Here is a 57,671-nt window from a genome sequence, read left to right as displayed (position 1 = left end):
CAAGTAACTGTTAATGGATTTGTAGCTAACCCTATTGAGCAAGGTACAAATGTAACAGCAAATGTTACCTATACAGCAAATGCAGCTACCAGCTATTTTTACGCAGGAATTTTTAAAAGAAATTCAGCTGGCAATTGGTTGCAAACTGTAGTAGAAAGTTCTGGAAATCAATTTTTAGTACCCGAAACAGGAACCAATAAAACTAGTTCAATAACACTTGCAATACCACTTGCTACAACGCCTAGTGCCGAATTAACAAATGGCGAGTATTATGATTTTTATGTAGAACTATGGACAGAAAATTGGGGTGCTAAATTAGGATCCGATTTGTCATCAGTACTTACGGTTGCAAAGTCAGGAACATTAAGTGCGGAAAGAAAAAATTTTAAAAAAAAAGTAGAAATATATCCAAACCCCGTTAATAATATTTTAAAGCTTCATAATATTGATACTATTCAAATTCAATCAATACAAATCACAAATATTTTAGGTGAAATTTTGCTCTCTAATGTTAAATTAGAAAATCAAAGTTCAATAAATGTTTCTACATTAAGTTCAGGTGTTTATATATTATCTATTCATTCAGATGAAGGCAATCAACAAGTAAAATTCTGTAAAAAGTAAAAGAAAATATTTTAAAATTAGCGAGTATTAAGTATAATTTAGTTACTTTAAAAATTCAAAAAAATAAATAATCTTATAGATTTTAAATGATGAAATTTAGCCGTATTCTAATTGTATTTTTAATATTCACGCAAGCATTTTTTTCCCAAGTAAGAGAAGTTAAAGATTTAGATGCCAATTGGAAATTCCATAAAGGCGCTATTGAAAATGCGTTTCAAGTTAATTTTAACGATTCAAAATGGGAAACTGTAACTGTGCCGCACGATTGGGCAATAAAAGGACCTTTTGATAAAGACATAGACAAACAAGTTGTTGCCATTACACAAAACGGCGAAAAAGTAGCTTCAGAAAAAACAGGAAGAACAGGTTCGCTACCTCATATAGGTACTGCTTGGTATCGAAACAAATTCACGTTACCTAAAAATTCAAAAAATAAAAAAATAATATTGCTTTTTGAAGGCGCTATGAGCGAGCCTCAAGTATATTTAAATGGCAAAAAAATAGGCGAGTGGGCGTATGGCTACAGTTACTTTTATTTTGATGTTTCAGAAGTTATACAAGAAGGCGAAAATACATTGGCAGTACAATTAACTAATGAAGCATTCGCTTCGCGTTGGTATCCTGGAGCTGGATTGTACAGAAAAGTTAGTTTAATAGTTAAAAATAAAGAAAGCATTAACCAATGGGGAACTTTTATAACAACACCTTTTGTTACTAGTAATGAAGCAAAAGTGAATGTAAAAACCAAAGTTTCAGTTCCTAATTCACGATTAATTACTACTATTTTTGATGCAGAAGGAAATAAAGTAACTACACTAGAATCATCATTATCTTTTGGAAATGAATTCGATCAAAATATAAAAGTTGACAAACCAAAGTTATGGAGTCCAGAAACCCCATATTTATACACCGCAGTATCACAATTATTTGTTGATAGTCAATTAAGAGACGAAGTTTCAACTCGTTTTGGTATTCGAGATATAAAGTATGAAGCCAATAAAGGCTTTAGTTTAAATGGAAATGTCACCAAGTTTAAAGGCGTTTGCTTACATCACGATTTAGGACCTTTGGGTGCAGCCGTAAATAAAGCGGCTTTACGCAGGCAGTTAACTATTTTAAAAGATATGGGCTGTAATGCTATTCGTAGTTCGCACAATATGCCTTCTTTTGAACAGTTGGAATTATGCGATGAAATGGGATTTTTGTTTTTAGCCGAAAGTTTTGATGAGTGGAAAAAACCTAAAGTAGAAAATGGTTATCATCGTTTTTTTGATGAATATGCTGAAAAAGACATCGTTAATTTGGTACATGCTACTAGAAATCATCCATCAATTGTTATGTGGAGTTCGGGTAATGAAGTTCCAGACCAATGGGGAGAAGCTGGTGTAAAGCGCGCTAAATGGTTGCAAGATATTTTCCATAGAGAAGATCCAACACGTCCTGTAACCGTTGGTATGGATCAAGTAAAAGCGGTAATGGAATCGGGTTTTGGAGCGTTGTTGGATATTCCTGGGTTAAATTATCGTGTTCATTTATACGATGAAGCTTTTAATAAATTTCCGCAAGGCTTTATTTTAGGTTCTGAAACAGCTTCAACGGTTAGTTCTCGTGGTATTTATAAGTTTCCTGTTGTTCAAGAAAAGAACAAACAATATGATGATTTTCAAAGTTCATCGTATGATTTAGAAGCCTGTAGTTGGTCTAACGTACCTGATGAAGATTTTGTTTTACAAGATGATAAACCTTGGGTAATTGGTGAGTTTGTTTGGACAGGATTTGATTATTTAGGCGAACCAACACCTTATGATGAAAAGTGGCCATCGCGTAGTTCTTATTTTGGAATTTCAGATTTGGCAGGACTTCCAAAAGATCGCTTTTATTTATACAGAAGTAGATGGAATACAAAAGATGAAACACTTCACATTTTACCAAACTGGAATTGGGAAGGACGCGAAGGTGAAACCACGCCCGTTTTCGTTTATACAAATTACGATAGTGCAGAACTTTTTATTAACGGAAAAAGCATGGGTATTCAAAAAAAGAACAATGCAACACCACAAAACCGTTACCGTTTAATGTGGATGGATGTAAAATACCAACCTGGTACTGTAAAAGTTGTAGCTTTTGATAATGAAGGGAAGCCAGTTGCTGAAGAAGAAATTAAAACAGCAGGCAAGCCACATCGTATAGTTTTAGAGGCAGATAGAAGTACTATTAAAGCAGATGGAAAAGATTTGTCATACATAACTGTTTCGGTTGTTGATAAAGACGGAATTCCATGTCCAACTGCAACAAATCAATTAAAATTTAGTGTAAAAGGTGAAGGTGTTTATAAAGCGGCTTGTAACGGTGACGCCACCTCTTTAGAATTATTTCATTTACCAACCATGAAATTGTTTAGCGGCAAATTGGTAGTATTAGTACAATCTAAAACCAAAGCAGGAACTATGGAATTAACAGTTTCTGGCAAGGGTTTAAAAACCGAAAAGCTAGTTGTTTCCACAAGTAACTAAAAAATTTAAGCTAAGAATTGTTAAATCTAATTTAGGTTTTATAGGTATTCATTGCACTTTCAGCAATGGCTATTAACAACCTTATTTCATTTTTCGTAAAACTTTTTTATCACTTTATTTAAAGCATTTTAATTGTTAATTTTGTTAGCTTATAAATACTATTTTACACTTCACGCAACATGAATTTAGAATTAATTAACCGAATAAAATCACATTTTACTAGTACTTACACAGCAGAACCTTTAATGATTTTTTCACCAGGAAGAATTAATATTATAGGTGAACATACCGATTATAATGATGGTTTTGTGTTTCCAGCAGCCGTAAATAAAGGTATTGTAGCAGCTATTGGTAAAAGTAATTCAAACGAATCAAAAGCCTATGCTGTTGATAAAGATGAGGAAGTAAGTTTTTCATTAAATACTTTAAAGCCATCGCATGAAGGAAGTTGGGAAAATTATGTATTTGGTGTAGTTTCAGAACTTCAAAATAGAAGTAAAGTTATTGGAAATTTTAATATTGCTTTTGGTGGCGATATCCCAGGTGGTGCAGGCATGTCTTCTTCTGCGGCACTAGAAAATAGTGTGGTTTTTGGGTTGAATGAATTGTTCAATTTAGGGCTTTCAAAAGAAGAAATGATTTTAATTTCACAAAAAGCAGAGCATAATTATGTGGGTGTGAAATGTGGTATTATGGACCAGTATGCCAGCATGTTTGGTATAGAAAATAATGCATTGTTACTAGATTGCAGAACCGTGAAATCGAAACCATTTGAAATTGATTTTAAAGATTACGAACTTATTTTAATAAACACAAACGTAAAGCATAGTTTATCTGATAGTGCTTATAATGATAGGCGTTCCGTTTGCGAATCTATAGCCGATATGTTGAAAGTGAAAGCATTACGCGATGCTACAGAATATGATTTAGAAGGTATTAAAGATAAAGTAACACCAGAAAACTATCAAAAGGCGTTGTATGTAATTCAAGAAAATAAGCGTGTAGTTGAAGCTTCAAAAGCAATGGAATTAGGTGACTTAAAAACGTTAGGTAATTTAATTTATGCATCGCATGATGGTTTACAAAATCAATATAAAGTAAGTTGTGAAGAGCTAGACTTTTTAGTAGAATTAGCAAAAAAATCTTCACACGTGTTAGGAGCAAGAATGATGGGTGGAGGCTTTGGCGGTTGCACAATAAATTTAGTTCCAAAATTGTATTCAAAAACGTTTACAACCGAGGCTTCAAAAGCATACAAAAACAGATTTAATAAAGATTGTTCGGTATATGCAGTAGCACTATCAAATGGTACGCATATAATTTCATAAGAAAACTTCAAAGCAAAAAAATGACTACCGATATACAGGATTATTCACATAAACGCTATAATATACTAACAGGCGAATGGGTTTTGGTGTCGCCACATCGCGCAAAACGCCCATGGCAAGGACAAAATGAAACAGTATCAAATGAGGTAAGACCATCATATGATGTAAACTGCTATTTATGTGCCGGAAATACCAGAATAAATGGCGAAGTAAACCCAGATTATAAAAATGCCTTTGTGTTTACAAACGATTTTGCAGCACTTCAAAAAGATTCAAAATCGTTTCAAGTAAATGATGGTTTGTTACAAGCGCAAAGCGAAACGGGTATTTGTAAAGTAATTTGTTTTAGTCCAGACCATTCTAAAAGTTTGGCAGACATGAACGTTGCTAGTATACAAAAAGTAGTTGAAACATGGCAAAGTGAATACAAAACTATTGGTAAAAACAGTGCTATAAACTATGTTCAAATATTTGAAAACAAAGGTGCTGTAATGGGCTGTAGTAATCCACATCCACATGGTCAAATATGGAGTCAATCTACGTTGCCAAATGAAGTTGAAAAGAAAGATATACATCAAATAAACTTTTTCAATAAAAATAAAACAAGTTTATTAGGCGATTATTTAAAACAAGAATTAGAAAAGCAAGAACGCATTATTTTTGAGAATGATAGTTTTGTAGTATTAATACCTTTTTGGGCAATATGGCCATTTGAGGCGATGATAGCACCAAAAAAACATCAAAAAGATATTCTTGGAATGAACGAACAAGAAACAATAGGTTTTGCCGAAGCTATTTCAGTATTAACCAAGGCTTACGATAAATTGTTTAACACCTCATTTCCATATTCAAGTGGTATTCATCAAGCACCAACAAACGATGAAGCTAATACCCATTGGCATTGGCACATGAGTTTTTATCCACCATTATTACGTAGTGCAACGGTTAAAAAGTTTATGGTGGGTTATGAAATGTTTGGGTCTCCACAGCGTGATATTACAGCAGAAATTGCAGCACAGCAATTAAAGGAGTTAATATAATTTTCTTATTAAGAAAATATTTAAAATAAAAACCCCAAGATAAAAATCTTGGGGTTTTTATTTGTAGCGAGAGGGGGGCACGATCCCCCGACCTCCGGGTTATGAATCCGACGCTCTAACCAACTGAGCTACCTCGCCTAATTTAAGGCTGCAAATATAAAAACATTATTGTTGTTTGCAAACATAACTTGTGTAAATTATTTATAAAATTTATTGCTCTACTTATCAATTAATGTATATATTGGGTACTTAAAATTTTTACAGTACTTATGGACGAAAAAATCAAATTTGAAATAGAATTCACTATACAAGCATCACCGCAATTAATATATCAATATATCTCAACACCATCAGGTTTATCGGAGTGGTTTTCAGATAATGTTAATTCCAGAGGTGAATTTTTTACTTTTATTTGGGATGACAGTGAAGAAAAAGCAAAATTGATAAGCAAAAAAACAGGAGAACGTATTAAATTTAGATGGGTAAATGATGATGAAGATCAAACATCTTATTTTGAAATTAAAATTCAAGTTGATGAAATAACGAAAGATGTTTCATTAATAATCACTGATTTTGCTGAAGAAGATGAAGTTGAAGAATCTAAAATGCTCTGGGAAAATCAAATTTCTAGTTTAAAGCAAGTATTGGGTTCAGCTTAATTCTAAAATAATATATTTAAATTATATTTGTCCCGTTTTCAAAATTAAAGTGAACGGGATTTTTTATGACTAATTTTAACGGAACTATTACAGATAAAAATCAATTAATATCCATTCAAAATAGAGGTTATGCTTATGGCGATGCGCTTTTTGAAACCATAAAAGCATCACATGGAAAATTATTGTTTTGGGAAGATCATTATTTTAGGTTAATGGCTTCTATGCGAATTTTGCGTATGGAAATCCCTATGAATTTTACTATGGAATTTCTAGAAGAAGAAATTCAAAAAACATTGAAAGCAAATTCAATGACGAATGTTTCTTCAAGAGTGAAATTAGTAGTTCATAGAAATGAAGGTGGTTTGTATTTACCAACCACCAATGATGTTAGTTTTGTAATTTCAGTAAAACAAATTGAAGATGATTTTTATGTGTTTCAAGATGGTTTTTATGAAGTTGATTTGTTTAAAGATCATTATGTGTCACCAAGTTTAATATCAACCTTAAAAACAAATAATAAGATACTTAATGTTGTTGGAAGTATTTATGCAAAGGAAAATAATTTGAATAATTGTTTTATTTTAAATACAGATAAACAAGTTGTTGAAGCCTTGAACGGTAACATTTTTGTTGTTAAGGGTAATACTATAAAAACACCTCCAATAAGTGATGGTTGTTTAAAAGGTGTGATGCGTAAACAAATTATTGAAGTTTTAAAACCACTTACAGAATATGAATTAATTGAAGAATCTGTATCGCCTTTCGAACTACAAAAAGCCGATGAAATTTTTATAACAAATGTTATTATAGGTATTCAACCAATAACAAAATACCGAAAAAAAGAGTTTAAAAGTGAAGTTTCTAAAACAATTCTGCAAAAACTAAATGTGAAGTTACGTTTAAGTGTACAACATTAAACAAACCCCAAGACATTTAAATGACAAAGTAAAATGTCGTAAAAATGTCACTGGAAAACCGTTATCAAACTTTTGCTGATTATATAAATTTGAGAAAAATTATTTGTATGAAAAATTCAATTGGTAATAAAATTCTCGAAATCCGAAAATCAAAAGGACTTACTCAAGAGGAGTTAGCTGAACTATCAAAAGTTAACTTAAGAACAATTCAAAGAATTGAAAACAATAAAAATGAACCCAGAGGAAATACCTTAAATTTGATTTGTGATGTACTTGAAATTGATAGTAATTATTTGATAAATAAAATTGAACAAAACAAAGGTGAATTTATTGGTTCTTTGATTGTTAACGGGATTTTTCTTGTACTACTAAACTTATTTTTGATGTTAATTATCGGATTTTTAACTTTAGACTCAAATGCAAATATAAATAGCCGAATTGGAGCTTTATTGTTAAGCTTTTTCATTCCTTTTTTTATAGTGCTGTTAACTCAAAAAATGAATGCATTTGAAAGAATGCTAAAATTTGGAACAGGCTTTTTAGTATATATTATTTTGTTACTGGTAGTTCAAGGCTTTCGAGAAGGGTTTGGTATAGGGTTTAGAACAGGTTTGTTCCTATGCTTAATAATTTCGGTGGGAGTTTTATACTATGGAAAAGTTATTTTGAAATTGACAAAATAAAACATTATACAACTCAGTTTATAAAAAATTGCTGTTTTAGTTCTAATCTTATGGCAATAGCTTGTCTGTTTACATCTGATTTTCCTTCCTAAAATCGTTTCACTCGAGGATGTAGCTCTTTTTATGCATAAATTTCAGTTATAGTTAGGGTTTTCTGGTGCGTTACTCCAAATACTATAATCATCACCAAACTCTAACATTTTTTCTTTCCAAAATGTTTCGTAATTTTTTCCAATAATGCTGTTTTTGTAAATATTTTCAGTAACTACCCAAGAATTTGACTTTAATTCATTTTCCAATTGGTTAGCATCCCAACCAGAATAGCCTAAAAAGAATTTAATATCGTTTTCACTTATAGTACCTTTGGCTATAAGTTCGGCAACATTATTAAAATCGCCACCCCAGTAAATGCCTAAAGAAATTTCGATACTATTAGGTATTAATTCAGGTATTTTATGAATAAAATACAAATTATCTTGTTCTACAGGACCACCATTATAAACCTTAAAAGTAGCCTCAACCTCTGGCACTAAATCATTTATAGTGTATTCTAAAGGTTTATTAAGAATGAAACCTATAGAGCCTTCAGATGAATGATCTGCTAATAAAATAATGGATCGGTTAAAAGAAATATCGCCAATTATGGTAGGTTCAGCGATTAACAAATTGCCTTTTTTTGGTGTAATTGTAACCATATTATATAGGAATTAGTAACTAAATCTAATATTTATTTATTAAAAAAACAACTGTTTTAATAAATTATAAAAAAAAGCCTTCAAAATTTGAAGGCTTTTATATTATTAAAGAGGTAAAAATTAATTTATTGCGTTTGATAAATCTGCTCCAGCTTTAAACTTTACAACTTTTTTAGCTTTAATTTTTATAGTAGCTCCTGTTTGTGGGTTTCTGCCTTCTCTTGCAGCTCTTTTAGAAACTGACCAAGATCCAAAACCTACTAAAGAAACTCGGTTGCCTTTTTGTAAAGCACCTTCAATTTCAATAAGTGCACATTCTAATGCCTTTTTAGCAGCTGCTTTAGTAATTCCAGCATGTTCTGCCATTGCATCGATTAAATCTGTTTTGTTCATAATAAAAAAATTTAATTATTAATAAATTGGTTAAACATTTTGTTAAATCCTATTACAAATTTATACGGATTATGCATTCATGCAAGTAATGGCAATGGAAATGCGTAGTATTGTTAATAACTTAGTTCTTTTGTTGATAAAGAATGTGTGTTTTATCGAGTTTTTTATTAACTTCAATATTTACAAGGGTTTACATCATTTTTGCATTGGCTTCAAATGTGTAACCATTTAAAAGCGATTTTACATCCATTGTACGTTTTCCTGGAAGCTTGATTTCTTTAATAATTATGTAACCGTTTGATACGGCTACTTTTAATTCTTTTTTTGTTGAAACAATATCACCATTATTAAGGGTATGGCTTGTTTTTTCTTTTTCTGCTGAATATACTTTAATATCTAAATTATCCTTTCCATTTTCTAGCATACACCAAGCAGCAGGATAGGGGCTTAACCCTCGAATTAAATTATAAATGTTATCTATTGAATCGTTCCAATTAATTTTACAATTATCCCTATCAAGTTTGTAAGCGGTTTTTATTTCAGAAGTTTCTTTTTGGGGCGTTGTTTTAACTGTTTTATTTTGAATAGATTCTACTGTTTTTAGAACCAATTTGCTACCAATTGTCATTAATGCATCGTGTAAACTGCCTGCATTTTCTTCAGGATTTATATTAATACTTTCCTGAAGAATCATATCACCTGTGTCAATTTTTTCATCAATAAAGAAGGTGGAAACACCTGTTTTTGTTTCACCATTAATAATTGCCCAATTAATTGGTGCAGCACCACGGTAGTTTGGTAACAACGAAGCGTGTAAATTAAACGTACCATATTCAGGCATTTGCCATACTACTTTTGGTAACATTCTAAATGCAACTACAATTTGAAGGTTGGAGTTAAGCAACTTTAAGTCGTTTAAAAAGGTTTCGTTTTTTAAATTTGTTGGTTGTAAAACGTTTAGGTTTTGAGAAACAGCATATTGTTTTACAGCACTTTCATTAAGTTTTTGTCCGCGTCCTGCAGGCTTGTCGGGTGCGGTAATTACACCTACAATATTATAATTGGCTTCAACCAATGTTTTTAATGTAGCTACTGCAAAATCGGGCGTGCCCATAAAAACGATTCTTAAATTTCTCATAAATGACTTAATTTATAGGTGTTTGTTGGTGTTATTGAAATAATATGATGTTCTAAAAGTAGTTTTAAAACGGTTTTTAATTCGGCTTCGCTGCAATTTAACGCAGCAATCATGTTTCTTGATGATTGGTCGCCGTTTTCCAATAGTTCTATAACACGGTTTTTTATTGTATTAGTATCTTGTGGTTTAAAGTTTTTTTTAGTGCTTGCACAAACTGAGCAGATACCGCAGGGTTTCGAGTCTTTTTCGCCAAAATAGGCGAGTAGTTGCATGCTTTTACAAGTGGTTTCGTTTTCAACATAACTAAGCATAGACTTAACTTGCTGTTGTTTTAATTCGTTTTGTTGTTCTATAATCGATGCAATACGGTTTATGGTTTTATCATCTTCTCGTGGTTCAATAAAAGTAACTTGCGCATCGGTTTTAGCTAAATGTAAATTAATGACTTCGTCGCTAGCTAATTTTTGAAGTACTTGTGTAACGTTATTTTCGTTGGTTGAAGCTTTTTCGGCAATTTTATGTAAATCAATTTTGCAATCATGGTCAAAAATTCCACCATACATACGAAGCATCGATTTTACTATTAAGTTGAAATTAGCATGGTTTTCCAAATAGCTAAAAAGTGTAGAGCTTGCTACTATAAATTGTACAGAAACCTTATTTTTAAATTGCTTTGATAAGGTGATAATGCTATTTCTATCTAATAAAAGTAACGCATTGTAAGCTAAAACAGCACTGAAATTATAGGTTTTACAGAAGGAATTAAAATCGAAATCAAATGTTTCATAGGCACCTTCACCATATGAAATTTGAAAATAACTACACAGTTTTCTGTACACCTGCTTTACAAAATCTACATTTGGTAATACGTTTAAAAACTGATTTTTTACTAAAACTTCATCGCTATTATTTTTCAAAATAACAGCAAACGCTTTTTCGCCATTTCTACCAACACGTCCAGCTTCTTGAAAATAACTTTCAATACTTTCGGGTAAGTTTAAATGGATAACTGTTTTAACATCGGGTTTATCTATTCCCATACCAAAAGCATTGGTAGCAACCATAACTTGTTTGTTGTTTTGCAACCACAAAGACATATTATTTTCTTTTTCGGTATTGGTTAACCCACCATGATAGTAAGTTGCCGATATTTTTTTTGAATTTAAAAATGCTGAAACTTCTAGAGTTAACTTTCTATTTCGAACGTAAATAATAGACGGTTCTTTGTACTTTTTTAAAATAGCTTCTAAGCGATAGTATTTATCGTTTTCATGATACACCATATAACCCAAATTAGGGCGGAAAAACGATTGTTTAAATAGTTTTGGCTGAATAAAATCGAGTTCTTTTATGATATCATCAACCACCTCTGGTTTTGCTGAAGCTGTTAGGGCTACAACATTTACCGTTGGTTGCAATTGGCGTAAAAGCGTAATGTTTTTATATGCTGGTCTAAAATCGCTTCCCCATTGCGAAATGCAATGCGCTTCATCAACCGCAATTAAATTTACATTCATTTGCTTAATACGTTCTTGAACTAGCTCTTGTTGCAAACGCTCTGGTGAAAGGTATAAAAACTTGTAATTGCCGTAAATACAATTATCTAAAAGTGTATCTAATTGGCTGTAAGTTATACCGCTTGTAAGTGCCATGGCTTTTATGCCTTTATCGTTTAATTGCTGTACTTGGTCTTTCATTAAAGCAATTAAAGGTGAAATTACAATGCATATACCATCTTTTACTAACGCTGGAATTTGAAAACATATTGATTTACCACCACCTGTAGGTAATAATACAAAGGTATCTTCGCCCTCAAGAACCGCGTTTATAATAGCTTCTTGTTCAGGGCGAAACTTGGTATAATTCCAATAGCGTTCAAGTATGTTTATGGGTTGTTCCATTTATGGCTTTAAAGCGTTTAAAATGAAATTTGTTCTATATTCTACGGTACCAAAAGGTACGTCAATTAAATTATAATTAAATGCTTTGTAGGTGTTTAGTAAATGGTCGTGTATTGCTTGTGCTTGATTAAAATTTTCATAACGTTCGTTATCGCTTATGTAAATTTCTTCCCAAGGTTTTAAAATAAAAACGGTATCATAAACGGCATTTTCACAGGCTTCAACAAAGTGTTTTGGGTATGTATTACCAATGTAATTCATATAAGCGAGCACATCGTGAACGCCTCTATCAAAAAAAGTAATTTCAGATTGTAAATAATTGGCTTGTTCAAATTGTTGTATTCTGCCTTTTAGAAGAAGTTTGCTAAACAATAGCGGTTCGGTTAAAAATAGTTGTTCAGTGCCTTTTTTTTGTGCGTCTAGTATTATTTGTCGTGAAATTTCTTCAAGACAGGTATAACCGTTTTTTATTAATTGGTTTATTAATGTGGATTTTCCTGTTCCTGGACCACCTGTGATTACAACTTTTTTTGAGTTCAAATGTGAAAATTTAGCTGTAAAATTAAGAATTAACAATTGATAATTGATAATTAACAATGGAGAATTGACGATTTTGCTGTGCAATTCACAAATAACGCGTTAGGGATTGAAACGGTATCCTTTTGTTTTTCTTCAAGTTACTCTCTTCTTTTAGGCATGACAATTACTTAAATATGGATTCTTGTCTTTGCGGGAATGATAAAAAACAAAAGATATAATGTAAAGCCCGACCCTTGTGGTAACGCCCAAATTTTAATTATAGTAAAAAATAGAAATTAACTGTATATTTGCTACATATTAAAATGCTATGAGTACACCTCCAAGTTCGGATGAATTTTACCAAAAATTAAGAACACAATTATATGAAACGGCTAGTTGGCCATCGGAATATTTATATAAATTTATTATTAAAACCAATGCTGATAAAATTGTAGAAATTGAAGCTGTTTTTGATAATATGGGTGCTGTTATTAATACAACCGAGAGTAAAAACGGAAAATACACCAGCGTTTCTATTAACTTAATTATGCAAAACCCTGAGGCAGTTATAGAAAAATACAAAGAAGTTACAGAAAAGGTGGAAGGCGTTATTAGTCTTTAATTTTTTTTTGTACTTTGCACTGGCATAACAACTACATGCCCTAATATTAACTCTACACCATTATTTTGACAATAGACGATTTAGAATACAACACAGAGCGTGAACATTTAATTATACCTGAATATGGGCGTCATATGCAGAAAATGATTAATCATGCTAAAACCTTAGAAACAAAAGAAGAACGTAATAAAGTTGCTAAAGGCATTATTGCCGTAATGGGCAATATGCAACCACATTTGCGCGATGTTCCAGATTTTCAACATAAACTTTGGGATCAACTTTTTATTATGGCAAATTTTGAATTGGATGTAGATTCGCCTTATGAAAAACCTACAAAAGAACTTTTGGAAGAACATCCAGAACCGTTAGGTTACCCACAAAATTTTCCGAAATATCGTTTTTATGGCAATAATATTAAAACCATGATTGACGTTGCAAATACATGGGAAGATGGCGACCTTAAGGAAGCCTTAACTTATACCATTGCAAACCACATGAAAAAGTGTTTTTTAAATTGGAATAAAGACACGGTAGAAGATGATGTTATTTATGGGCATTTATACGAACTTTCTGGAGGAAAAATTAATTTAAAAAATACAGATGAAGATTTATCGGACGCAAGTAGTTTATTGCGTACAAAAACTAAATTTTCTAATAATAACAACAGTAAAAAAGGCGGGCATCATAAAAAGAACCCGTCTAATCATAAAAGAAAACGCTTCTAAAACTATATGGGAACATTTAAAATTGAAGGTGGTCACCAATTAAAAGGTAGTATTAAACCACAAGGTGCAAAAAATGAAGCGCTACAAATTTTATGCGCAGTTTTGTTAACACCAGAACTGGTTACAATTAATAATATTCCAGACATAGTTGATGTTAATAAACTAATTAGCTTACTTAAAAAGTTAGGTGTTAAAGTAGAAAAACTGTCTCAAGGTACCTATACCTTTCAAGCAGATGATGTTAACTTGAAGTATTTAGAATCGGACGAATTTAAAGTTGATGGTCGCGGGTTACGTGGTTCAATAATGATTGTCGGTCCTATGTTAGCACGTTTTGGTAAAGGTTATATACCTAAACCAGGTGGCGATAAAATTGGTAGACGCAGATTAGATACACACTTTGAGGGCTTAATTAATTTAGGCGCAAAATTTAGATATAGTAAAGAAGAACAGTTTTATGGTGTTGAAGCCGATAAACTAAAAGGTGCTTACATGCTTTTAGAAGAAGCATCTGTTACCGGAACTGCCAATATTGTTATGGCTGCGGTTTTAGCTGAAGGGCGTACTACTATTTATAATGCCGCTTGCGAACCTTATTTACAGCAATTATGTAAAATGCTGAACAGAATGGGCGCGAAAATAAGTGGTGTTGGTTCTAATATGTTAATTATTGATGGTGTTGATAGTTTAGGCGGAACAGAACATACCATGCTGCCAGATATGATTGAAATTGGTAGCTGGATTGGGTTGGCAGCTATGACTAAAAGTGAACTAACCATTACCAATGTTTCTTGGGATGATTTAGGTGTTATACCTGCTACCTTTAGAAAATTAGGTATTACAGTTGAAAAGCGCGGAGACGATATTCACATACCAGCACATACCGATGGTTATGAAATACAGAGTTTTATTGACGGCTCCATTTTAACAATTGCTGATGCGCCTTGGCCAGGGTTTACTCCTGATTTATTAAGTATTATTTTGGTGGTAGCTACACAAGCCAGAGGTAGTGTTTTAATTCACCAAAAAATGTTTGAAAGTCGTTTGTTTTTCGTGGATAAATTGATTGATATGGGTGCTAAAATTATTCTTTGCGACCCACATAGAGCGACTGTAATTGGTCACGATTATAAATCTACTTTAAAAGCAACAACAATGACATCGCCAGATATTCGTGCTGGAGTTTCGTTGTTAATTGCTGCATTATCAGCTAAAGGCACTTCAACCATTCAAAATATAGAACAAATAGATAGAGGTTACGAACGTATTGACGAACGTTTACGTGCTATTGGTGCTCATATTGAACGAATTGAGTAGATATTCAATATTAAACAAAGATAGATTATCACATAAAAAAGCATTTCTACAAAAATAGAAATGCTTTTTTATTACAAGATAGTATAAAGTTTACTCGTGTTTCTTTCTCCAAAAATTAGCTAATAAAGACCCTGAAATATTCATCCAAGGACTAAAAACTGCTGCGGCTAAACCAACAGTTGCCAATTTCCCCATAGAACCTGCTAAGCCAGATGCCATACCGCCATTTTGCAAACCAACTTCTAATGCTACCGTTCTGCTAGAATCTTTATCTAAACCTAAGGCTCTGCTTATCCAATACCCAAATGTGTAGCCTAAAGCATTGTGAATGATAGATGCTAGTAATATAAAAATGCCAATGGTAAGAATGTTATCCCGACTTGCTGCGGTAGTAACCGTTGTAAAATACACAATACCAAACATGGATAAAATGGGCATAAAGTTGTGAATTTTAGGTTTAAATGTAATTACATGGTAATATAGTTTCCCAACAATAACAGCTCCAAACAGAAAATTAAAAAGTTCTGCAATAAGCATTGTATTTGCTGAAGATTGGGATTGTAAAAACGTCCAAAATCCAAAAATCATTGCTAATAACCAAGCGCAAGCTACGATGAAAACATAATTCACACGCTTTCGTAAAATACGCGAACCATTAGCATAAGCATCATAAAGTAGGGCAGAACCAATAGGAACGATAACAATTTTTATAATTTCAACACACATATTAAGAAAATTAATCTCTACATAAGTGCCAGCTAAAAGCTTCATCATAAGTGGCGTCATAATAGGTGCTAACAAGGTTGCAACAGCTGTTAAAGTTACCGATAGTGTTAAATTTGCCTTTGCAATAAACACCATTACATTAGATGCTAAGCCACTTGAACAAGACCCAATAAGTATGATTCCTGCAGCTATTTCTGGTTCAAAAGTAAAAACACGCGTTAGTAGATAACCAACAATGGGCATGATGGAAAACTGACAAAGAATACCAACAAATACACCTTTTCCCATGGTTTTTATACCTAAAAAATCTTTGATACTCATCTGTGTTCCCATGCCAAACATAACCACTTGAACTACGATAAGAATGAGCCATTTATTTCTTAAATCGAAGTTTCCCCATTTTAAAAATGCAGATGGATAGAACATGCCACAAACAATAGCAACTAAAATCCACGCGGTATATTGGTAGCTTTTCAAAGATTTTACTGACCGTATGCCGATTGATAATGCTATTGCTGAAACCACAGCTAATGGTGCAATTAAACTATTCAAATCAATAACAACTACTAGTAAAAGAACAAATGTTGCTACTAAACCTAACCAAAGTGTATACTTTTCTACCTGCTTCATAGGCTTATAATATTTCAGATAAATATGCCATAGCTATCTCCGGACTTGCTAAAATAGGTACTTTTTTATCGGCTTCAGAAAGTTGTCCAACTACGCGCGCCATAGATGCTTGTGCCAATAAAATAACATCAACCTTTTCAGCTAATTCTTTTAATGCTGAAGCTACCATAGTATCGTGCACTTCAGGTTTTCCGCCCATTAAAGCTTCAAAAGCACCTTCGCACAGTTTTGATGTTATTTCTACATCTTTACCTAAAATTACAGCACGCCTTTTAACTAAATCGCTTGTAGGCTCAAGAGTTGTTGGTAATGTTGCAATAACGCCTATTTTTTTTCCAGATAAAACTGCTTTGTCTGCCATTGGTTGATCAACACGTAATACAGGAACTTTTGTTAATGGAACTGCACTTTCTACGGCAGCACCTATTGATGAACAGGTTACCATGATATAATCGGCACCAGCTTCTTCGGCAGAACCAATATAATTCACTACTCTACGCGATGTATCTGGTGTTACTTTACCGCGTTCAATGGTATTTTTTATCAAACTATCATCAACAATATTGAATATTTTAATGTCTTTTCCTTTTAAATGTTTATCAATTAAATCTTGAAATAAAGGCACTAAAGTTGCCGATGTATGAATAAGTGCTAATGTTTTTGCCATAATATTTTATGTTTTTTACTAAATTTTTCCTTTTTGTAAAGCTAAAAAATAGGTTTCATCACCTACTTGACCGCCTTTTAAATTTACTTCCATATTGTTTACTGGTGAATTAGGTGCAAAAGCACAACACATTGGTGCACCTGTAAATACGGGTGCAATCATTTCAACAGCTACAATACCCAATTCTCTAGCTACGTAACTAGAGGTATCACCACCAGCAATTACCAAGCGTTTTACAGGAACTTGTTCTAAAGCACCTCTTGCTGATTGTCCTAAAATTTTTCCGAAACGTTTTGCTGTTTGTGAACGAATTTGTTGTTCGTCCCAACCTTTTTTATTGAAAAATGCTTTGGTTTCTTGTACTCGTGGGTCGTCTGGTCCTTTTGATGTGTGTAAAATAACGCTTTTACCTGATTTTAAGAATGATGCTATTTTTTCTTGGTATTCTGAAATGAATTTTATTTCTGAAGTTTCATTTTCTAAGGCTTGTATTGAAACTGAAATATCTTCAAAACCATTAGCAATTGCCCAATTAATTTGAGATGCGGTAACAGGTGATACACTACCAGAAAGTACCAATATTGGTTTACATTCTGATAAAGTTTTCCAATTATTACGTTGGTTTAAAATTCCTTTTGTTGCCCAAAAATCGCCCAATGCTTTTTCAATTCCTGAAGAACCTACTGAAAAAAGCGGTGTTTTTTCATCCACTTCATTATCAATTATGTTACCAATAGTTTGCATTTGATTTTCATACATCGCATCAAAAAAAACAATTTTATTACCAGAATTGATTTCTGCGGAAAGTTTTTCTTTTATTTCAGAAATATCTTTGTTTAAATCAACCAAATCAATCAAACTCATAGGCAAATTGGTTTGTTTAGATAAATGAACTCTTAAATCACTTTCGTGTGAAGGCGTAATGGGATGCTTACTCATTGATGGATGTTTGTCTAAACGATAAATAGCACCTTTACTGCCAATACCCATACGCGCATACAAATTTCCGAAAGACGAATAGCGTCCTAAATTTGGTGCTGCAACTAAAATGGGAGTGAATTTATTATTAAATGTTTCAATACCACTTTGAATGGCGGTTCCTATATTTCCTATTTCTGGCGACGAATCAAATGTCGAGCATACTTTATAATGAACATGCCTCGGGTTTAATTTTTTTAATGATCGAAAGGCTTCATCAAGTTCTTGTTTCATGGCTTCGGGTACCATAGAACGGGTCATGCCTGCAACACCAATAGCATCTAAATTGGTGAATTTATCTAATAATTCTTTTGTTGGATTTTGAAGAAAAAGAACTGTTTTAGCACCTGCACGACTTAAAAACTCTAGTGCATCGGTAGAACCCGTAAAATCATCACCATAAAAAGCTAATAAAATATCTTTTTTGCTTTGCATTATTTACTTATCTCCAAATTTTATAACCGATTCCCCGAACTCTTTATATTGTTTTGCAGTTTCTTCTAAACTCATGCCTTTTACAGCCGAATCCCAAGCTTGGTGTAAAGCACGAACACCACCTGTAGGACCTGATGGATGTGCCATAATACCACCACCTGCCATATAAAGCAAATTGGTAGTTTGTGTTCTTTTATAGGTTTCAAAAGCTTGTCCGCCCCATTGTCCTGAAGAAACAACAGGAATAACAGATTCATTATTTAAAAACGGTGTATGGCATGATTTTATAGAACGAACAACAGCATCATCCGATTCCCAAAATTTATTTTTTATGCCGTTTACATGCATTTGATCGACACCAGCTAAACGCCAAATTTTGTTGTAAGCTGGAAAATTTATTCCTAAAAGTGGATGGCGGTTAAGCATACCCCAACCATTTCTATGGCCATGTATAGAAAGTTCTCCCCAATCGCAAATTTGCTTAACACCTGCCCAACCTACACTATTTATACTAAGCATAGCACACGTTCCGCCGGCATTCACAACTGTTTCGTAATTGGCTTTCATGGTATCCAAATCGCCCGTAATATTAAAAGCATACATTATTTTTTTACCAGTTTTATCAGCAAATACATTAATAACCTTCATAATTTGTTCCACACGAGCAGCAAAAGGTGAATTTGCAGATGAGCCTAAAAGTTCGTCATCTTTAACAAAGTCAATGCCTGCTTCGGCTAAGGTTTTTACTAAATTGGCTGTATAATCTGGTGTTAAGCCAATACTAGGTTTTATAATTGTGCCAATCATAGGGCGTTCTTCACCAACACTTGCTAATTGCTTAGTGCCTTTCATTCCGAATTTTGGACCTTGAAAATGATTTTTATACGATTCTGGTAATTCAAAATCGTCTAATTTTAAGCCTGTAAATTGACGTAATTCATATAAGTTTCCTTGAAGTGTTGATATTAAGGTTGGAATATTATATCCAAAATTTTCAACAGACCATGATACTGTTACTTTAGCGCGTTTGTAAATTTTGTTTGCAATTATTTCACCAGGTATGCTTGGTTCGTTTACTTCATTAAGTATTTCAATGTTTTCAACTCTGGCTGCAAAACGCGTTTTTAGTTCGTCGGTTTCACCAGGAACTGATACAAAAGTTCCGCTAGATTGTTCGCCTGCAAGTACTGCTGCGGCTTGTTCAACGTTATAAGGTGTTTCAATAAGATACGTTGCTTGTATTCTTTCCATGTATTTAAATAACTGAAAATTAGATGATTTAAAACATAAAATGGGTGCTTTTAATTATGATGAACCACATTTTAATGTGCTAAATATATAAGTTTAAAATTAATATTTATTTAATAATTAAACTTCGACCTTTATTATAAATTATCAAAATTTAGATTTTAGGCTATTAAAGTCTATTGGTTTATATTCGCAAATAAAAAATAGAAGATGCTTAAAGCTGTAATTTTTGACATGGATGGTGTTATAATTGAAAGTGAACCATTGCACCATTACGCGTATCATAAAATGTTTGAAGATGTTAATGTTGAAGTAACGGATGTACTTTATGAATCGTTTACAGGAAAATCAACCATAAACGTTTGTAAACAAGTATGCGATGTTTTTAATTTGAAAGAAACACCAGAATATTTAGTGTCTTTAAAACGCAAGCATTTTGAATATATATTTAATAACGATCCAAATTTTGATCTTATAGAAGGTGTTTTAGATTTGATAAAAGATTTGCATCGCAACGAAATAACTTTAGTTGTTGCTTCATCTGCAACTATGCCAAGTATTGAACGTATTTTTAATAAGTTTGATTTGAATCGGTACTTTGTTGCAAAACTAAGTGGTGCCGATTTAAAAGAGTCAAAACCACACCCTGAAATTTTTATAAATGCTGTTAAAGAATCTGGATTTAGTGCAGATGAATGTATTGTGATTGAAGATTCAACCAACGGTATTGAAGCCGCAAAAGGCGCAGGTGTATTTTGTTTAGGATTTGATAGTTTTCACTCTAAAAATCAAGATTATAGTAAAGCCGATTTTGTGATTAAAAATTTTAATGAATTGTCTTATTCTAAACTAAGTAGTTTACTTTAAAACTGCATACCCAAAATTTACCGAGAAAGGTACACACCAAACAATAACATGATTATATTTAGTAAAATCTACGTTTGCGGGTAATGTGTATTCATAAGTGCCATCAACCCCTTTTAAAGCACCTAATGAAATATAATCTGAACCAGAAGTATTGGTAGCTAAATATATTTCTAATGATGGTCCGCTATCTGTTTTAAAATTGGTTAATGATAAAATAGTTTTTTCAGTATTAACACTAGCTTTTCCTGAAGTTGGGTGTGCACTCGAAACAAAATTACCTTGAAATAGGGGTGAAGGTGTCATGTCTTGCATATCCATTTTGTCATCTTCCATCATTGGAGAATCTGAACTTGAACACGATTGAAATGTAATAAAAACTAAAAAAATAAGATAAAAAATGCGCATGATGATTCAATTTTAAATTCCGTTTTTCGTCGAAGTAAAAAATTGAACCTTACAAAATAATTTATTTATAGGTTTTCTTTTGCTTGATTCGCTTTTGCGATAATGGCTTTTAACCGTTCTTTCCTTAGTTGTTCTTCAGCTTTCTTCTTATTAATTTTTTGATTCATTAATTTGGAATGCTTCGCTTTATTTTTAGTGTTTTTATCGCGACCAGTTTTCGCCATGGCATCTATTTTTTATAATGCTTTTTATAGCCTAGATATGCAAAAAAGCCTAATATAATAACAACACCAACTGTGATAGCAATAATGTTGAAACTTGCAATTTGTTGTCCAGATTGGTATGAATGTAAACCTGATAAGTAAAAATTAACTCCAAAATAAGTAAAAATAATACTTGAAAAAGCTATTATAGACATCAAATTGAAAAACCAACGCCCACGAAGTCCTGGAACCAAACGCAAGTGTATTACAAAGGCATACACCATAATACTAATTAAAGCCCATGTTTCTTTTGGATCCCAACCCCAATAACGTCCCCAACTTTCATTTGCCCACATACCACCTAAAAAGTTTCCTATGGTAAGCATAACTAAACCTACTGTTAACGCCATTTCGTTAATTATAGTAAGTTCTTGAATGTTTAAATCCATTTTTGCTTTGTTTTTTTGTGTTGTGAAAATCATTAATAATAAGGAAACAACACCCAAAATCATACCTAATGTAAATGGACCATAACTTGCCACAATAACTGCCACATGTATCATTAACCAATAGCTATTTAATACAGGTTGTAGGTTTGCAATGGCTGGATCCATCCAATTCCAATGGGCAATCATTAATAACATAGCTGTTACAAAGGCGGTTGAGGCTACGGTTAAATCACTTTTTCTTCCGAAAGCTAAACCAAAAAACATGGTTGCCCAAGCTACATAAATCATCGATTCATAAGCATCACTCCAAGGTGCGTGACCAGATATGTACCAACGAACTATTAAGCCCAATGTGTGCAAAATAAATAAACCTAAAATGATGAATTTAAAAACAGTTATTGAATTATTTATTGCTTTACTTTTCTCTTTGAAAATTTGAACAATTAATAAGATGAACAATATGCTGCCGGCATACAAATACCAACTAAATAGCTTTTTAAAAATATCGTATTTGTTGTAAAGTACTTCAGTGTTAATTTTATCATCACTTAGCATTACCGATGCACCAAGTTGATGCTGTGTTTTTTTGAAAGCATCCAAAAGTTTTGTGGCTTCAGAAAAATTTCCGGTTTGTTTAGCAGCATTAAGTTTTATTAAATACATTTTAAACCCATTCTTTATAAAATTTCCGTAGAGTGAATCTTGAATTTTAAAGTCGCCGTGTTGGTATTCATTGGCTGAAATCCATTTGTTGTTTTCGTCGTTTGGAACAGGGAATATTTTTAATGAAGCACCTTCAATGGTGTTATATAGTAAATTAACTCGCTGGTCGGCTTCTTTAATTTGTGTTTGATATCCATTAGGTGCCAATGCTTTATAGGCTTCGTCTAGAAATGGGGTTAATTTATATTCACCTCTTTCTGTAAAAAAATCGGCAAGTGTTACATATTTTTCTTTTGAATCGACTTGAATGATATGACGTATTGTATCCGCCTTTTTTGCTGTTAAATAGATAATAGGTACATTATACCACAGCATTGGACTTTCTTGCATAGATAGAAACACTTGGTTAGCATCAAAATCTTCATAAGTATCGTGTTTACTTAATTTACGAAGCATTTCAGAGGCATAAGTGTTTACAGGCATCATGCGTCCACTTAAATCTTGGATAACCAAATGCCCAAAAGCATCGGCATGTTCTTTTGGGGTAATGTTTGCGGCTAATATAGAATCTATTTGCGCTTTAGTTGGTTTTGTATTGTGATTATGCCCGTCATTATCAGTATGTGTTTGGGCAAAGGTATTTAAGCTAAAACACAAGAATAATACACCCAATAATTTCGTTTTTTTAGTTTTTACTTTTTCAAGCATTACTTTTAAATCGCCAAAACGAGAACCTTTTGCAAAAAGAATAGCCATCAACCCAAAATAAAGTAAAAAGTAACCAATATAGGTTATTAAAGTTCCCCAATAATCATGGTTTACAGACAAGATTGTACCTTTTTCATCTGGGTCAAAACTTGATTGGAAAAAGCGATAACCTCCATGGTCTAAAATATTATTCATGAAAATTTTATAGTCAAAATTCCCTGTTTCTTCATCTATAACGGTTACTTGACTTGAATAGGATGAATAGCCTTTTTCTGTTCCTGGGTAACGTTCTGCTTCAAAATCGTTTAATTTTATAGCGAATGGTAACTCCATTACTTTTGAACCGTATTTAAAAGCGAAATCTAATCCGCCAATTTTAATTTGTTTAAACGCATTGTTCATACCTTTTCCACCAAGTAAACCAACACGTTGTGTTTCACCATTGGCAGTTACTTTAAACACAGCACCATCTTCATCATTCTTTAAAATTTGCGATTTTTGAACAATATCAAAAACACCTTTAACAACAGGTTTTGGAAATACCATTTGCATATCGCCAATTACATAACGCGCACGCAACATTAATGGTTGTAAACTATCTTTAGCTAAAGTGCCTTGCGCCATGGTAGCCATTACCATATATTCACCTTCAAAAGGCGATTTTATACTTAATGAATCATTTTTGTAGGTTATGTTAATAGCACCATCAGTAGGTTTGTTAAGTGCAAAAAGTATGTTGTGAATACTTTGTACTTCGCCAACTTTTAAAAAGTGATTGTGTGCGCCACCACCGCCAGCTTCAACTATTTTTAAATAAGCTTCGCCTGTTTCATTTGGAATGATATCTTCTTCTGCACCTTTAATAAATTTTTCTAATTCAATGGAAACAGGTTGTTTGTTGTAGTTGGTTTCAATTTTAAAATGGTTTTCTAATCGTTCTGAAAAATCAACTTCACGTTCAATAGGTAAACGTTGTGCAACACCATCAATTTCATAATCACCATCAATATAGGTTGTTAAATATGTTTTTTGTGAAAGAAAGGTGTTTTCGGTAGCGCCTTCTCTAATAGCCATCATACCTTCAAAACTGATGTATCTGGTAATAAAAGCACCTAAAAGAATGAATATGAACGCTAAATGTAATATTAAAGTCGCCCATTTTTCCTTTTTAAGTAATTGATATCTAAAAATATTACCCACAAAGTTGATAACAAAAAATACCATAATAGCCTCAAACCACCACGCATTATAAATTAAATTTCTAGTATATGGTGTAGGCGATGTGCTTTGACCAGCATCTAAAAAAGTACCTGTAGCCATAGCTGCTGCAAATACAATAAATAAAATAGCGGTAAGACGTGTTGAAAAAAGAATTTTGGCGAGTTTATTTTGCATAATAAGAACCCATTTTAAGGTCGGGCAAATTTAAGTATTTAAGTTTATTTTGAAGTGTTAAAGTTTGTGAAAATGAGATAGGACAGATGACCGAAGACTGAAAACGGATGCTGAGACTAAAAACTATTTTATTTACCTCGTGCTTCAAAAATTTTTAAATACAAAAATGTTCCCATTTTACGGGCGCGTTCTTTGGCGTTTTGGGCATAATCACCTTCAAAAAGTTCATCAATAGTTTCAAACCATAGGTTTAACCATAATCCGAAATGAAGTTCGGAAATACTGTTACTATTTTCTTTATCTACTTTAACATGTACTTCAAGTGGATTCCCTAAATATTTGGTTTTTAAAAATAAACTAGCTTCCCAAAAGGTAGTAAGGTTTTCTAAATGTGCATCCCAATCTTTTATAACATCATTAAAAAAAGGCATTAAAACAGCATCTTTTCTAACTTTTTTATAGAAAGAAGACACTAATAAATATACATCTTCTCTGGTTTTAATATCTGGTTTCATATCTCACAAAATTACAATTTTTATCTAGCAAAGGAGCAAAGGCGCAAAGTTTTGATTTTTTAAAAAAGTGATTGCATACTAGGCTAACTTTTAACTCATAACTTTCAACTTTCAACTTTTCTTATGTATTTTCGCAAAATGATTTCAGTAGTAATTTTAGGTGCTGGCAATGTTGCTACACATTTGTATAAAGCGTTTTGTAAAATTGATGAAGTATCAGTAACTCAATGGTACAACAGAAGTTTAGATGCTATTAGAACATTTAAAAATGATGTTTCAATTACAGATGATTTAGCACAACTTAATGAAGCTGATGTATATATTTTAGCGGTTAGTGATGATGCTATAAAAATGCTTTCAACTCAATTACCTTTTGAAAACAGATTGGTAGTACATACATCAGGTGCAGCGAGTTTGTATGATATAGACAAAAAGCATAAACGCGGTGTTTTTTACCCATTACAAACTTTTAGTAAAGCTGCCGAAATTGATTTTGCTAATGTGCCTATTTGTATTGAAGCACTTGAAAGTACAGATTATCATGTGCTTAAAAAAATGGCAAAAGCCCTAGGAAGTCCAACAAAAAAGGTAAATACCGATCAGCGTAAAGTATTGCATCTAGCAGCAGTTTTTGTAAATAACTTTACAAATCAGCTTTACAGAGTTGCACATGAAATTACCGAAAGTGAAGGTGCAGAATTCGATCTTCTAAAACCACTCATTTTAGAAACTGCTAAAAAAGTACAAAATGTATCGCCTTACATGGCACAAACTGGTCCAGCAAAACGCAATGATAAAAAAACGTTGAGAAAGCATTTAAAGCTTATAAAAAATAAGCATCATACAGATATTTATAACCTATTAACAACCTCTATACAACAAACCCATGGAAGAAAAAAGCTATAAAGAATATTTAAACCACATTACCACGTTTATTTTTGATGTAGATGGTGTTTTAACCGATTGTAATGTTTTAGTAACCACAACAGGTGAATTACTACGAAGCATGAATGTTAAAGATGGTTTTGCTTTAAAGTTTGCTGTAAATGCTGGTTATAACGTTGCTATTATTTCTGCAGGAACTAATGAAGGCGTAAAATTGCGTTTAGAAAGCTTAGGTATTAAAACAGTATATTTAGGTGCACATGATAAAATAGTTCAGTTTGAAGACTATATAAAAACCAATAACATCAAACCTGAAAATGTACTATATATGGGTGATGATGTTGCCGATTATCCTGTAATGAAAGTTGTAGGTTTGCCAACTTGCCCACAAGATGCGATACAAGAAATTAAAGGTGTTTCAAAATACATATCGCACAAAAAAGGAGGCGAAGGTGCCGCTAGAGATGTTATTGAACAAGTATTAAAAGTACAAGGAAAATGGGCGTTTTAAAATTGCTTTAGGATTTAAGCTGTATGCTTTAGGCAATATTTCTTTCAACTATACAACTTTACAATTTTGAACTATTTAAACCTTATCCGCTGGAAAAATTTAATACTAATTGCTTTAACGCAATTACTTATTAAATATGCTCTTTTAGAGCCTTTTGGTGTTCAAATAAGTTTAAATGCATTAGGTATTAGCCTTTTAGTTTTAGCAACCCTTTGTATTGCAGCTGCAGGAAATATTATTAATGATATTTATGATGTTGAAACCGATTTTGTAAACAAACCCGATAAACTTATTATTGGTAAATCAATTTCCGAAAAAACAGCGTATAACCTTTTTATTGGTTTTAATGTTGTTGGTGTAGGTATTGGTTATTATGTGTCCAATTTAGTTGGTCGAGATGCCTTTTTTTCGCTGTTTGTTATCATTTCTGTATTGCTTTATGTGTACGCCAGTTATTTAAAACAAACACTGTTAATAGGAAATATTGTTGTATCTATTTTGGTGGCACTTTCTATATTAATTGTTGGTGTTTTCGAGCTGCTTCCTACCATTACAAGTTTAAATCAGCAAACACAATTAACGTTTTTTAAAATTATTTTCGATTATGCATTGTTCGCATTTGCCATTAATTTGCTTCGTGAAATAGCTAAAGATATTGAAGATATTAATGGCGATTATAAAGCTGGCATGAACACATTGCCAATTGCTATTGGTACAGAGCGTGCTACAAAAGTACTGTTTGCATTAACAATTATATGTTTACTTTTTATCGTGTATTACGTTATTAATTCACTTTACAAAAACCAAGTTGCAGTGCTTTATTTTTTAGTTTTGGTTATTGGTCCGTTGCTTTATAATTGTATTAAAATTTTTAGTTCTAAAACAAAAAAGGAATTTCATCAAATTAGCAATGTATTTAAATTAGTACTATTTTTTGGAATGCTTTCATTACTTTTATACAAGTATATTTTATTATAATGCTGAACGATAAATTAAAAAAATACAACCTTATTTTAGCTTCAGGTTCACCTAGAAGACAAGAATTTTTTAAAGCTTTAGGATTAGATTTTGAAATACGTTTAAAGCCAATTGCAGAAGAATATCCACCAAGATTAACCCATTTCGAGATTAGTGATTATTTGGCGCAATTAAAAGCATTGCCATATAAAAACGAACTAAAACCCAACGATATTCTAATTACCAGCGATACTATTGTTTGGCATAACAATCAAGCTTTAGGAAAACCTAGAAATGAAGCCGAAGCATTTCAAATGATAAAATCGTTAAGTAACACTACACACGAGGTAATTACATCAGTTTGTTTCACAACCCAAATGTTTGAAAAAACATTAAATACCGTAACAAAAGTTACTTTTAAAAATTTAACGGACGCTGAAATTGATTATTACATAAAAACATGCAAACCTTTTGATAAAGCAGGTGCGTATGGTATTCAAGAATGGATAGGATTTATAGGTGTTACAAAAATTGAAGGTTCTTATTTTAACGTTATGGGATTGCCAACACATACAGTTTACAAAACATTATTAGATATCGTTAATGTTAACCAAAATGAACTGTAATTTTTAAACAGTATTATTATCTTTACTAAATAATTTATATTTAATTTTTTCCATGTTATTAAATTTTAAAGGCGAGCTTATAGCAACTACCGTAGTTGTATTAGCGTTGTTATTAATACGCTATATTACCAATTTCACAATAACCAAAATTGCTAGAAAAAACGAAATAAACGAAGCTAGAATTAGGCTAATTAGAAGATATGTAACCATTACTTTATTTTTAATTGGAATACTTTTAGAAGCTTATGTTTTTGGAACGCAGTTAAGAGAACTAGCGGTTATTTTTTCATCGGTATTTGCAGTAATAGGCATTGGTTTGTTTGCTATTTGGTCAATTTTAAGCAATATTACTTCAGGAATTATTATGTTTTTTTCATTTCCATATAAGGTTGGCGATAAAATTGAAATACATGATAAAGATTTTCCACTTGAAGCCATTATTGAAGATATTGGTGCCTTTCAACTTCACTTGCGTTTAGATAATGGTAATCTTGTAACGTATCCAAACAATCTTATGTTACAAAAAGCAGTAACACTTATTGAAAAAGATGCAATAGACGATGATGCAGAATTTATCTAAATAGTTATATATTTATATAATGGGCAAAAACAGAATTAAAAAACACAACAAAAAACTAGGAAAACCACCTGGAAGCGTTATTTATACAGGTAATAAATCGTCTAAAAAATTATTTATTGAAGCTTTTGATTATAACGTTGAAAGATGTAATGAAAAAGAGCTAACAACTATTGAAGAAGCTTTTAATTTTAAAGGTTCAGATTCTGTTACTTGGATAAATATAAATGGGTTAAACCATGTTGAAGAAATTGAAAAATTAGGTAATCACTTCAATTTACATCCTTTAGTTTTAGAAGATATTGTAAGCATTTCTCAGCGCCCAAAAATTGATGAACATGAAGATTATTTATTTGTAGTTGTAAAAATGCTGTATCATGCAAATGATGAAAGCATAGTTGCAGAACAAGTTAGTTTTGTTTTGGGTAAAGGCTATGTATTATCTTTCCAAGAATCTGAAGGTGATGTTTTTGATGCTGTAAGAGAACGTATTAGGCAAGGAAAAGGTAGAGCACGAAGCATGCAAGCCGATTACTTGTTATACATTTTAATGGATGCTATTGTAGATCATTATTTTACAATAATTGAAACTTTAGGAGAAAAAATTGAAGATTATGAAGATGCTATTTTTTCAGGGCATGTAGGCAAAACAATCAATAAAGATATTCAAGATTTAAAGCGAGAAATATTAAGAGTACGTCGGGCAATTTTTCCGCTTCGCGAAGTAATTAATCGTATTGAAAAACACGAAAGTCCACTTATTCTAAAAAAAACAAAAACGTTTTACCGCGATATATACGACCATTTAATTCAAGTGTCTGAGAACATCGACATATACCGCGAAATGATTTGGAGTTTAATGGATATGTACATGACAACCATTAGCAACAAAATGAATGAAGTAATGAAAGTACTAACCATAATGGCTTCTATTTTTATTCCATTAACATTTATTGCAGGTATTTACGGTATGAACTTCGATTATATTCCAGAGCTTCATTATAAAAATGGGTACTATATTTTGTGGTGTGTTATGATTGCTATGTTTTTAGGCATGCTATATTATTTTAAACGTAAGAAGTGGCTTTAGGTTTAGTCCTTAATCTTTGGTTATTTGACCTTAGTAATTGTTAATAGGCTTTAGATAATTCACTAATTAATACCACTTTTATAACATCCATTATATATCTTTTATCTATAACTTCAACAACGTTAAATAAACATTAAAAGCACTAAAATCCCTCTATTACTTTGTTATATTTGGTTTTTTAGCTAACTAAATACGTATGCAAAGAGTTTTACTTTTATTAATATTTTTATTCACTTTTTCGCTTTTACAAGCCCAAAAACCAATAACACCAACATCTTCAGAGATTTTTGAATCCATTCAAAAACTTAATTTTTTAGGTTCTGTGTTGTACATAGCTGCACATCCTGATGATGAAAATACGCGCCTTATTGCATATATGGCAAACCATGTAAAGGCACGAACAGCCTATTTATCACTAACACGTGGTGATGGCGGACAAAACCTTATTGGTCCAGAAATAAGAGAACTTTTAGGTGTTATACGTACACAAGAACTGTTGGCTGCAAGACGAATTGATGGCGGCGAACAGTTATTTACGAGAGCTAATGATTTTGGTTTTTCAAAAGAGCCTGAAGAAACCTTAAATATTTGGAATAAAAAAGATGTTTTAAGCGATGTTGTTTTGGCCATTAGAACCTTTAAACCAGATATAATTATTAACCGTTTTGACCACCGAACACCTGGTACAACACACGGACATCACACAAGTTCTGCCATGTTAAGTTTTGAAGCTTTTGATTTGGCTGGTGATAAAAACGCCTATTCTGAATTATTAAAAGACGCTGGCGTTTGGAAACCGAAACGTTTGTTTTTTAATACCAATTCATGGTTTTACCGTAATCAAGAAGAATTTGATAAAGCCAATAAAGGCAATACGATAAACTTTGATATTGGTACGTATTACCCACTTAAAGGAATGTCTAATAACGAATTAGCGTCTTTAGCAAGTAGCCAACATTTATGCCAAGGTTTTGGCAGATTATCACAGCGTGGTTCACAAAAAGAATATTTAGAGTTTTTAAAAGGTGATGCATTATCTAATAAAGACAATATTTTTGATGGTATTGACACCTCTTGGAATCGTGTAAAAGGCGGTAAAGCCATTGGCGATATTTTATGCGCAATAGAAAATAATTTCAATTTTAAAAATCCATCGGGTCACATTCCTAAGTTGCTTGAAGCTTATAAATTGCTTCAGAATATAGACGATTTACATTGGAAAACTCAAAAAACCAAAGAACTTACAGCAATTATTGAAATGTGTGCTGGTTTATATTTGGAAGCTTCAGCAGAAGTGCCTTCAACAACATTAAATCAATCGGTTAAAATTAATATTGAAGCTTTAAACAGAAGCAACCAAAATATTGTTTTAGAAAGTATTACTCAAGGTGATGGAAAAACCATTTCAAAACAATTAGCGTTGAAAAATAACGATTCTGAAAAGTTTGATACAGATTATTATATTTCTAGCGAAGAAAAATACACATCAGTATATTGGTTAAATAAAAAAGGCACATTAGGTATGTATGAGGTTGAAAATGAAGCCTTCATAGGGAAACCAGAAACGCCTAAAAGTGTTAAAGTAAACTTCAACTTAAAAATAAATGATATACCATTTTCTATAACTAAAACTGTAGTACATCGCTATTCAAAACCAGATAAAGGTGAGTTGTATCGTCCGTTTGAAATTATTCCAGAAGCTTCGGCTAAAATTTCAGATAAAGTCATCATTTTTGAAAATGATAAACAGCGCGATATTACAGTTATTGTAAAAGCTGGACGCGATAATTTAGAAGGATTTGTTGAAGTTTGCCATCCAAAAGATTGGAATATTTTTCCTGAAAAACAAAAAGTAAGCATCGTTCATAAAGGCGAAGAACAACAACTTTCGTTTACGGTTATTCCTCCAAAAAATCAAAGTGAAGGTTACATAAGTCCAATTGTTCACGTAAACGATTCAGATTACACCAAAGAACTTATTGAAATAACATACGAACACATTCCTTATCAAACCGTTTTATTACCAAGTGAAAGTAAAATTGTGCGTTTAGATATTAAAAAGAAGGGTGAAAATATTGGTTATATTGCTGGTGCTGGTGATGTAGTTCCTGAAAGTTTACTGCAAATAGGATACAATGTTTTAACTATAAAACCAGAAGATATTAACGCAGAAACGTTAAGCAGATTTGATGCTATTGTGGTAGGGATTCGTGCTTACAATACTTTAGAAAACATTGAATTTAAACAACAATTACTATTTGATTTTGTAGCAAAAGGCGGTAATATGATTGTGCAATACAATACAAGCCGAGGTTTAAAAACAAATACATTAGCACCATATAATTTAAAATTATCGAATGATCGTGTAACCGATGAAAATGCTGAAGTTAGGTTTTTAAACCCTAACCATCCGCTTTTAAATTATCCTAACAAAATTACCCAACACGATTTTGAAGGTTGGACACAAGAACGCGGTTTGTATTTTCCTAACGAATGGGGAAGTGAGTTTACGCCAATTTTATCAATGAATGATAAAAATGAATCGCCAAAAGATGGTAGTTTATTGGTTGCTAAACACGGAAAAGGGTATTATATCTATACAGGTTTAAGCTTTTTTAGAGAATTTCCAGAAGGTGTTTCGGGCGCATACAGGTTGTTTGCCAATATGCTTTCCATAGGAAAAGAAGATTTAAAACCAAGCACGAAGCTAAATAATTAGATATGAATAACGAAAAACAAACCAAACAACCTTGGTTAAAACTTTACTCGATAGTTTTAATAGCTAATTTGGTGTATATCATAGCCTTTTACTTAATTACTCAAGCCTTTTAATATGCAATTAAACTGGATAGATTGGGTAGTTTTATGTGCAACATTATTGGCAATTGTTGTGTATGGCACATGGCAAACCAAAGGCAGTAAAAACGTTCAAGATTATTTAAAAGGCGGAAATACTTCAAAATGGTGGACTATTGGTCTATCGGTCATGGCTACACAAGCTAGTGCAATTACCTTTCTTTCAACACCAGGTCAAGCGTTTAACGACGGTATGGGATTTGTACAATTCTATTTCGGGTTACCCATTGCTATGGTGGTTATTTGTATGGTGTTTATTCCATTATACCATCGTTTAAATGTGTATACCGCTTACGAGTTTTTAGAAAACCGCTTCGATTTAAAAACAAGAACGCTAACCGCTATTTTGTTCTTAATACAACGTGGTTTGGCAGCAGGCATTACTATTTTTGCACCTGCTATTATTTTATCGGTGGTTTTAGGTTGGAATTTATTAACCCTAAACATAATCATTGGGTTGTTGGTAATTATTTACACCGTTTCTGGTGGAACGCGTGCTGTAAACGTAACGCAAAAGCATCAAATGGTGGTTATTTTTATAGGTATGTTAATCGCCTTTTTTCTCATCGTTGATAAATTGCCTCAAGATATTTCATTCAGTAAAGCACTTAGTATTGCAGGCGCTAGTGGTAAAATGGAAGTGTTAAATTTTTCATTCGATTTGAATAACCGCTACACCTTTTGGAGTGGTATTATTGGTGGTACGTTTTTAATGTTATCGTATTTTGGAACAGACCAAAGTCAGGTGCAGCGGTATTTATCAGGAAAATCGGTAAAAGAAATGCAATTGGGATTGATTTTTAACGGACTTTTAAAAGTACCAATGCAGTTCTTTATCCTATTAGTAGGTGTTATGGTTTTTGTGTTTTATCAGTTTAATGAAGCGCCTGTTAACTTTAATCCTACAGCAACAGAGGTTGTTTTAAATTCTGAATATTCTGAAGCCTACAAACTGCTTCAAAAAAAGCAAAATATCATTTTTAATGAAAAGCAAGCTTATATAAATTCGTTTGTAAATAGTGAAAATGATGTAGTTTCAAAAGAAATTTCAAGGGCAAATAAAACTAACGACTCTATAAAAAAAGAAGCTAGAATTCTTATTGAAAAAGCAGCAAAAAATAAAAATATAAAAGTAGAAAGTAACGATAAAGATTATGTATTTATTCATTTTATTTTGAATAATTTACCACGTGGTTTAATAGGGTTGTTGTTGGCGGTTATTTTAAGTGCAGCCATGTCTAGTACAGCAAGCGAGTTAAATGCCTTAGGTTCTACAACAACCATCGATTTATACAAACGAAACACTGTTGAAAAAACCGAAGAACACATGGTTAAAGCTTCCAAATGGTTCACTTTTGCTTGGGGCATTATAGCTATTGGTGTGGCTTGTGTTGCAAAACTTGCCGAAAATTTAATTCAGTTGGTTAACATTATTGGTTCTATTTTTTATGGAAATGTGTTAGGCATTTTTTTATTGGCTTTTTTCTTTAAGTTTGTAAAAGGACAAGCGGTTTTTATAGCGGCGTTAATAACCCAGTTTATTGTTATTGCTTTGTTTTTTCTTAATGAATACCAACTAATTAATTTGCCATATTTATGGCTAAACTTTGTGGGTTGTGCCATTGTTATTCTAATAGCATGCCTACTTCAATTAAATTCTAAAAATGATACAATCACCACCTAAAAAAATTAAATGGGGCATTATAGGTTTAGGAAGAATTGCTAATAGTTTTGCAACCGACCTACTAACCATTCCTGATGCCGAATTATATGCCGTTGCATCAAGAGACCAAGAAAAAGCTGATTATTTTGCTGATAAATATGATGCTAAAAAAGCATATAATAGTTATGAAGCATTAGCAAACGACCCAGAAATTGACGCTGTTTACATTGCAACACCACATGCTTTACATAAAGAAAATGCACTTATGTGTTTAGAAAAGGGTATTGCTGTTTTAGGTGAAAAACCGTTTGCTATGAACGCTGAAGAAGTGGAAATAATGATAGCAAAAGCTAAAGAAAAGAACGTACTTTTAATGGAAGCGCTTTGGACGTATTTTTTGCCACATTATCAATACGTTTTGAAATTATTAGAGAGTAAAACATATGGCAATATTTTAAAAATTGAAAGTGATTTTGGCTTTCAACGAGAATATAACACAAAAACCAGATTGTTTAATAAAGCCATGGGTGGTGGTAGCCTTTTAGATATTGGTATTTATCCCATTTTTGCAACACTTTCAACATTAGGTTTGCCAAAACATATTGATGCATCAGCTACTTTTTTTGAAAACGGTATCGATTCATCATGTACTATGATTTTTGGTTACCAAAACAATGTAGAAGCGCATTTAAAAAGTTCACTTTTAGAAGTATTGCCAACAGAAGCTATTTTTTATTGCGAAAAGGGAGTTATTAAAATTAACACTCAATTTCATTGCCCATCTACTGTGTCATTAATTGTTGATGGAAATGAAGAAGTTAAAGAATTTGGGTATAAAACCATTGGTTATAACTACGAAACCATTCATTTTAACCAACTGATACGTGATGGTAAAACTGAAAGTGATATTATGACTTTTGAGTTTAGCAGAAACCTTATAAAAACACTTGATAGCGTTAGAAAAGTTATTAATCTTGAATATTAAAAGTTAAGTTAATATTACTTTTTGTTAAATATATTTGTCTAAATGTAAAGTTTGTTTTACTTTTTATTTATCAATCATGTAAATTAATTTTAAAACGAACAATTATGAAAACAAATTATTTATTACCAAACAAGTACAAAAAAATTGGTTGGGTACTATTTTTAACAGGAATCATTATAGGTGTATTTCTTCAAATTTTCGATTCAACTGAAGATATCTTTAATTTGGATTTAATCAATAATTTCGGATTTGAATTCTTAGATGAAATTATTTCAATTTTAATAATTATTGGAGGTTTATTAGTGGGTTTTTCAAAGGAAAAGATTGAAGATGAATTCATTCATAAGTTAAGACACGAATCGTTAGTTTGGGCAATTTTACTTAATTACATTATTCTTTTCCTAACCGTTATATTTATTTATGAAGGTAATTTTTTCACTGTTTTGGTTTATAATATGTTTACACCATTAATTTTCTTTATTGTTCGCTTTAATTTTTTAAAACTAAAATCTAATAGCGATGAAGAATAATATAAAAATACAACGCGCCATACATAATTTTACTCAAGCAGATTTAGCAGAAAAAATAGGAGTTAGTAGGCAAACCATAAACGCTATGGAGAAGAATAAATATGTGCCATCTACTATACTTTCTTTAAAAATTGCAAAATTGTTTGAAGTTTCAGTTGAAGAAATATTTATTTTGGAAGAAGAAGATTAAAAAAAAATGCAACTTTTCGAGTTGCATTTTTTTAATCTAGAGAATCTAGAAATATAATATTCTAAAAGGCTTTAATTACATACCTCCCCATTCTTTTAAAGAATCTTGGTTCATTTTTACATAATCGGCATTTCCGGCTTTTTCAGAAGCAGCTAATGATTTTTTTGCAGCAGCAATAGCACCTTTTTTGTCTCCAGCTTTCGCATAAATTAATGATTGTTGTCTTAATTGCCAAAACGCTACTTTATCGCCTGCCATGGTAATAGCTTTGTCTATCCAAGTTTTTGCTTGTTTTATGTCTTTGTTGGTTTGTAAATAGTAAACTGCAGCACTGTAATAATCGTTAGCAGTTGGTGTACCATTCATAACATCGTTTATACTGGTAAGTACCATATCATCAGTTGGTACATCCAATTTAACGCCTACATAAACACCTTCCCAAAGCATTCCTAATACAGCACTATCATTCGTTAAATCATCAAAAGTCATTGTAAACGTTTCAATTTTCATTGGCATTGGGTATACTGGCGTATTTATTTTTGCCGCTATTTTTGTTTCATCCCAAGGTTGTGGAACGCCGCCACCTGCATAATCAGTATAGAAATAAACATCCCAACTTGTTGCTTCAGGTTTTGTAAAAATAGCGTATGTGCCAGCTTTAAGTGGTTGACCATCAACTGATACATCTGTGCTGAACGTAATTTTTGTTCTTAAATTTGCTCCCGTTCTCCAAATACTTCCGTAAGGCACTAAATCGCCAAAAATAACACGTTCTCTCATGTTTGGTCTTGAATATTCTAGAGTTATATCGGTTAATCCAACCTTTTGTTCCAACTTGCTTGACGGACTTGGTTGTGGTGTTACAATTTGAGCATTTACAGTAAAAGTTGCTGTTAAGGCTAATAAAAATACGAGTAGTTTTTTCATATGAAATATGTTTTTTGTTTTAGTTTTTTATTGATTTTATAAATTTAAGCAATACTTATTTTTGAAATGTTAACGAAACCTTAAATTAAGTTTTTTCTGTTTATTTCTATTTTTGTTTTAGTTGTTTCATAATATCTTCCATCATTTCAACTTGTACTTGCTGTATTGTTAATAGTTCTTGTTGTTGGTGTACAATTAAATGATCTATTTTTTCGTGTAACATTCTAATTTCTAATTCCGATTTTAAATTCACCATATAATCCTGTTTAGAGCGTTCTCTGTCTTTTTCTTCTTGTCGGTTTTGACTCATCATAATCACAGGTGCTTGTAAGGCTGCTAAACATGATAGCATCAAGTTAAGTAAAATAAACGGATATGGGTCGAAAGCTTTGTTTGCTAAAAATATAATATTGATAAGCATCCAAATAAGAATAAAAACACCAAAAATGATTATAAATTTCCAGCTACCACCAAAAGTTGCAATTTTATCAGCCAATCGTTGCCCAAATGAAAACCCCGAATTATCAGATTCAATGTCAATTTTACTTGAAATAGTTTCATGGTTTTGCAAAGTTTTTAAAACATCGGCTTCAAGTTCATTTAATTCACCAACTTCTTGCATTAAATAATTGGCAATATATTTTTCTCGGTATTGATTTAATTCAACTATAGCAATTAAGCTTTTAGAATTAAAATTAGGATGATCTTTTTTTATTAATTCAAAAATAGATTTTCTTATGGTTTTAGCATATACTTTTTCGCTTTCTTGAAATTCTGTTTTAGAAATGCTGCTTAAAAATGTTTTCATTATTTTGAATTTATTATTAATGGTGTTTCGTAAATACAATTTTACGCTTACTTTAGCCCAAATTTTGCACTACTTAAATTATTTACTCTTACAATACACAATGAATCAAAAGATAATTACATTTTTCATATTATTTTCTTCATTTATCGCTACTTCGCAAACTAGATATGTTGATAAGGTTTTTGATAGTATTTCATCTAAAACATTTACCTATTCAATTAGAGATAAAGATACTTTAAAATTGGATATTTATGAACCAATAACAGATTCAATACGGAATAGACCACTTTTTGTTATATTACATGGTGGAGGCTTTATTTCTGGCTCAAGAAATGATGGCTCATTAATATATATGGCTGAAACTGTTGCTAAAAAAGGCTATGTTGTAGCTTCTGTTGACTATCGTTTATTAAAAAATAAATTAATAAACTGTAGCTATCCTGCAACTGGAAAATTAAAGGTATTTTCTAATGCCTCTGAAGATTTGTTAAATGCCTTATTGTATCTTGTAAAGTATAAAGAATCTTTCAAAATAGACGATAAGAAAATAGTGTTATTTGGTGTTAGTGCAGGTGGTGAAACAGCTTTAAACATTGCGTATAATAGAGAGTTTTTATTAAGAAATACAGATATTTATAAGGCAATAAAACCAGCAGCAATCATTTCTATTTCAGGCGCCATACCTAAAGCTGAATTAATTTCAAAAAATAATGCCATACCTACTGTATTGTATCATGGTATAAATGATAAGGTTGTACCATACGATATAAGCTCACATCAATCTTGTTTGCCAACATCGCCAGGTTTTTTGCTATTAAATGGCTCAAAAATTATTGCCGAAAAGTTAGAAACAAATAACACAAGTTTTCTTTTGTATAGTTATTTAAATAGAGGTCATGATATTTTTAACCTACCTAAAGACGATTTTTACCAAGCCTTTGTGTTTATAAATAAAGTTGTTTTAAGTAAAAAATTCTTTCAAGCAAGAATTGTGCAATAGCATATTTTATAAGTTTTTAAGTGTTAGAAATTTTTAATAGTTAATTTTTGTTTAATTTTTATTAAAAAATGTTAAACATTATGTATCTTTGTTATATAATTTATTATTATGGCAAAGAAGAAGACTATTTCAGAAAACGACATCATTTCATTTTATATGGATTATGTTTTGGAACACAACGAAAATCCAAATTCAGTTTACGCGTTTGCTAAGACAAATAATTTTGAGGAAGCTAAATTTTATGAATATTTTGGTTCATTTGAAGCTATTGAAAAATCTATTTTTAATGCTTTTTTTAATAATTCAATTTCAGCATTAACAAATAGTGACGATTATCAATCTTTTGATGCTAGAAACAAACTACTAAGTTTTTATTTTACTTTTTTCGAAAATTTAACTGCTAATAGAAGCTATGTTGTTTATGCACTTCATAAACATAAAAATAGCATGAAAGGTTTAGCGTTGCTGTCTGAACTTAGAAAAAGTTTCACTACTTACATTAGTAATTTAGGTATTGAAACCATAGATGTAAAACAAGAACAATTAGAAAAAATTCAAAATAAAGCAATACAAGAATCTGCTTGGGTACAATTGCTTTTAACAATAAAATTTTGGTTGGATGATACGTCTGCTTCTTTTGAAAAGACTGATATTTTTATTGAAAAATCTGTTAATACCAGTTTTGATGTTCTGAATATCGTGCCTTTAAAAAGTGTAATTGACTTTGGGAAATTCATTTTCAAAGAAAAAATGCACATGAACTAAAATGCCCATGAAAACAATTGATTCTATACCTGTTTCAAAAATAAGTCGTGCTTCAAAACTAGTGTCAACTGGTGCTAAAGTTGGTGTTAATTACCTAAAATATTATGGTGATAAACTAACAAAAACAGAAAATGAAGCCAGAGCTAAACTTAATGAAAATAATGCTGAAGATATTTATGATAGCCTAAAACAATTAAAAGGAAGCGCATTAAAAGTAGCTCAAATGCTTAGTATGGAAAAAAGCATCATGCCGCAGGCTTATGTAGAAAAGTTTTCATTAGCACAATTTTCTGTTCCGCCTTTATCGCCACCATTAGTTTTAAAAACATTTAAAAATTATTTTGGTAAACTACCAAATGAATTATATGATTCCTTCAACGCAACATCTGTAAATGCTGCAAGTATCGGTCAGGTACATATTGCAGAAAAAAATGGAAAAAAGCTTGCTGTGAAAATCCAATACCCAGGCGTTGCACAAAGTATTGTGTCCGATTTGGCTCTTGTTAAGCCTATTGCTATGAAAATGTTTAATATTAAGGGAAAAGACTCGGATAAATATTTTAAGGAAGTTGAAGGAAAATTAATTGAGGAAACAAATTATGTGTTAGAAATGCAACAAAGCAAGGAGATTGCTGCTACTTGTTCACACATTCCTAACCTGTTGTTTCCTCAATATTATGAAGAATTATCGTCTGAACGTATCATAACAATGGATTATATGCACGGTGAACACCTTTCGGAGTTTACTGCTTATAATACCAACCAAAAAACGGCTAATAAACTTGGGCAAGCACTTTGGGATTTTTACATGTTTCAAATACACAAACTTAAAAAAGTTCATGCAGATCCGCATCCTGGAAATTTTTTAGTTTCTGAAAATGGAGAATTAATCGCGCTCGATTTTGGTTGTATGAAAACCATTCCAGATGATTTTTATGTACCTTATTTTGAATTGGCCGAACCAAAAAATATTTCAAATCGAAAATATTTTGTTCAAAAATTATACGAATTGGAAATTTTACGTGAAGACGATTCAAAAGAAGAAGTTGAATTTTTTACCGAAATGTTTTATGAGCTTTTAAGTTTATTTACACAACCGTTTCATGTGGAAACCTTCGATTTTTCTGATAGTGATTTTTTTGGAAAAATTGCAGAATTAGGTCAGCGTTATTCCAAAAACACTGAATTAAAAAAAATGAATGGAAATCGTGGTTCTAAACATTTTATCTATATAAATCGTACTTTTTTTGGATTATACAACTTAATGTTCGATTTAAAAGCGAAACATGTAAAGATTAACAATTTTAAAAACTTATAATGCCACATTTTAGTCAAAATGATATTAATAAGCTAGAGCATTTATATAAAATCAATCTTATAAACAGTTGTTCAGGTTTTAAATCGGCTAATTTAATTGGCACAAAATCTTTAAACGGTATTAGTAATGTAGCCATATTTAGTTCGGTAACACATATTGGTTCCAATCCGGCATTGCTAGGTTTCTTTTTAAGACCAACAACCGTTATTAGAAATACTTATGATAATATAAAAGAAACGGGTTTTTTCACCATAAATCATATAAATGAAACTATTATGGAAGATGCGCATCACACATCGGCAAAATATAATTCCAATGTTTCAGAATTTGATGTTACTAACCTAGAAGAAATTTATAAAAACAATTTTTTTGCACCATTTGTAAATGCATCTCCTGTACAAATGGCTATGAAATATGTTGAAGAATACCCCATACAAGCAAACGGAACCATATTAGTTATAGCTGAAATTTTAGATTTATATATTGAAGATTATTTATTAGAAAACGATGGTTTTGTAAACCTATCAAAAGCAAATACTATAGCTATTAATGGGTTAGATGGCTATACACTTCCTAAATTAAAAACACGTTTAGAATACCAAAGACCAAAAAAAACAGCTTCAATTAAAACATAAAAAATGAAAATTCTAATTACAGGTGCTACAGGTTACATTGGTAAACGACTTATACCAATACTTATTAATGAAGGACACCACGTAGTTTGTGCTGTAAGAGATGCGTTAAGAGCAGATAAAACCTATTTAGATGACGAACATATAAGCATTGTTGAAGCAGATTTTTTAAAACCCGAAACTTTAAATAGCATTCCAAAAGACATTGATGTTGCTTATTATCTTATACATTCCATGTCGAATACATCAAGAGATTTTGAAATTTTAGAAGCAAAATGTGCCGAAAATTTTAAAACATATTTTGATGATTCTAAGTTAAAACAAACCATTTACCTAAGTGGTATTACCAATGAGGAAAACCTATCTAAACATTTACAATCTAGAAAAAATGTTGAAGAATTATTAGTATCAAACACTTATGCGCTTACTGTTTTTAAAGCAGGCATTATAGTAGGTTCTGGAAGTTCTTCATTTGAAATTATTCGCGATTTGGTTGAAAAATTGCCAGTTATGGTAGCTCCAAAATGGCTAAACACTAAAACGCAACCACTAGCGGTAAGAGATGTTCTGGCATTTTTATCAAAAGCAAAAACAAACCAAGAACTTTACAATAAAAGCTTCGATATTTTTGGTCCCGAAATTTTAACCTATAAGCAAATGCTTTTAGAATTTGCTAAAATTAGAGGTTTAAAGCGTTACATTTTAACAGTACCAGTAATGACGCCTAAACTATCATCATATTGGCTATATTTTGTTACATCAACATCATACAAACTAGCTTCAACATTAGTTGATAGTATGGGTGTAGAAATAGTGGGTAAAAAAAGTGACATAAACACAATTTTAAATATAGAACCTATAACATATAATGAAGCTGTTTCATTAGCATTTGAGAAAATAGAGCAGAACAGTATTATTTCTAGTTGGAAAGATTCTATGGTAAGTAGTGGTCGATTGAATACCAATTTTCACAAATACATAAACGTACCAAAGTATGGTTGTTTTAAAGATTTTAAACAACGAAATATACTTGATGAAACTAAAACCATCAATAAAATATGGTCTATAGGTGGAACAACTGGTTGGTATTATGGCAATTTTTTATGGAAACTAAGAGGTTATCTAGATAAACTAGTTGGTGGTATTGGATTAAGACGCGGAAGAACCCATATTTCAGAATTAAATACAGGTGATGCTTTAGATTTTTGGCGTGTTATTTTTAGTGATAAAAAAGAAAAAAAATTATTGCTCTATGCCGAAATGAAACTTCCAGGTGAAGCATGGTTAGAATTTAAAATTGAAGATGGCATTTTAAAACAAACAGCCACATTTAGACCTCGTGGACTTTGGGGACGTATTTATTGGTATAGTGTTTTGCCTTTTCATGGGTTTATTTTTAATGGAATGATAAATAAGCTGGTTAGCATTTGAAAAAGCAACATTTACCAGAAAAAATATGCCCTGTTTGTAATAGGCCTTTTACATGGCGAAAAAAATGGGAATTAAATTGGATAGACGTTAAATATTGTAGCGAAAAATGCAGGAGAAACAAAACAAAATAGCCTTGGTTTGGTTTAAAAACAACTTACGTGTTCATGATAATAGCACTTTGTATGAAGCGTGTATTAAATATAAAACTTGTATTGCTGTTTATTGTTTTGATCCCAGAGATTTTGAAATAACTAACTATGGGTTTAAAAAAACCGAAAAGTTTAGAGCACAATTTTTAATTCAATCGGTTGCAAATTTAAAATCAAATTTAGCAGATTTAAATATCAATCTACTCACTTACTATAATAAGCCTGAAGACATTATCCCGCTTTTAGTTTCAAAATACAACATTGAAACTATTTACACTCAAAAAGAATGGACTCAAGAAGAAGCAACTGTTTTGCAAAATTTAACAAATAACCTGCCTACTAGCATTTCAGTTATTGAAAATTATGACCAGTTTTTGTACCATCCAGATGATATTAAGATTAATGCAAATCAAATTCCAGAAGTCTTTACCAATTTTAGAAAGTATTTAGAGAAAAACTGCTTTGTTCGTAATCAGGCTTTGTCTCCAGTAGCAAATCAACATGTAATTCAAACGGAAGAAACTTTCATCCCAACTTTACAAGATTTAGGCTTTGAAGCATTTAAAACCCATCCAAAAACTGCATTTCCTTTTTTAGGTGGAGAAACGTGTGCTTTAAAACGACTTCAAAATTATTTTTTTGAAACTAAAAAATTGGGATTTTATAAAAAAACTCGCAACGGATTAATAGGTGCCGATTTTAGTTCCAAATTCTCACCTTGGCTAGCAAATGGTAGTCTTTCTGCACGAACCATTTACTGGGAAGTAAAACAGTTTGAAAAAGAACACTTTCATAACGACTCCACATATTGGCTTATTTTCGAACTTATTTGGAGGGATTATTTTAAATATATTTCACTTAAACATGGCAATAATATTTTCAAAATTCATGGCATTTTAAATAGTAAATACCATTGGAATACAAACCAAACCAACATTACTAATTGGATAAATGGTAACACTTTAGAGCCTTTTGTAAATGCCAACATGATAGAGCTTAAAAAAACAGGTTGGATGAGTAACAGAGGTAGACAAAATGTAGCATCCTACTTTGCCAAAGAACTTGAAATCGATTGGCGTATTGGTGCTGCTTACTTTGAAGCTTTGCTTGTTGATTATGATGTACATAGCAATTACGGAAATTGGATGTATGTTTCTGGTGTTGGTAATGATCCTAGAGACCGAAAATTCAATATAAAAATGCAAGTCGAACGTTACGATCCACAAGGGAAATATCAAAATATTTGGCTTCAAAACACACTTTTTGAATGAAAACTTTACGACTTATACTAGGCGACCAACTTAACTTAAAACATTCGTGGTTTAAAAATACAGATGATGATGTGTTGTATTGCCTGTTTGAAATGCGCCAAGAAACAGATTATGTTACTCATCATATTCAAAAAGTAATTGGCTTTTTTGCTGCAATGCGTCAATTTTCAGAAGATTTAAGGCATAAAAATCACCACGTAGTTTATTTCAAAATTAATGATGCAGAAAACACGCAAAGCCTTACACATAATATTGAAAAACTCCTATCAAAATACAACATCAAAACCTTTGAATATCAAGAACCTGATGAGTATCGTCTTGATAAACAACTAAACGATTTTTGTAAAACATTAAGCATACAACATAAGGTTTTTTCTTCAGAGCATTTTTATACAACACGCAACGAATTATCTAATTTTTTTAAAGGAAAAAAACAATATCTCATGGAGAATTTTTATCGCTACATGAGAAAAAAACACGACATATTAATGCTTGCTAATCAACCACTTGGCGGTAAGTGGAATTATGATAAAAGCAATCGAAATAAGTGGAAAGGAGAAGTAGACATTCCAGCATTTATAAGTTTTGAAAATAACGTATCTGAAATTTTAAACGATATTCAAAAAGCAAACATTAAAACCATTGGAACTCTTGAAAGTGATACATTTCAGTATCCTATTACACGTGTTCAAAGTTTACAACAATTAAAATATTTCTGCGAATATTTACTAATGCATTTTGGCGATTTTCAAGATGCCATGCACACTAACCAAACCTATTTATTTCACTCGAGGTTATCATTTGCTTTAAACACAAAGCTAATATCTCCTAAAGATGTTGTAAAAACTGTTTTAAACTATTATTTAGCGAACCAAAAGAGCATTCATATCTCGCAAGTAGAAGGCTTTGTAAGGCAAATAATTGGTTGGAGAGAATACATGCGAGGTATGTATTGGGCACTTATGCCAGATTACAAGAATTTAAACACCTTAGGAAATACCAACAAATTAGCAGATTTTTTCTGGACGGGAAATACAAAAATGAACTGCCTAAAAAACGCCATTACCAATAGTTTAAATTCTGGCTATGCGCACCACATACAGCGCCTTATGGTTACAGGAAATTATGCGCTTTTAACGGAAACAAATCCTGATGAAGTCGATGCTTGGTATTTAGGTATATATGTGGATGCTATAGAATGGGTTCAACTTACAAATACAAGGGGTATGAGCCAATTTGCCGATGGCGGAAAAATTGCAACAAAACCCTATGTTTCATCAGCAGCATATATTCACAAAATGAGCAATTATTGTGATGAATGCCATTATGATAAGAACAAAAAAACAGAAGCTAATGCGTGTCCTTTTAACAGTTTATATTGGAATTTTTTAGATGAAAAACGAATGTTTTTAAAAGACAATTTTAGGATGAAAATGATGTATTCCGTCTTGGATAAAATGAATACCGAAGAGCTAAAAGCATTAAAAAACAAAGCAAAACATATTATCGAATATCAAGATGCATACTGATAAAAAACATATAAGTGTAGTTTGGTTTAAACGCGATTTAAGATTACAAGATAATGAAGCTATTTTTAATGCTTTAAGTTTAGATAAGCCAGTGCTTTTACTCTATGTTTTTGAGCAAATACTTATTGAAGATTCACATTACAGTGAACGCCATTGGGATTTTATTAAACAATCTTTAATCGATTTAAATCAACAGCTACAACATTATAATTCAAAAGTGTTGGTAGTTAAATCAGATATGATTCCAGTTATCAATCAGCTTTTAAATTATTTTAAAATAACTCATATATTTTCGCATCAAGAAACTGGTATTATGGTTACTTACGAGCGTGATAAATCGTTTTCAAGGTTTTGTAAAAACAATCAAATCACTTGGAACGAAAATATTAATAATGGTGTTCAACGCGGATTAAAAGATAGAGAGCAGTGGATTGAAAAATGTAATGCCTATTTTGAAGTTGAACCATTAAAATTTAACCCGTCTGAACAACAATTATTATCAATTGATGAAGTAGAAAAATTAGAGCAACTATTTAATACACCAAGTTTAGAGACTCATCTTAATTCTCCTTTACAAAAAGGAGGTCGTACCATGGGTGTTAAATACCTCGATTCATTTTTTAGTGGCCGTTATAAAAATTATATGGCATACATATCTAAACCGGTATTAGCAAGAAAAGGTTGTAGTCGTATTTCGCCATACATTGCTTGGGGAAACTTATCAGTTCGAGAAGTTTACCACCGTGCATACCATTTAAAGGAAATAGTACATGATAAAAAAGCACTTGAAGCATTCATGTCACGACTTCGTTGGCAAAGTCATTTCATTCAAAAGTTTGAAATGGAACACACCATGGAAGCATTAAGTATTAATAAAGGGTTTCAAAAGCTAAAGAAAAACATTTCAACAAACTATCAAGAGGCTTGGAAAAATGGATTTACAGGCTTTCCTTTGATTGATGCTTGTATGCGTTGCCTTAATGAAACAGGATATCTAAATTTTAGAATGCGCGCTTTAGTGGTATCTTTTTTTACACATAATTTATGGCAACCATGGCAAGATGCTTCCAAACATCTATCTCAAATGTTTCTTGATTTTGAACCAGGAATTCACTTTCCACAATTGCAAATGCAGGCTGGTGAAACTGGCACTAACATATTGCGTATTTATAATCCAATAAAGAATAGTTATGAGCATGATCCTGAAGGTGTTTTTATAAAAAAATGGATTCCAGAATTGATACAATTACCTACTCAGTTTGTTCATGAACCATATTTAATGACTGAAATGGAACAGGGTTTTTACAATTTTAAGTTAGGTATTGATTATCCTAACCCAATTGTTAATATTGATGAAACCCGAAAAAAGGCCAGTAAAATTTTATGGAACCTTCAAAAAAATACAATTGTAAAAAAAGAGGCAAACAGAATACTAAAAAAACACACTTTGCCCAAAAAGTAACTTGTTTTATTGCTTCACATACAGGTTATTTTTCTATATATTTTTTTAAGATGTTAATTATTGTTTAATCTTTATTTAAAAAACTTAAACATTTTGTATATTTGATTATATTTATGATATGATACTAGATACAACATATTCAAATAAGGTAAATATTGAACTAATTAATGACTTAGTAGGCAAACCTTATAGTATTATAAAATCTATAAGAATGAAAGGTATTGGCTCTAAGAGAATGATTATAGAAGAGGTTAGCCCTAACATGAAACAATATATAAACGTTGTTGATGATGCTAGTTATGCCAATATTGAATTACGACCATTAGGTATTTTAATTAGAATTAACAAAGCATTAAAAAATTATACTTGGGTTATTCCTTATTACCAATTAGTTATTTATAAAACAAATTTAAGAAGTATACATGCCCAAGGACGTTATATCCGTTTTAAAAACAGCATCACCTTAAAAGAAAATAAATTATTTTTTAACAAGCTGCTAGATTTAAAAGCAAAATATGAAGAACAATATTCTGTTAAACCATGATATTAAATGAACAACATATTGACCGTATTATTGAAATGGCTTGGGAAGACAGAACACCATTTGAAGCGATTACAATTCAGTTTGGTTTAAAAGAGCAAGAAGTTATTGAACTAATGCGCAAACAAATGAAACTTAGTAGTTTCAAAATGTGGCGAAAACGTGTTCAAGGAAGAAAAACAAAACATGAAAAATTAAGAACATTTGATAAAGGTCGTTTTAAATGTTCACGACAAAAAATAATTTCAAACAACTCAATATCAAAACGATAACGCTGCTTTGCTTTATGAGATGAGTACATAAAGACAGCACACAAAAAAGACGCTATGAATACACAAACAGTAGTAAACAAAAAAAATCATCGTAAACTTAATGGATTTTCACATGAAGATATAGGAGACGACCATTTGTATACAGGTTTACAAACTCCTATGAAGAAAGATGCATTTAAACTTTCTGATTCAGAAAAAAAACACAGAATTTCTTTATTGTTTGAAGAAATTATGGATGTTATGGGTTTAGATTTAACCGACGACTCCTTAAAAGGAACACCAGAACGTGTTGCTAAAATGTATATTGATGAAATTTTTTCTGGGTTAAATCCGGCTAATAAACCAAAAATAGCATTGTTTGATAACAAATATCAATACAATCAAATGTTAGTTGAAAAAAACATTTCGTTTTACTCTAATTGCGAACATCATTTTGTGCCAATTATTGGTAAAGCACACGTGGCTTATATTTCTTCAGGGAAAGTAATAGGATTGTCAAAACTAAACAGAATCGTACAATACTATGCAAAACGACCACAAGTACAAGAGCGATTAACAAATCAAATAGCCGAAGATTTAAAACAAATTTTAGGAACCGATGATGTTGCAGTAATTATAGATGCAAAACATTTATGTGTATCGTCTCGCGGTATAAAAGATGAATCATCAGCAACTGTTACCTCTTATTTTGGTGGAAAATTCAATACTTCCGAAAAAATTGCAGAATTACAAAATTACCTTAAAAATTAATCTCATGGATGTTATAAATGAAGCTTTAGAATTCGAACAAACAAAATTAAAATCACTTACAACAAGCGATAGAATTGAAATTTCAAGAAAAGCAAAGACATTAATTCTTGGTTTAAATGAAATTTATAAACGCCAAAAAGATGCTCAAATTATGGATATTATGAAGCGTTTAACAGCAATAAAGCGAAAAGTAGAAAAACGATTAAATGGAAAACATTTAATAGCAAATTTATAATGCATATGAAAACCATAGTCATAATTGGTGGAAGTAAAGGCATAGGAAATGCTATTGTGAAAAACTTAGTCAATACTTGTAAGGTTATTAATATTAGTCGTTCAATTCCAGAATTTCAATCACCAAATTTAACAAACTATACTTGTGATGTTTTAAAAGATAACTTGCCCGAAATTGAAGTTATAGACGGTTTAATTTATTGCCCAGGAAGCATAAACTTAAAGCCAATATCACGATTGAGTATAGATGATTTTAAAGACGATTTTGAAATTAATGTTCTTGGTGCAGTAAAAGCTATTCAGCACTATTTAAACGCACTTAAAAAGGGTAGTAATCCTTCTATTTTGCTATTTAGTACCGTAGCTTCAAAATTAGGAATGCCGTATCATGCAAGTATTGCAACAGCAAAATCTGGTGTTGAAGGCTTGGTAAAATCATTAGGCGCAGAACTTGCACCAACCATAAGGATAAATGCTATTGCACCAACAGTTACAAATACAGAATTAGCTTCAAAACTATTAAAAAATGAAAAAATGATAGAATCAATTACAGAGCGTCATCCTCTAAAAAAAATCTTGAATCCAGAAGAAGTTGCTAATATGGGTATATTTTTACTATCAGATAGTGCTTTGTCAATTTCAGGACAAGTTTTTCAGATGGATTCTGGTATTGTATCTTTTAAAATCTAAATAAAAATGAAATTAATAATTATATCTTTTTGTATGTTTTCAATATTTAGTTCATCACCCAAAACAGAACCAACAGAATCAATTTATTCTATAAAAATAAATTCATTATCAGGCGAATCAATTCAGCTTTCAGATTATAAAAACAAATATATTTTATTTGTAAATGTGGCTTCAAAATGTGGTTTTACAGGGCAATATGAAGATTTACAAAAGCTTTATGATACTTACAAAAACAAGCTTGTAGTTATAGGTGTTCCATGTAATCAATTTGGTGGGCAAGAACCTGGCACTTTTAAAGAAATAGAAACATTTTGCAAGCAAAATTATGGTGTTACGTTTTTAATGACAGAAAAGATTGATGTTAAAGGAAATACGCAACACCCATTATATCAATGGTTAACACAAAAGGAAAAAAATGGAAGTTCAAGTTCAACAGTGAAATGGAATTTTCAAAAATATTTAGTTGGAAAAAAAGGCGAATTAATTGATTATTATTTTTCAATTACAAATCCTTTAGATGCCAAAATAATAAATCATTTAAAATAAAAGCTATGTTTAATTTATTTAGAAAAAAATCTGAAATTGAGAAATTAGAAAGTAATTTTAAAAAGTTAATGAAAGAATGGTATGAACTTTCAAGCATTAATAGAAAACTAAGTGATGAAAAATATGCTATGGCACAAGCCTTAATACCAAAAATAGAACAGCTAAAAAAAGCACATGAAATTAATTAAATTAGTTGCAGTATTTTTAATAATAAACTTTGGCGCTTTAGCAATTGGTGTTTGGTTGATGGATAATGGTCCGCAAACTAATTGGTATATACAACTAAACAAAGCACCTTGGACGCCACCTGGTTGGGTTTTTGGAGCTGCTTGGAGTACTATAATGGTTTGTTTTTCATTTTACATGGCTTACCTTTTTTTACAACTATCAAATACTAAAGAAAAAATACTTTTTACGGTACAGTTTATCTTAAACGTAAGTTGGAACTTCATTTTTTTCAATCAACATTTAATAGCTTTTGGTTTGGTGGTAATACTTGCGCTTACAAGTGTTATTGCTATTTTTTCGTTAGATTATTTAAAAATTATGAAGTTTAAAACCATATTAATTATGCCATATTTTCTATGGTTGTGTATAGCTTCTTCATTAAATCTTTACATATTACTTTATAATTAAAAATGACAATTTTCACACTACATAAAAAACAAAATTTGCCCATAACTGTTAATCAGGCTTGGGCGTTTTTATCAAGTCCTAAAAACCTAAAAACAATTACACCAGATTATATGGGTTTTAATATTATTTCTGGAGCCGAAAAGCCCATGTTTGCAGGACAAATTATTCAATACATTGTAACGCCAGTTTTAGGAATAAAAACTAAGTGGGTTACCGAAATTACACATGTAATAGATAATCAATATTTTGTTGATGAACAACGCTTTGGACCCTATGCGCTTTGGCATCATAAACATTTTATTAAAGAAATTGAAGGTGGTGTTGAAATGGAAGATATTATAGATTACAAACTACCTTTTGGGTTTTTAGGAACCTTAATGCATCCAATTTTAGTGAAGCCCAAACTTGAAGAAATTTTTAATTACCGAGCTAAAAAGCTTGAAGAACTTTTTGGCAAATATTAAATGAAACAATCTGTAAACATATTTTGGTTTCGTCGCGATTTAAGGTTAGATGATAACAAGGCTTTGTACGAAGCCTTAAAAGGTGATTTTCCAGTTTTACCAATTTTTATTTTTGATTCTGAAATATTAAATAAACTTCCCGAAGATGATGCCCGAGTTACTTTTATTCACAACACGTTGCAAGCTATAAGGGAAATTTTGCAAAATAAATACGATAGTAGTTTAGCCATTCTGCATGGAAAACCAATAGAAGTTTACAAAAATCTTATTGAAAACTATACGATTAATGCAGTTTACACAAACCATGATTATGAACCCTATGCTATAAAACGCGATTTAGAAATTGAATCTTTTTTAAAAGAGAATAGTATTGAATTTAAAACCTATAAAGACCAAGTTATATTCGAAAAAAACGAGATTGTAAAAAGTGATGGAACACCTTATGTGGTTTACACACCATACATGAAAACATGGAAAGCGAAATTTAAAACTATTACTTTAAAGAATTTTAATACCGAAAATCATTTTAATAACTTGCTAAAAAACAAGGTGTTGCCTAATTTGGAACTTTCAAAAATAGGCTTTAAACCATCAAATCAACCTATTGAAAATTATACGATTACACCAACGATAATTCAAAATTATGAAGCAAAACGTAATTTTCCTTCGCAAGATGCTACTTCTAAATTAGGTCCACATTTACGTTTTGGCACAGTAAGTATTCGAAAAATGGTTCAAAAGGCCATAGCAGAAGAAAATCAAATATTTTGGCAAGAACTTATTTGGCGCGAATTTTTTATGCACATTTTATGGCATTATCCACATACCGCAACACAAAGTTTTAAACCGCAGTACGATCGTATAGTATGGCGAAATAACGAAACCGAATTTAAAGCATGGTGCGAAGGCAAAACAGGCTATCCGTTGGTTGATGCTGGTATGCGCCAACTTAATGAAACTGGGTTTATGCATAATCGTGTACGTATGTTGGTTGGTAGTTTTTTATGCAAACATTTACTTATCGATTGGCGTTGGGGTGAAGCTTATTTTGCTGAAAAACTGCACGATTATGATATGGCTAGTAATGTTGGTAATTGGCAATGGGTAGCAGGTTGTGGTGTAGATGCAGCACCATATTTTCGTATTTTTAACCCAACTACACAAATAGAAAAGTTTGATAAAAATTTAGCTTATATTAAAAAATGGACACCTGATTTTCAGGAATTAACCTATCCGCAACCTATTGTAGACCATACCTTTGCTAGAGAGCGTTGTTTAAGAGTTTATAAAGAAGCACTTCAATAAGTTTTAATTCATTATTATTACCTTTTTTTAGAGACTTTACGTAATTTAGTATTTCATAATATTAAATTTTATTGATGACAAAAGGCAGACTTGAAGCATTTACCGATGGTGTTTTGGCAATAGTAATTACCATAATGGTTTTAGAATTAAAAGTACCACATGGTGGTAATTTTGACGATTTAAAACCTCTTTTCCCTGTTTTTGGAAGTTACATTCTTAGTTTTATTTATGTTGCTATATATTGGAACAATCACCATCATATGATGCAAACCGTAAAGCATGTAACAGGTAGTATTTTGTGGGCAAATATGCATTTATTGTTTTGGTTGTCGTTAATTCCGTTTGTTTCCGGTTGGATGGGTGAAAACCATTTCTCATCAGCATCGGTATTTTTATATGGTATTGTGTTATTAGGTGCAGCTTTAGCATATTTTATCTTGCAATTTTTAATTATAAAAAGTCATGGTAAAGAATCTATCTTAGCTAAAGCTTTAGGTAAAGATTTAAAAGGAAAAGTATCTCCTATTTTTTATATAATAGGGATAATTTCGGCATTTTTTAATGTCTATATTTCGGGCGTTACTTTTGTATTAGTCGCCATTATTTGGCTTGTACCAGATAAACGAATTGAAAAAGTTATAAAAAACACATTTGAATAGCATTTTTTTATTTAAAGAAAACGTTATTTTATATTTTAAAATAAATTTATGAAGTTAGATATACTTGCTATTGGTGCGCATCCTGATGATGTAGAGTTGGGTTGTGGTGCAACTTTAGCTAAAGAAATAGCAAACGGAAAAAAAGTTGGTATTATTGACTTAACACGTGGTGAATTAGGCACACGTGGCACAGCAAAAACAAGAGATGCAGAAGCTAATGAAGCCGCAAAAATATTAGGCGTTTTAGTAAGAGAAAATTTAGAATTTGCTGATGGTTTTTTTGTGAATGATAAAAAGCATCAACTAGAAATTATTAAAATAATTAGAAAATACCAACCAGATATTGTTATATGTAATGCTATAGATGATAGGCATATAGACCACGGAAAAGGTAGTAAATTAGTAAGTGATGCTTGCTTTTTAAGTGGTTTGGTTAAAATTGAAACAGCACTAGAAGAAAAAAATCAAAAAGTATGGCGACCAAAACAAGTTTATCATTATATACAATGGAAACCTATGGAACCCGATTTTGTTGTAGATGTTTCTAATTATATGGACATTAAAATGAAAGCAGTACTAGCTTATAAAACACAATTTTTTGATGCCAATAGTAAAGAACCAGAAACACCAATTTCAAGTAAAAATTTTACGGATAGTATAGTATACCGAGCGAGAGATTTAGGACGTTTGGTTGGCATTGAATATGCCGAAGGTTTTACCGTAGAGCGTTACGTAACAGTTAATAATTTAACCGATTTAATTTAGTTTTCAACTAGTTATATTTTATTTATATAATTCGCTTAAAAATTTTAAAAAAAGTCTTTGTAGATACGGTTGAAATCAATTACATTTGCACTCGCATTAATAATGCGTGCTACATGGTGGTTGTAGCTCAGTTGGTTAGAGCATTGGTTTGTGGTACCAAGGGTCGCCGGTTCGAGCCCGGTCTTCCACCCAAAACAAAAGCCTTTCAAGAAATTGAAAGGCTTTTAATGTTTTTTATTAGTACTTGTTTATTTTTTATCAACTTTTATACGCTCATCTCTATTAGCCAATTCCCAAGCGGTATGGAAAACTAAACGTGCACGTGTTTCTAATAGGTCGTATTGTATTTTGTCAGGAGTATCGCTAGGTCTATGATAATCGGCATGTGTTCCGTTAAAATAAAATATTACTGGAATATTGTTTTTAGCAAAGTTATAATGGTCTGAGCGGTAATAAAATCTATTAGGATCGTTTTCATCATTATATGTATAATCAAATTCCATATTAAAATATTGGTTATTTACAGCTTCAGATATATCGTGTAATTCTTGACTTAGTTTATCAGAACCTATCAAATACAAATAGTTTCGTTGGTTTTCATGTTTTCTATCAACACGTCCTATCATATCAATATTTAAATCGGCAACTGTATTTGCTAAAGGGAATATAGGATTTACTTCTGTATAATAGCGAGAACCAAACAAGCCAATTTCTTCACCCGTAACGTGTAAAAATAAAATGCTTCGTTTAGGACCATATCCTTTATCAGCAGCAATTTTAAAGGCTTCAGCAATTTCTAAAATGGCAACTGTACCAGAACCATCATCATCTGCACCATTGTTAATATCACCATTTTTTGATATACCTATATGGTCTAGGTGTGCTGAAATAATAACAATTTCATCTGGTTTTTCAGTGCCTTTTATATATGCAACTACGTTTTCAGACTCTTTAATGTCGTTTGTAAAGTAGGATGCAGGTATTTTTTGAAAATAATCTCCATTAGCAATTGGTGACGAAATTCCTAAAGAAACATAATGGTTTTTAAGAAATTCAATGGCTTTTTTTTGTCCGGGTTCTCCTGTTTTTCTGCCTTCAAACTCGTCTGAAGCATAGGTAAAAAGAGCTTCTTTTAATTCGTCTTGAGTTATTGTTTCTGCAAATTGTGCTGCTTTTTCAGCATCTTTACTGTTTTTATTATTCTGGCAAGTGCCACAACTTACTATTAGTAGTATGGTACACGAAATTAGTGTGAATTTTTTCATCAAAAAATATTTTTACTATAATACAAAAAAAATAATTTAATAAACTTATTTTTTTCTAATTAAGAAATTGGCTTTTTGTATCAACTACAAGTCTATTTTTTTGGTTTGCTAATTGCCATGCTGTGGCAAAAATTAATTTAGTTCTTTTTTCTAGTAGGCTGTAGTTTATTTTATCGGGTGTATCAGTAGGGTTGTGGTAATCGCTATGTTCACCATTAAAATAAAATATTACAGGAATTCCATTTGAAGCAAAATTATAATGGTCTGATCTTGAATAGTAATTGTTTTTATCATTTTCGGCATTAAACCTATAATCTAAGTCGATATTAAAATAGGCATTGTTAACTTTTTCAGAAAGGTAATGAAGTTCTTTACTTAGCCTATCAGAGCCTATTAAATATAGATAGTTTTTGTTGTTTTCATGAATTTTATCAACGCGTCCTATCATATCTATATTTAGATTTGCTATGGTATTTTCTAAAGGAAATATTGGGTTTTTCACATAATATTCAGAGCCTCTTTTTCCAATTTCTTCAGCAGTTAAGTGTAAAAAAAGAATACTTCGTTTTGGACCATTTCCTTCTTTTTTTGCGGTATTAAATGCTTGTGCCATTTCCATAAGCGCAACTGTACCAGAGCCATCATCATCGGCACCATAGTTTATTTTTCCATCATCATTAATTCCTAAATGATCTAAATGTGCAGATATTATAATAATATCATCAGGGTATTGAGAACCTTTAATATAAGCTAGTACATTTTCTGATGCTTTTATGCCTTTAGAAAAGAAATGTTTAGGAATAGTTTGGTAATAATTTTGAGTTCCTAAAGGCGACTCAATTGCTTCATTTATATAATAAGATTTTAGGAATTGAGCTGCTTTTTTTTGTCCTTTTTCACCTACGCGTCTTCCTTCAAAATCTTTAGATGCAAATTTATAAAGTTGTGTACTTAACTCTTCTGAAGTAATAGTATTTGCATATTTAAGTACCAAAGTACTATCCTCAAGTTTTATATTGTCTTTTAGTGATTGAATTCTAGCAGTATACTTTGGAGTTGCACAGGTGCCAACTAACGCAAATGCTGAGAGTATACAAAAGGTTTTCATGTATTAATTAATTTTGCAACTTGTGAAAGATATTCTTGTAAAAGGTATTACTTAAAAGTTATTTGTTTGTAAATTATCAATGCAAATATATAAAAAGCAAAGAAATTACTTACTAATTAATTGTCTAATTCTATATTTTCAAGTTCAAGGGAATCTATATCAGTGCTTTCAATTTCTAATCCTTCTAATTCTTCAATCGCATCTTCTTCAAATTGTGTTTCTTTTGCATCTAAAACATCTGTATTTTCAACAATTGTTTTTGTAAAAATAGCTTTGTAAGTTGTTATACTTAAAGCTATTATGGTTAAAATAAATGTAAATTGAATTATTTTTTTTACTTGACCTGCTTTTTTTGACAAATAAAAAGCAGTAACACCAAAAATAAGAGCTGCTATAGCTGGAAAAATTGCCAAATTTGAAATAGGCAGTACGGAAAATAAAATAGCAAAAACCGATGCTATAATAGCTAGAATAGTAAATAATTTTTTCATAGCCATTTAATTTCTTAAACCTGATGCCGACTTAATTTTTAATTCTCCGTTACCAACAGGAATTTTAAATTTACCGTAAACTATTATTTTATTTTCATCAGCAGTTAACCAAATGTAATTACTGTTTTTACCTTGTAAAACATTTGCTTCACTAGAACCAACCGCTAGTTTGTAGCATTCCTTTTTGCCAATAGCTGTAGATAGGGTTTCTTTACCTAAGTATGTTAAAATGCCTTTAATTTCTTCGTTATCAAATAAAATGGTAAACGTTTTTTTTGTGCCAACAGGCATGTTTTTATAATCTAAAGTCCGCATATAGTAAAGTGTAGAAACAATATCTTTAGTGCCAGAGTTTATTTTTACTGTTTTTTCTTCAACATAATTATTCTTTTTTTTCATTACAGATTTTACTGTATTTGAGCTATTGCTAAAAGTATATTTCATATTTTTAAAATAACTTCCTTCATTAATATCTCTATTGTATAAGTATGGAGTTAAGTTACTAGGGTTTACATAGCTTTCGTATAAATCTCTAATTTTAAAAAAATTGTCCCATTTACTGTAAGTAGCTGCAGTACATTTTAATCGTAAAAGAGTTGATTTTGATGTTTTAACTTCACTAGCTTCCATGGTTACTTGCGCTATATCTGTAAGTACACCAGACATGTTATAAGATGTTGTATATACAAGTTTTTCACCAGCAGCAACAGCTTTATTTTGTGCATTTGTATTTGCATAAAAAAATACTAAAATCATTAAAAGGGTTAAAAATCGTGTCATATAAATTAAAAATAGAGTTAAGAAGTTTTTTATTAACATT

Annotated in this window: 62 protein-coding genes and 2 tRNA genes (1 of these 64 cut by a window edge); 44 read left to right on the top strand and 20 right to left on the bottom strand. The window is 31.3% G+C overall.

Annotation, left to right across the window (positions count from 1 at the left end):
* The 4 genes from ACFQ1R_RS12800 to ACFQ1R_RS12785 all read left to right on the top strand — a co-directional run.
* Positions 1-624, top strand: the end of a protein-coding gene (locus ACFQ1R_RS12800; protein WP_379926641.1) for a glycosyl hydrolase 53 family protein. Its footprint begins 1,053 nt before the window's first position; only the last 624 of its 1,677 coding nucleotides appear in the window; the start codon falls outside the window, past its left edge; the stop codon is at positions 622-624.
* A gap of 86 nt (positions 625-710) precedes the next feature.
* A complete protein-coding gene (galB, locus tag ACFQ1R_RS12795; protein ID WP_379926639.1) occupies positions 711-3,137 on the top strand; it encodes a beta-galactosidase GalB in 2,427 nt (808 codons plus the stop codon).
* A 179-nt stretch (positions 3,138-3,316) separates the two neighbouring features.
* Positions 3,317-4,465 carry a galactokinase gene (gene galK / locus ACFQ1R_RS12790; RefSeq protein ID WP_379926638.1) on the top strand — a complete coding sequence of 383 codons (1,149 nt, stop codon included), beginning with the start codon at positions 3,317-3,319 and terminating at the stop codon, positions 4,463-4,465.
* Between the two features lie 20 nt (positions 4,466-4,485).
* On the top strand, positions 4,486-5,505 hold the full coding sequence (locus ACFQ1R_RS12785) for a UDP-glucose--hexose-1-phosphate uridylyltransferase (RefSeq protein WP_379926637.1): 1,020 nt from the start codon (positions 4,486-4,488) through the stop codon (positions 5,503-5,505).
* A gap of 64 nt (positions 5,506-5,569) precedes the next feature.
* Here the strand turns inward: ACFQ1R_RS12785 and ACFQ1R_RS12780 are convergent.
* Positions 5,570-5,643 (bottom strand) — tRNA-Met (locus ACFQ1R_RS12780).
* A gap of 131 nt (positions 5,644-5,774) precedes the next feature.
* On the opposite strand from ACFQ1R_RS12780, the gene ACFQ1R_RS12775 reads away from it, so the two are divergent.
* From ACFQ1R_RS12775 to ACFQ1R_RS12765, 3 genes are all read left to right on the top strand, one after another.
* The gene (locus ACFQ1R_RS12775) at positions 5,775-6,164 is read left to right on the top strand and encodes an START-like domain-containing protein (RefSeq protein WP_379926636.1); all 390 of its coding nucleotides are present in this window, start codon (positions 5,775-5,777) and stop codon (positions 6,162-6,164) included.
* Positions 6,165-6,229: 65 nt separating this feature from the next.
* Positions 6,230-7,081, top strand: coding sequence for an aminotransferase class IV (locus ACFQ1R_RS12770; protein WP_379926635.1), 852 nt, complete (start codon positions 6,230-6,232; stop codon positions 7,079-7,081).
* 44 nt (positions 7,082-7,125) lie between these two features.
* Positions 7,126-7,764, top strand: coding sequence for a helix-turn-helix domain-containing protein (locus ACFQ1R_RS12765; RefSeq protein WP_379926634.1), 639 nt, complete (start codon positions 7,126-7,128; stop codon positions 7,762-7,764).
* 134 nt (positions 7,765-7,898) lie between these two features.
* Here ACFQ1R_RS12765 and ACFQ1R_RS12760 read toward each other — a convergent pair whose 3' ends face one another.
* From ACFQ1R_RS12760 to ACFQ1R_RS12740, 5 genes are all read right to left on the bottom strand, one after another.
* Positions 7,899-8,459: a YqgE/AlgH family protein gene (locus tag ACFQ1R_RS12760; protein ID WP_379926632.1), complete on the bottom strand. Its 561-nt coding sequence runs from the start codon at positions 8,457-8,459 to the stop codon at positions 7,899-7,901.
* A gap of 120 nt (positions 8,460-8,579) precedes the next feature.
* On the bottom strand, positions 8,580-8,852 hold the full coding sequence (locus ACFQ1R_RS12755) for an HU family DNA-binding protein (protein WP_379926630.1): 273 nt from the start codon (positions 8,850-8,852) through the stop codon (positions 8,580-8,582).
* A 190-nt stretch (positions 8,853-9,042) separates the two neighbouring features.
* Positions 9,043-9,990: a methionyl-tRNA formyltransferase gene (gene fmt, locus ACFQ1R_RS12750; protein WP_379926629.1), complete on the bottom strand. Its 948-nt coding sequence runs from the start codon at positions 9,988-9,990 to the stop codon at positions 9,043-9,045.
* Positions 9,987-11,891, bottom strand: coding sequence for a RecQ family ATP-dependent DNA helicase (locus ACFQ1R_RS12745; protein ID WP_379926627.1), 1,905 nt, complete (start codon positions 11,889-11,891; stop codon positions 9,987-9,989). Before ACFQ1R_RS12745 ends, fmt begins: the two co-directional genes overlap by 4 nt.
* Positions 11,892-12,431 carry an AAA family ATPase gene (locus tag ACFQ1R_RS12740; protein WP_379926626.1) on the bottom strand — a complete coding sequence of 180 codons (540 nt, stop codon included), beginning with the start codon at positions 12,429-12,431 and terminating at the stop codon, positions 11,892-11,894. It abuts the gene before it with no gap.
* A gap of 307 nt (positions 12,432-12,738) precedes the next feature.
* Between ACFQ1R_RS12740 and ACFQ1R_RS12735 the strand changes: the two genes are divergently transcribed.
* The 3 genes from ACFQ1R_RS12735 (at position 12,739) to murA (ending at position 15,074) form a co-directional block, all read left to right on the top strand.
* Complete coding sequence (locus tag ACFQ1R_RS12735) at positions 12,739-13,032, top strand: DUF493 family protein (RefSeq protein WP_379926625.1); 294 nt, start codon at positions 12,739-12,741, stop codon at positions 13,030-13,032.
* A gap of 65 nt (positions 13,033-13,097) precedes the next feature.
* Positions 13,098-13,757: a DUF4290 domain-containing protein gene (locus ACFQ1R_RS12730; protein WP_379926624.1), complete on the top strand. Its 660-nt coding sequence runs from the start codon at positions 13,098-13,100 to the stop codon at positions 13,755-13,757.
* A 6-nt stretch (positions 13,758-13,763) separates the two neighbouring features.
* Positions 13,764-15,074, top strand: a complete 1,311-nt coding sequence (murA, locus tag ACFQ1R_RS12725) for a UDP-N-acetylglucosamine 1-carboxyvinyltransferase (RefSeq protein WP_379926623.1) — start codon at positions 13,764-13,766, stop codon at positions 15,072-15,074.
* A 90-nt stretch (positions 15,075-15,164) separates the two neighbouring features.
* On the opposite strand, the gene ACFQ1R_RS12720 is transcribed toward murA, so the two are convergent.
* From ACFQ1R_RS12720 to ACFQ1R_RS12705, 4 genes are read right to left on the bottom strand one after another with little or no spacing between them, the layout of a single operon-like run.
* On the bottom strand, positions 15,165-16,430 hold the full coding sequence (locus ACFQ1R_RS12720; protein ID WP_379926622.1) for a bile acid:sodium symporter family protein: 1,266 nt from the start codon (positions 16,428-16,430) through the stop codon (positions 15,165-15,167).
* Positions 16,431-16,434: 4 nt separating this feature from the next.
* Positions 16,435-17,097 (bottom strand): aspartate/glutamate racemase family protein, encoded by a 663-nt coding sequence (locus tag ACFQ1R_RS12715; protein WP_379926620.1) that lies wholly within the window; start codon positions 17,095-17,097, stop codon positions 16,435-16,437.
* Between the two features lie 18 nt (positions 17,098-17,115).
* Positions 17,116-18,510, bottom strand: coding sequence for a four-carbon acid sugar kinase family protein (locus ACFQ1R_RS12710; protein ID WP_379926619.1), 1,395 nt, complete (start codon positions 18,508-18,510; stop codon positions 17,116-17,118).
* 3 nt (positions 18,511-18,513) lie between these two features.
* Positions 18,514-19,761, bottom strand: coding sequence for a ribulose-bisphosphate carboxylase large subunit family protein (locus ACFQ1R_RS12705; protein ID WP_379926618.1), 1,248 nt, complete (start codon positions 19,759-19,761; stop codon positions 18,514-18,516).
* A 207-nt stretch (positions 19,762-19,968) separates the two neighbouring features.
* Between ACFQ1R_RS12705 and ACFQ1R_RS12700 the strand changes: the two genes are divergently transcribed.
* Positions 19,969-20,625, top strand: coding sequence for an HAD family hydrolase (locus ACFQ1R_RS12700; RefSeq protein WP_379926617.1), 657 nt, complete (start codon positions 19,969-19,971; stop codon positions 20,623-20,625).
* On the opposite strand, the gene ACFQ1R_RS12695 is transcribed toward ACFQ1R_RS12700, so the two are convergent.
* From ACFQ1R_RS12695 to ACFQ1R_RS12680, 4 genes are all read right to left on the bottom strand, one after another.
* Positions 20,617-21,030: a DM13 domain-containing protein gene (locus tag ACFQ1R_RS12695; RefSeq protein ID WP_379926616.1), complete on the bottom strand. Its 414-nt coding sequence runs from the start codon at positions 21,028-21,030 to the stop codon at positions 20,617-20,619. The two genes, ACFQ1R_RS12700 and ACFQ1R_RS12695, sit on opposite strands and share 9 nt — an antisense overlap.
* 65 nt (positions 21,031-21,095) lie before the next feature.
* Positions 21,096-21,254 carry a hypothetical protein gene (locus ACFQ1R_RS12690; RefSeq protein ID WP_379926615.1) on the bottom strand — a complete coding sequence of 53 codons (159 nt, stop codon included), beginning with the start codon at positions 21,252-21,254 and terminating at the stop codon, positions 21,096-21,098.
* A 5-nt stretch (positions 21,255-21,259) separates the two neighbouring features.
* Positions 21,260-24,448, bottom strand: coding sequence for a cytochrome c biogenesis protein (gene ccsA, locus ACFQ1R_RS12685; protein ID WP_379926614.1), 3,189 nt, complete (start codon positions 24,446-24,448; stop codon positions 21,260-21,262).
* A 128-nt stretch (positions 24,449-24,576) separates the two neighbouring features.
* Positions 24,577-24,963 (bottom strand): group III truncated hemoglobin, encoded by a 387-nt coding sequence (locus ACFQ1R_RS12680; protein ID WP_379926613.1) that lies wholly within the window; start codon positions 24,961-24,963, stop codon positions 24,577-24,579.
* 123 nt (positions 24,964-25,086) lie between these two features.
* Between ACFQ1R_RS12680 and ACFQ1R_RS12675 the strand changes: the two genes are divergently transcribed.
* From ACFQ1R_RS12675 to ACFQ1R_RS12625, 11 genes are all read left to right on the top strand, one after another.
* On the top strand, positions 25,087-25,869 hold the full coding sequence (locus ACFQ1R_RS12675) for a Rossmann-like and DUF2520 domain-containing protein (RefSeq protein WP_379926612.1): 783 nt from the start codon (positions 25,087-25,089) through the stop codon (positions 25,867-25,869).
* On the top strand, positions 25,850-26,359 hold the full coding sequence (locus tag ACFQ1R_RS12670) for a KdsC family phosphatase (protein ID WP_379926611.1): 510 nt from the start codon (positions 25,850-25,852) through the stop codon (positions 26,357-26,359). Before ACFQ1R_RS12675 ends, ACFQ1R_RS12670 begins: the two co-directional genes overlap by 20 nt.
* 66 nt (positions 26,360-26,425) lie before the next feature.
* Positions 26,426-27,337, top strand: a complete 912-nt coding sequence (locus ACFQ1R_RS12665; protein WP_379926610.1) for a geranylgeranylglycerol-phosphate geranylgeranyltransferase — start codon at positions 26,426-26,428, stop codon at positions 27,335-27,337.
* Positions 27,337-27,942: a Maf-like protein gene (locus tag ACFQ1R_RS12660; protein WP_379926609.1), complete on the top strand. Its 606-nt coding sequence runs from the start codon at positions 27,337-27,339 to the stop codon at positions 27,940-27,942. The genes ACFQ1R_RS12665 and ACFQ1R_RS12660 overlap by 1 nt, the downstream gene beginning before the upstream one ends.
* A 52-nt stretch (positions 27,943-27,994) precedes the next feature.
* A complete protein-coding gene (locus ACFQ1R_RS12655) occupies positions 27,995-28,522 on the top strand; it encodes a mechanosensitive ion channel domain-containing protein (RefSeq protein WP_379926608.1) in 528 nt (175 codons plus the stop codon).
* A gap of 19 nt (positions 28,523-28,541) precedes the next feature.
* Positions 28,542-29,609, top strand: coding sequence for a magnesium/cobalt transporter CorA (corA, locus tag ACFQ1R_RS12650; RefSeq protein ID WP_379926607.1), 1,068 nt, complete (start codon positions 28,542-28,544; stop codon positions 29,607-29,609).
* Positions 29,610-29,805: 196 nt separating this feature from the next.
* Complete coding sequence (locus ACFQ1R_RS12645; RefSeq protein WP_379926605.1) at positions 29,806-32,328, top strand: PIG-L family deacetylase; 2,523 nt, start codon at positions 29,806-29,808, stop codon at positions 32,326-32,328.
* Positions 32,329-32,442: 114 nt separating this feature from the next.
* Positions 32,443-34,149 (top strand): sodium:solute symporter, encoded by a 1,707-nt coding sequence (locus ACFQ1R_RS12640; RefSeq protein ID WP_379926604.1) that lies wholly within the window; start codon positions 32,443-32,445, stop codon positions 34,147-34,149.
* On the top strand, positions 34,130-35,113 hold the full coding sequence (locus tag ACFQ1R_RS12635) for a Gfo/Idh/MocA family protein (protein ID WP_379926603.1): 984 nt from the start codon (positions 34,130-34,132) through the stop codon (positions 35,111-35,113). The genes ACFQ1R_RS12640 and ACFQ1R_RS12635 overlap by 20 nt, the downstream gene beginning before the upstream one ends.
* 104 nt (positions 35,114-35,217) lie before the next feature.
* On the top strand, positions 35,218-35,643 hold the full coding sequence (locus ACFQ1R_RS12630) for a hypothetical protein (RefSeq protein WP_379926602.1): 426 nt from the start codon (positions 35,218-35,220) through the stop codon (positions 35,641-35,643).
* Positions 35,633-35,833: a helix-turn-helix transcriptional regulator gene (locus ACFQ1R_RS12625; RefSeq protein ID WP_379926601.1), complete on the top strand. Its 201-nt coding sequence runs from the start codon at positions 35,633-35,635 to the stop codon at positions 35,831-35,833. Before ACFQ1R_RS12630 ends, ACFQ1R_RS12625 begins: the two co-directional genes overlap by 11 nt.
* 75 nt (positions 35,834-35,908) lie before the next feature.
* Here the strand turns inward: ACFQ1R_RS12625 and ACFQ1R_RS12620 are convergent, their stop codons facing one another.
* Both ACFQ1R_RS12620 and ACFQ1R_RS12615 read right to left on the bottom strand, forming a co-directional pair.
* A complete protein-coding gene (locus ACFQ1R_RS12620; protein WP_379926600.1) occupies positions 35,909-36,760 on the bottom strand; it encodes a DUF2911 domain-containing protein in 852 nt (283 codons plus the stop codon).
* 106 nt (positions 36,761-36,866) lie between these two features.
* Positions 36,867-37,568: a DUF1003 domain-containing protein gene (locus ACFQ1R_RS12615; RefSeq protein ID WP_379926599.1), complete on the bottom strand. Its 702-nt coding sequence runs from the start codon at positions 37,566-37,568 to the stop codon at positions 36,867-36,869.
* Between the two features lie 100 nt (positions 37,569-37,668).
* On the opposite strand from ACFQ1R_RS12615, the gene ACFQ1R_RS12610 reads away from it, so the two are divergent.
* The 22 genes from ACFQ1R_RS12610 (at position 37,669) to ACFQ1R_RS12505 (ending at position 54,178) form a co-directional block, all read left to right on the top strand.
* Positions 37,669-38,568: an alpha/beta hydrolase gene (locus ACFQ1R_RS12610; RefSeq protein WP_379926598.1), complete on the top strand. Its 900-nt coding sequence runs from the start codon at positions 37,669-37,671 to the stop codon at positions 38,566-38,568.
* Between the two features lie 108 nt (positions 38,569-38,676).
* Entirely contained in the window at positions 38,677-39,333 is a 657-nt protein-coding gene (locus ACFQ1R_RS12605; RefSeq protein ID WP_379926597.1) for a TetR family transcriptional regulator C-terminal domain-containing protein, read from the top strand.
* A 7-nt stretch (positions 39,334-39,340) separates the two neighbouring features.
* Positions 39,341-40,651 (top strand): ABC1 kinase family protein, encoded by a 1,311-nt coding sequence (locus tag ACFQ1R_RS12600; protein WP_379926595.1) that lies wholly within the window; start codon positions 39,341-39,343, stop codon positions 40,649-40,651.
* Positions 40,651-41,286 carry a flavin reductase family protein gene (locus ACFQ1R_RS12595; protein WP_379926594.1) on the top strand — a complete coding sequence of 212 codons (636 nt, stop codon included), beginning with the start codon at positions 40,651-40,653 and terminating at the stop codon, positions 41,284-41,286. Before ACFQ1R_RS12600 ends, ACFQ1R_RS12595 begins: the two co-directional genes overlap by 1 nt.
* A gap of 3 nt (positions 41,287-41,289) precedes the next feature.
* Entirely contained in the window at positions 41,290-42,714 is a 1,425-nt protein-coding gene (locus ACFQ1R_RS12590) for an SDR family oxidoreductase (protein ID WP_379926593.1), read from the top strand.
* On the top strand, positions 42,711-42,845 hold the full coding sequence (locus ACFQ1R_RS12585; RefSeq protein WP_379926592.1) for a DUF2256 domain-containing protein: 135 nt from the start codon (positions 42,711-42,713) through the stop codon (positions 42,843-42,845). The genes ACFQ1R_RS12590 and ACFQ1R_RS12585 overlap by 4 nt, the downstream gene beginning before the upstream one ends.
* Positions 42,821-44,134, top strand: a complete 1,314-nt coding sequence (locus ACFQ1R_RS12580) for a DASH family cryptochrome (protein ID WP_379926591.1) — start codon at positions 42,821-42,823, stop codon at positions 44,132-44,134. Before ACFQ1R_RS12585 ends, ACFQ1R_RS12580 begins: the two co-directional genes overlap by 25 nt.
* Positions 44,131-45,663, top strand: coding sequence for a cryptochrome/photolyase family protein (locus ACFQ1R_RS12575; protein ID WP_379926589.1), 1,533 nt, complete (start codon positions 44,131-44,133; stop codon positions 45,661-45,663). The genes ACFQ1R_RS12580 and ACFQ1R_RS12575 overlap by 4 nt, the downstream gene beginning before the upstream one ends.
* Complete coding sequence (locus tag ACFQ1R_RS12570; RefSeq protein ID WP_379926588.1) at positions 45,653-47,125, top strand: cryptochrome/deoxyribodipyrimidine photo-lyase family protein; 1,473 nt, start codon at positions 45,653-45,655, stop codon at positions 47,123-47,125. Before ACFQ1R_RS12575 ends, ACFQ1R_RS12570 begins: the two co-directional genes overlap by 11 nt.
* 118 nt (positions 47,126-47,243) lie before the next feature.
* Complete coding sequence (locus ACFQ1R_RS12565) at positions 47,244-47,669, top strand: hypothetical protein (protein ID WP_379926587.1); 426 nt, start codon at positions 47,244-47,246, stop codon at positions 47,667-47,669.
* Positions 47,666-47,938, top strand: coding sequence for a TIGR03643 family protein (locus ACFQ1R_RS12560; RefSeq protein WP_379926586.1), 273 nt, complete (start codon positions 47,666-47,668; stop codon positions 47,936-47,938). The genes ACFQ1R_RS12565 and ACFQ1R_RS12560 overlap by 4 nt, the downstream gene beginning before the upstream one ends.
* A 54-nt stretch (positions 47,939-47,992) precedes the next feature.
* Positions 47,993-48,688 carry a GTP cyclohydrolase I FolE gene (gene folE / locus ACFQ1R_RS12555; protein WP_379926585.1) on the top strand — a complete coding sequence of 232 codons (696 nt, stop codon included), beginning with the start codon at positions 47,993-47,995 and terminating at the stop codon, positions 48,686-48,688.
* A gap of 4 nt (positions 48,689-48,692) precedes the next feature.
* Complete coding sequence (locus tag ACFQ1R_RS12550) at positions 48,693-48,923, top strand: hypothetical protein (protein WP_379926584.1); 231 nt, start codon at positions 48,693-48,695, stop codon at positions 48,921-48,923.
* A gap of 5 nt (positions 48,924-48,928) precedes the next feature.
* Positions 48,929-49,612: an SDR family NAD(P)-dependent oxidoreductase gene (locus ACFQ1R_RS12545; RefSeq protein ID WP_379926583.1), complete on the top strand. Its 684-nt coding sequence runs from the start codon at positions 48,929-48,931 to the stop codon at positions 49,610-49,612.
* Between the two features lie 33 nt (positions 49,613-49,645).
* Positions 49,646-50,158 carry a glutathione peroxidase gene (locus tag ACFQ1R_RS12540; protein WP_379926661.1) on the top strand — a complete coding sequence of 171 codons (513 nt, stop codon included), beginning with the start codon at positions 49,646-49,648 and terminating at the stop codon, positions 50,156-50,158.
* A 5-nt stretch (positions 50,159-50,163) separates the two neighbouring features.
* Complete coding sequence (locus ACFQ1R_RS12535; protein WP_379926582.1) at positions 50,164-50,346, top strand: Lacal_2735 family protein; 183 nt, start codon at positions 50,164-50,166, stop codon at positions 50,344-50,346.
* A complete protein-coding gene (locus ACFQ1R_RS12530; protein WP_379926581.1) occupies positions 50,333-50,794 on the top strand; it encodes a TspO/MBR family protein in 462 nt (153 codons plus the stop codon). Before ACFQ1R_RS12535 ends, ACFQ1R_RS12530 begins: the two co-directional genes overlap by 14 nt.
* Before the next feature lie 2 nt (positions 50,795-50,796).
* Positions 50,797-51,258, top strand: coding sequence for an SRPBCC family protein (locus ACFQ1R_RS12525; protein WP_379926579.1), 462 nt, complete (start codon positions 50,797-50,799; stop codon positions 51,256-51,258).
* A complete protein-coding gene (locus ACFQ1R_RS12520; protein WP_379926578.1) occupies positions 51,259-52,563 on the top strand; it encodes a cryptochrome/photolyase family protein in 1,305 nt (434 codons plus the stop codon).
* Positions 52,564-52,637: 74 nt separating this feature from the next.
* The gene (locus ACFQ1R_RS12515) at positions 52,638-53,222 is read left to right on the top strand and encodes a TMEM175 family protein (RefSeq protein ID WP_379926577.1); all 585 of its coding nucleotides are present in this window, start codon (positions 52,638-52,640) and stop codon (positions 53,220-53,222) included.
* A 48-nt stretch (positions 53,223-53,270) separates the two neighbouring features.
* Positions 53,271-53,987 carry a bacillithiol biosynthesis deacetylase BshB1 gene (gene bshB1, locus ACFQ1R_RS12510; protein ID WP_379926576.1) on the top strand — a complete coding sequence of 239 codons (717 nt, stop codon included), beginning with the start codon at positions 53,271-53,273 and terminating at the stop codon, positions 53,985-53,987.
* A 115-nt stretch (positions 53,988-54,102) separates the two neighbouring features.
* Positions 54,103-54,178, top strand: a tRNA-His gene (locus ACFQ1R_RS12505).
* 57 nt (positions 54,179-54,235) lie between these two features.
* On the opposite strand, the gene ACFQ1R_RS12500 is transcribed toward ACFQ1R_RS12505, so the two are convergent.
* From ACFQ1R_RS12500 to ACFQ1R_RS12485, 4 genes are all read right to left on the bottom strand, one after another.
* The gene (locus ACFQ1R_RS12500) at positions 54,236-55,252 is read right to left on the bottom strand and encodes a M28 family metallopeptidase (RefSeq protein WP_379926575.1); all 1,017 of its coding nucleotides are present in this window, start codon (positions 55,250-55,252) and stop codon (positions 54,236-54,238) included.
* A 55-nt stretch (positions 55,253-55,307) separates the two neighbouring features.
* Positions 55,308-56,360, bottom strand: a complete 1,053-nt coding sequence (locus tag ACFQ1R_RS12495) for a M28 family peptidase (RefSeq protein WP_379926574.1) — start codon at positions 56,358-56,360, stop codon at positions 55,308-55,310.
* 116 nt (positions 56,361-56,476) lie between these two features.
* A complete protein-coding gene (locus ACFQ1R_RS12490) occupies positions 56,477-56,851 on the bottom strand; it encodes an FUSC family protein (RefSeq protein ID WP_379926573.1) in 375 nt (124 codons plus the stop codon).
* Between the two features lie 6 nt (positions 56,852-56,857).
* On the bottom strand, positions 56,858-57,607 hold the full coding sequence (locus tag ACFQ1R_RS12485) for a DUF3108 domain-containing protein (RefSeq protein WP_379926572.1): 750 nt from the start codon (positions 57,605-57,607) through the stop codon (positions 56,858-56,860).
* Positions 57,608-57,671: the final 64 nt, after the last annotated feature.

It is taken from the genome of Mariniflexile jejuense, assembly GCF_042675665.1.
Lineage (GTDB): Bacteria > Bacteroidota > Bacteroidia > Flavobacteriales > Flavobacteriaceae > Mariniflexile > Mariniflexile jejuense.
This window is presented reverse-complemented; position numbering and strand designations above follow the sequence as displayed.

Coding starts and splice junctions, on each gene's coding strand:
- galB (WP_379926639.1), top strand. CDS start 711: ATGATGAAATTTAGCCGTATTCTAATTGTATTTTTAATATTCACGCAA.
- galK (WP_379926638.1), top strand. CDS start 3,317: ATGAATTTAGAATTAATTAACCGAATAAAATCACATTTTACTAGTACT.
- ACFQ1R_RS12785 (WP_379926637.1), top strand. CDS start 4,486: ATGACTACCGATATACAGGATTATTCACATAAACGCTATAATATACTA.
- ACFQ1R_RS12775 (WP_379926636.1), top strand. CDS start 5,775: ATGGACGAAAAAATCAAATTTGAAATAGAATTCACTATACAAGCATCA.
- ACFQ1R_RS12770 (WP_379926635.1), top strand. CDS start 6,230: ATGACTAATTTTAACGGAACTATTACAGATAAAAATCAATTAATATCC.
- ACFQ1R_RS12765 (WP_379926634.1), top strand. CDS start 7,126: ATGTCACTGGAAAACCGTTATCAAACTTTTGCTGATTATATAAATTTG.
- ACFQ1R_RS12760 (WP_379926632.1), bottom strand. CDS start 8,459: ATGGTTACAATTACACCAAAAAAAGGCAATTTGTTAATCGCTGAACCT.
- ACFQ1R_RS12755 (WP_379926630.1), bottom strand. CDS start 8,852: ATGAACAAAACAGATTTAATCGATGCAATGGCAGAACATGCTGGAATT.
- fmt (WP_379926629.1), bottom strand. CDS start 9,990: ATGAGAAATTTAAGAATCGTTTTTATGGGCACGCCCGATTTTGCAGTA.
- ACFQ1R_RS12745 (WP_379926627.1), bottom strand. CDS start 11,891: ATGGAACAACCCATAAACATACTTGAACGCTATTGGAATTATACCAAG.
- ACFQ1R_RS12735 (WP_379926625.1), top strand. CDS start 12,739: ATGAGTACACCTCCAAGTTCGGATGAATTTTACCAAAAATTAAGAACA.
- murA (WP_379926623.1), top strand. CDS start 13,764: ATGGGAACATTTAAAATTGAAGGTGGTCACCAATTAAAAGGTAGTATT.
- ACFQ1R_RS12720 (WP_379926622.1), bottom strand. CDS start 16,430: ATGAAGCAGGTAGAAAAGTATACACTTTGGTTAGGTTTAGTAGCAACA.
- ACFQ1R_RS12715 (WP_379926620.1), bottom strand. CDS start 17,097: ATGGCAAAAACATTAGCACTTATTCATACATCGGCAACTTTAGTGCCT.
- ACFQ1R_RS12710 (WP_379926619.1), bottom strand. CDS start 18,510: ATGCAAAGCAAAAAAGATATTTTATTAGCTTTTTATGGTGATGATTTT.
- ACFQ1R_RS12705 (WP_379926618.1), bottom strand. CDS start 19,761: ATGGAAAGAATACAAGCAACGTATCTTATTGAAACACCTTATAACGTT.
- ACFQ1R_RS12700 (WP_379926617.1), top strand. CDS start 19,969: ATGCTTAAAGCTGTAATTTTTGACATGGATGGTGTTATAATTGAAAGT.
- ACFQ1R_RS12695 (WP_379926616.1), bottom strand. CDS start 21,030: ATGCGCATTTTTTATCTTATTTTTTTAGTTTTTATTACATTTCAATCG.
- ACFQ1R_RS12690 (WP_379926615.1), bottom strand. CDS start 21,254: ATGGCGAAAACTGGTCGCGATAAAAACACTAAAAATAAAGCGAAGCAT.
- ccsA (WP_379926614.1), bottom strand. CDS start 24,448: ATGCAAAATAAACTCGCCAAAATTCTTTTTTCAACACGTCTTACCGCT.
- ACFQ1R_RS12680 (WP_379926613.1), bottom strand. CDS start 24,963: ATGAAACCAGATATTAAAACCAGAGAAGATGTATATTTATTAGTGTCT.
- ACFQ1R_RS12675 (WP_379926612.1), top strand. CDS start 25,087: ATGTATTTTCGCAAAATGATTTCAGTAGTAATTTTAGGTGCTGGCAAT.
- ACFQ1R_RS12670 (WP_379926611.1), top strand. CDS start 25,850: ATGGAAGAAAAAAGCTATAAAGAATATTTAAACCACATTACCACGTTT.
- ACFQ1R_RS12660 (WP_379926609.1), top strand. CDS start 27,337: ATGCTGAACGATAAATTAAAAAAATACAACCTTATTTTAGCTTCAGGT.
- ACFQ1R_RS12655 (WP_379926608.1), top strand. CDS start 27,995: ATGTTATTAAATTTTAAAGGCGAGCTTATAGCAACTACCGTAGTTGTA.
- corA (WP_379926607.1), top strand. CDS start 28,542: ATGGGCAAAAACAGAATTAAAAAACACAACAAAAAACTAGGAAAACCA.
- ACFQ1R_RS12645 (WP_379926605.1), top strand. CDS start 29,806: ATGCAAAGAGTTTTACTTTTATTAATATTTTTATTCACTTTTTCGCTT.
- ACFQ1R_RS12640 (WP_379926604.1), top strand. CDS start 32,443: ATGCAATTAAACTGGATAGATTGGGTAGTTTTATGTGCAACATTATTG.
- ACFQ1R_RS12635 (WP_379926603.1), top strand. CDS start 34,130: ATGATACAATCACCACCTAAAAAAATTAAATGGGGCATTATAGGTTTA.
- ACFQ1R_RS12630 (WP_379926602.1), top strand. CDS start 35,218: ATGAAAACAAATTATTTATTACCAAACAAGTACAAAAAAATTGGTTGG.
- ACFQ1R_RS12625 (WP_379926601.1), top strand. CDS start 35,633: ATGAAGAATAATATAAAAATACAACGCGCCATACATAATTTTACTCAA.
- ACFQ1R_RS12620 (WP_379926600.1), bottom strand. CDS start 36,760: ATGAAAAAACTACTCGTATTTTTATTAGCCTTAACAGCAACTTTTACT.
- ACFQ1R_RS12615 (WP_379926599.1), bottom strand. CDS start 37,568: ATGAAAACATTTTTAAGCAGCATTTCTAAAACAGAATTTCAAGAAAGC.
- ACFQ1R_RS12610 (WP_379926598.1), top strand. CDS start 37,669: ATGAATCAAAAGATAATTACATTTTTCATATTATTTTCTTCATTTATC.
- ACFQ1R_RS12605 (WP_379926597.1), top strand. CDS start 38,677: ATGGCAAAGAAGAAGACTATTTCAGAAAACGACATCATTTCATTTTAT.
- ACFQ1R_RS12600 (WP_379926595.1), top strand. CDS start 39,341: ATGAAAACAATTGATTCTATACCTGTTTCAAAAATAAGTCGTGCTTCA.
- ACFQ1R_RS12595 (WP_379926594.1), top strand. CDS start 40,651: ATGCCACATTTTAGTCAAAATGATATTAATAAGCTAGAGCATTTATAT.
- ACFQ1R_RS12590 (WP_379926593.1), top strand. CDS start 41,290: ATGAAAATTCTAATTACAGGTGCTACAGGTTACATTGGTAAACGACTT.
- ACFQ1R_RS12580 (WP_379926591.1), top strand. CDS start 42,821: ATGCAGGAGAAACAAAACAAAATAGCCTTGGTTTGGTTTAAAAACAAC.
- ACFQ1R_RS12575 (WP_379926589.1), top strand. CDS start 44,131: ATGAAAACTTTACGACTTATACTAGGCGACCAACTTAACTTAAAACAT.
- ACFQ1R_RS12570 (WP_379926588.1), top strand. CDS start 45,653: ATGCATACTGATAAAAAACATATAAGTGTAGTTTGGTTTAAACGCGAT.
- ACFQ1R_RS12565 (WP_379926587.1), top strand. CDS start 47,244: ATGATACTAGATACAACATATTCAAATAAGGTAAATATTGAACTAATT.
- ACFQ1R_RS12560 (WP_379926586.1), top strand. CDS start 47,666: ATGATATTAAATGAACAACATATTGACCGTATTATTGAAATGGCTTGG.
- folE (WP_379926585.1), top strand. CDS start 47,993: ATGAATACACAAACAGTAGTAAACAAAAAAAATCATCGTAAACTTAAT.
- ACFQ1R_RS12550 (WP_379926584.1), top strand. CDS start 48,693: ATGGATGTTATAAATGAAGCTTTAGAATTCGAACAAACAAAATTAAAA.
- ACFQ1R_RS12545 (WP_379926583.1), top strand. CDS start 48,929: ATGAAAACCATAGTCATAATTGGTGGAAGTAAAGGCATAGGAAATGCT.
- ACFQ1R_RS12540 (WP_379926661.1), top strand. CDS start 49,646: ATGTTTTCAATATTTAGTTCATCACCCAAAACAGAACCAACAGAATCA.
- ACFQ1R_RS12535 (WP_379926582.1), top strand. CDS start 50,164: ATGTTTAATTTATTTAGAAAAAAATCTGAAATTGAGAAATTAGAAAGT.
- ACFQ1R_RS12530 (WP_379926581.1), top strand. CDS start 50,333: ATGAAATTAATTAAATTAGTTGCAGTATTTTTAATAATAAACTTTGGC.
- ACFQ1R_RS12525 (WP_379926579.1), top strand. CDS start 50,797: ATGACAATTTTCACACTACATAAAAAACAAAATTTGCCCATAACTGTT.
- ACFQ1R_RS12520 (WP_379926578.1), top strand. CDS start 51,259: ATGAAACAATCTGTAAACATATTTTGGTTTCGTCGCGATTTAAGGTTA.
- ACFQ1R_RS12515 (WP_379926577.1), top strand. CDS start 52,638: ATGACAAAAGGCAGACTTGAAGCATTTACCGATGGTGTTTTGGCAATA.
- bshB1 (WP_379926576.1), top strand. CDS start 53,271: ATGAAGTTAGATATACTTGCTATTGGTGCGCATCCTGATGATGTAGAG.
- ACFQ1R_RS12500 (WP_379926575.1), bottom strand. CDS start 55,252: ATGAAAAAATTCACACTAATTTCGTGTACCATACTACTAATAGTAAGT.
- ACFQ1R_RS12495 (WP_379926574.1), bottom strand. CDS start 56,360: ATGAAAACCTTTTGTATACTCTCAGCATTTGCGTTAGTTGGCACCTGT.
- ACFQ1R_RS12490 (WP_379926573.1), bottom strand. CDS start 56,851: ATGAAAAAATTATTTACTATTCTAGCTATTATAGCATCGGTTTTTGCT.
- ACFQ1R_RS12485 (WP_379926572.1), bottom strand. CDS start 57,607: ATGATTTTAGTATTTTTTTATGCAAATACAAATGCACAAAATAAAGCT.